The organism is Streptomyces sp. SID9727, assembly GCF_010550605.1.
Taxonomy (GTDB): Bacteria; Actinomycetota; Actinomycetes; order Streptomycetales; family Streptomycetaceae; genus Streptomyces.
In genome coordinates this window covers 1-49,681 of the sequence record NZ_JAAGNI010000388.1, presented here as the reverse complement: position 1 = coordinate 49,681, position 49,681 = coordinate 1, and the positions used below count along the sequence as shown (strand labels likewise).

46 protein-coding genes, 1 pseudogene and 1 CRISPR repeat array are annotated in these 49,681 nt (G+C 71.9%); of the genes and pseudogenes, 29 read left to right on the top strand and 18 right to left on the bottom strand.

The annotated features are described in order from the left end of the window. Positions 1 to 156 precede the first annotated feature (156 nt). From G3I41_RS27480 to G3I41_RS27425, 12 genes and pseudogenes are all read left to right on the top strand, one after another. Positions 157 to 1,389, top strand: coding sequence for an acylneuraminate cytidylyltransferase (locus G3I41_RS27480; protein ID WP_164403063.1), 1,233 nt, complete (start codon positions 157 to 159; stop codon positions 1,387 to 1,389). Between the two features lie 11 nt (positions 1,390 to 1,400). Then, positions 1,401 to 2,336, top strand: coding sequence for an N-acetylneuraminate synthase family protein (locus tag G3I41_RS27475; RefSeq protein ID WP_164403062.1), 936 nt, complete (start codon positions 1,401 to 1,403; stop codon positions 2,334 to 2,336). An 11-nt stretch (positions 2,337 to 2,347) separates the two neighbouring features. Then, positions 2,348 to 3,406, top strand: coding sequence for a hypothetical protein (locus G3I41_RS27470; RefSeq protein ID WP_164403061.1), 1,059 nt, complete (start codon positions 2,348 to 2,350; stop codon positions 3,404 to 3,406). A 454-nt stretch (positions 3,407 to 3,860) separates the two neighbouring features. Beyond that, positions 3,861 to 5,090, top strand: a complete 1,230-nt coding sequence (locus tag G3I41_RS27465; RefSeq protein WP_164403067.1) for an amidohydrolase — start codon at positions 3,861 to 3,863, stop codon at positions 5,088 to 5,090. 149 nt (positions 5,091 to 5,239) lie between these two features. Continuing rightward, entirely contained in the window at positions 5,240 to 6,280 is a 1,041-nt protein-coding gene (locus G3I41_RS27460) for a BMP family ABC transporter substrate-binding protein (RefSeq protein ID WP_164403060.1), read from the top strand. Between the two features lie 252 nt (positions 6,281 to 6,532). Beyond that, positions 6,533 to 8,122, top strand: a complete 1,590-nt coding sequence (locus G3I41_RS27455) for an ABC transporter ATP-binding protein (RefSeq protein WP_164403059.1) — start codon at positions 6,533 to 6,535, stop codon at positions 8,120 to 8,122. After that, a complete protein-coding gene (locus tag G3I41_RS27450) occupies positions 8,119 to 9,234 on the top strand; it encodes an ABC transporter permease (protein ID WP_164403058.1) in 1,116 nt (371 codons plus the stop codon). The genes G3I41_RS27455 and G3I41_RS27450 overlap by 4 nt, the downstream gene beginning before the upstream one ends. Beyond that, positions 9,231 to 10,520, top strand: coding sequence for an ABC transporter permease (locus tag G3I41_RS37120; RefSeq protein WP_164403057.1), 1,290 nt, complete (start codon positions 9,231 to 9,233; stop codon positions 10,518 to 10,520). The genes G3I41_RS27450 and G3I41_RS37120 overlap by 4 nt, the downstream gene beginning before the upstream one ends. Beyond that, on the top strand, positions 10,517 to 10,921 hold the full coding sequence (locus G3I41_RS37115; RefSeq protein ID WP_073964308.1) for a cytidine deaminase: 405 nt from the start codon (positions 10,517 to 10,519) through the stop codon (positions 10,919 to 10,921). The genes G3I41_RS37120 and G3I41_RS37115 overlap by 4 nt, the downstream gene beginning before the upstream one ends. A gap of 120 nt (positions 10,922 to 11,041) precedes the next feature. After that, positions 11,042 to 12,319 carry a thymidine phosphorylase gene (locus tag G3I41_RS27435; RefSeq protein ID WP_164403056.1) on the top strand — a complete coding sequence of 426 codons (1,278 nt, stop codon included), beginning with the start codon at positions 11,042 to 11,044 and terminating at the stop codon, positions 12,317 to 12,319. A gap of 98 nt (positions 12,320 to 12,417) precedes the next feature. Further along, positions 12,418 to 13,014, top strand: a pseudogene (locus tag G3I41_RS27430) (Uma2 family endonuclease). Between the two features lie 53 nt (positions 13,015 to 13,067). Beyond that, positions 13,068 to 13,370: an STAS domain-containing protein gene (locus tag G3I41_RS27425; protein WP_164403055.1), complete on the top strand. Its 303-nt coding sequence runs from the start codon at positions 13,068 to 13,070 to the stop codon at positions 13,368 to 13,370. 78 nt (positions 13,371 to 13,448) lie between these two features. Here the strand turns inward: G3I41_RS27425 and G3I41_RS27420 are convergent, their stop codons facing one another. The 4 genes from G3I41_RS27420 to G3I41_RS27405 all read right to left on the bottom strand — a co-directional run bounded on the left by G3I41_RS27420 (position 13,449) and on the right by G3I41_RS27405 (position 16,945). Continuing rightward, on the bottom strand, positions 13,449 to 13,709 hold the full coding sequence (locus G3I41_RS27420; RefSeq protein WP_164403054.1) for a hypothetical protein: 261 nt from the start codon (positions 13,707 to 13,709) through the stop codon (positions 13,449 to 13,451). Next, positions 13,706 to 14,728 (bottom strand): sigma-70 family RNA polymerase sigma factor, encoded by a 1,023-nt coding sequence (locus G3I41_RS27415; RefSeq protein ID WP_164403053.1) that lies wholly within the window; start codon positions 14,726 to 14,728, stop codon positions 13,706 to 13,708. Before G3I41_RS27415 ends, G3I41_RS27420 begins: the two co-directional genes overlap by 4 nt. 98 nt (positions 14,729 to 14,826) lie before the next feature. After that, positions 14,827 to 15,543, bottom strand: a complete 717-nt coding sequence (locus G3I41_RS27410; protein WP_164403052.1) for a L,D-transpeptidase — start codon at positions 15,541 to 15,543, stop codon at positions 14,827 to 14,829. A gap of 103 nt (positions 15,544 to 15,646) precedes the next feature. Further along, a complete protein-coding gene (locus tag G3I41_RS27405) occupies positions 15,647 to 16,945 on the bottom strand; it encodes an MFS transporter (protein ID WP_164403051.1) in 1,299 nt (432 codons plus the stop codon). 63 nt (positions 16,946 to 17,008) lie between these two features. Between G3I41_RS27405 and G3I41_RS27400 the strand changes: the two genes are divergently transcribed. From G3I41_RS27400 to cas2e, 9 genes are all read left to right on the top strand, one after another. Next, a complete protein-coding gene (locus G3I41_RS27400; RefSeq protein WP_164403050.1) occupies positions 17,009 to 17,962 on the top strand; it encodes a LysR family transcriptional regulator in 954 nt (317 codons plus the stop codon). Between the two features lie 117 nt (positions 17,963 to 18,079). Further along, a CRISPR array of direct repeats spans positions 18,080 to 18,414; the repeat unit is 29 nt; unit sequence GGGACCATCCCCGCGCGTGCGGGGAGCAG. Between the two features lie 230 nt (positions 18,415 to 18,644). Then, on the top strand, positions 18,645 to 21,551 hold the full coding sequence (gene cas3, locus G3I41_RS27395) for a CRISPR-associated helicase Cas3' (protein WP_164403049.1): 2,907 nt from the start codon (positions 18,645 to 18,647) through the stop codon (positions 21,549 to 21,551). Then, positions 21,544 to 23,265, top strand: a complete 1,722-nt coding sequence (gene casA, locus G3I41_RS27390; RefSeq protein WP_164403048.1) for a type I-E CRISPR-associated protein Cse1/CasA — start codon at positions 21,544 to 21,546, stop codon at positions 23,263 to 23,265. Before cas3 ends, casA begins: the two co-directional genes overlap by 8 nt. Beyond that, a complete protein-coding gene (casB, locus tag G3I41_RS27385; protein WP_164403047.1) occupies positions 23,262 to 23,933 on the top strand; it encodes a type I-E CRISPR-associated protein Cse2/CasB in 672 nt (223 codons plus the stop codon). Before casA ends, casB begins: the two co-directional genes overlap by 4 nt. A gap of 94 nt (positions 23,934 to 24,027) precedes the next feature. Beyond that, positions 24,028 to 25,245 carry a type I-E CRISPR-associated protein Cas7/Cse4/CasC gene (gene cas7e / locus G3I41_RS27380; protein ID WP_164403046.1) on the top strand — a complete coding sequence of 406 codons (1,218 nt, stop codon included), beginning with the start codon at positions 24,028 to 24,030 and terminating at the stop codon, positions 25,243 to 25,245. Further along, a complete protein-coding gene (gene cas5e / locus G3I41_RS27375) occupies positions 25,242 to 25,970 on the top strand; it encodes a type I-E CRISPR-associated protein Cas5/CasD (protein ID WP_164403045.1) in 729 nt (242 codons plus the stop codon). The genes cas7e and cas5e overlap by 4 nt, the downstream gene beginning before the upstream one ends. Continuing rightward, complete coding sequence (gene cas6e, locus G3I41_RS27370; RefSeq protein WP_164403044.1) at positions 25,970 to 26,740, top strand: type I-E CRISPR-associated protein Cas6/Cse3/CasE; 771 nt, start codon at positions 25,970 to 25,972, stop codon at positions 26,738 to 26,740. The genes cas5e and cas6e overlap by 1 nt, the downstream gene beginning before the upstream one ends. A 4-nt stretch (positions 26,741 to 26,744) precedes the next feature. Beyond that, positions 26,745 to 27,704, top strand: a complete 960-nt coding sequence (cas1e, locus tag G3I41_RS27365) for a type I-E CRISPR-associated endonuclease Cas1e (RefSeq protein ID WP_164403043.1) — start codon at positions 26,745 to 26,747, stop codon at positions 27,702 to 27,704. Beyond that, entirely contained in the window at positions 27,701 to 28,060 is a 360-nt protein-coding gene (cas2e, locus tag G3I41_RS27360; RefSeq protein WP_164403042.1) for a type I-E CRISPR-associated endoribonuclease Cas2e, read from the top strand. The genes cas1e and cas2e overlap by 4 nt, the downstream gene beginning before the upstream one ends. Positions 28,061 to 28,250: 190 nt before the next feature. Here the strand turns inward: cas2e and G3I41_RS27355 are convergent, their stop codons facing one another. Continuing rightward, the gene (locus G3I41_RS27355; protein WP_164403066.1) at positions 28,251 to 28,931 is read right to left on the bottom strand and encodes a prolyl oligopeptidase family serine peptidase; all 681 of its coding nucleotides are present in this window, start codon (positions 28,929 to 28,931) and stop codon (positions 28,251 to 28,253) included. Between the two features lie 223 nt (positions 28,932 to 29,154). Between G3I41_RS27355 and G3I41_RS27350 the strand changes: the two genes are divergently transcribed. Next, positions 29,155 to 30,309 (top strand): adenosine deaminase, encoded by a 1,155-nt coding sequence (locus G3I41_RS27350; RefSeq protein WP_164403041.1) that lies wholly within the window; start codon positions 29,155 to 29,157, stop codon positions 30,307 to 30,309. 135 nt (positions 30,310 to 30,444) lie between these two features. Next, a complete protein-coding gene (locus G3I41_RS27345; RefSeq protein WP_164403040.1) occupies positions 30,445 to 30,759 on the top strand; it encodes a hypothetical protein in 315 nt (104 codons plus the stop codon). A gap of 73 nt (positions 30,760 to 30,832) precedes the next feature. Here G3I41_RS27345 and G3I41_RS27340 read toward each other — a convergent pair whose 3' ends face one another. From G3I41_RS27340 to afsQ1, 5 genes are all read right to left on the bottom strand, one after another. Continuing rightward, a complete protein-coding gene (locus G3I41_RS27340) occupies positions 30,833 to 31,036 on the bottom strand; it encodes a PspC domain-containing protein (protein ID WP_164403039.1) in 204 nt (67 codons plus the stop codon). Between the two features lie 90 nt (positions 31,037 to 31,126). Beyond that, complete coding sequence (locus G3I41_RS27335) at positions 31,127 to 31,675, bottom strand: VanZ family protein (RefSeq protein ID WP_164403038.1); 549 nt, start codon at positions 31,673 to 31,675, stop codon at positions 31,127 to 31,129. An 81-nt stretch (positions 31,676 to 31,756) separates the two neighbouring features. Then, positions 31,757 to 32,368: a hypothetical protein gene (locus G3I41_RS27330; protein ID WP_164403037.1), complete on the bottom strand. Its 612-nt coding sequence runs from the start codon at positions 32,366 to 32,368 to the stop codon at positions 31,757 to 31,759. Further along, positions 32,365 to 33,906, bottom strand: coding sequence for a sensor histidine kinase (locus G3I41_RS27325; protein ID WP_164403036.1), 1,542 nt, complete (start codon positions 33,904 to 33,906; stop codon positions 32,365 to 32,367). The genes G3I41_RS27330 and G3I41_RS27325 overlap by 4 nt, the downstream gene beginning before the upstream one ends. After that, the gene (afsQ1, locus tag G3I41_RS27320) at positions 33,903 to 34,580 is read right to left on the bottom strand and encodes a two-component system response regulator AfsQ1 (protein ID WP_026171255.1); all 678 of its coding nucleotides are present in this window, start codon (positions 34,578 to 34,580) and stop codon (positions 33,903 to 33,905) included. Before afsQ1 ends, G3I41_RS27325 begins: the two co-directional genes overlap by 4 nt. Positions 34,581 to 34,792: 212 nt before the next feature. On the opposite strand from afsQ1, the gene G3I41_RS27315 reads away from it, so the two are divergent. Beyond that, the gene (locus tag G3I41_RS27315) at positions 34,793 to 35,536 is read left to right on the top strand and encodes a SigE family RNA polymerase sigma factor (protein ID WP_164403034.1); all 744 of its coding nucleotides are present in this window, start codon (positions 34,793 to 34,795) and stop codon (positions 35,534 to 35,536) included. Between the two features lie 217 nt (positions 35,537 to 35,753). On the opposite strand, the gene G3I41_RS27310 is transcribed toward G3I41_RS27315, so the two are convergent. Then, a complete protein-coding gene (locus G3I41_RS27310) occupies positions 35,754 to 36,362 on the bottom strand; it encodes an ATP-binding protein (RefSeq protein ID WP_164403065.1) in 609 nt (202 codons plus the stop codon). A gap of 177 nt (positions 36,363 to 36,539) precedes the next feature. On the opposite strand from G3I41_RS27310, the gene G3I41_RS27305 reads away from it, so the two are divergent. Next, positions 36,540 to 36,956, top strand: coding sequence for a hypothetical protein (locus G3I41_RS27305; protein WP_164403033.1), 417 nt, complete (start codon positions 36,540 to 36,542; stop codon positions 36,954 to 36,956). A gap of 71 nt (positions 36,957 to 37,027) precedes the next feature. On the opposite strand, the gene G3I41_RS27300 is transcribed toward G3I41_RS27305, so the two are convergent. Genes G3I41_RS27300 through deoC form a run of 3 tightly spaced genes read right to left on the bottom strand, consistent with a single transcriptional unit; the run spans position 37,028 to position 40,357 of the window. Continuing rightward, a complete protein-coding gene (locus tag G3I41_RS27300) occupies positions 37,028 to 37,975 on the bottom strand; it encodes an aldehyde dehydrogenase family protein (protein ID WP_164403032.1) in 948 nt (315 codons plus the stop codon). After that, a complete protein-coding gene (locus G3I41_RS27295) occupies positions 37,965 to 39,404 on the bottom strand; it encodes an aldehyde dehydrogenase family protein (protein WP_164403031.1) in 1,440 nt (479 codons plus the stop codon). The genes G3I41_RS27300 and G3I41_RS27295 overlap by 11 nt, the downstream gene beginning before the upstream one ends. Before the next feature lie 5 nt (positions 39,405 to 39,409). Then, a complete protein-coding gene (deoC, locus tag G3I41_RS27290; RefSeq protein WP_164403064.1) occupies positions 39,410 to 40,357 on the bottom strand; it encodes a deoxyribose-phosphate aldolase in 948 nt (315 codons plus the stop codon). Between the two features lie 135 nt (positions 40,358 to 40,492). Here deoC and G3I41_RS27285 point away from each other — a divergent pair, with 135 nt between their 5' ends. After that, a complete protein-coding gene (locus G3I41_RS27285; RefSeq protein ID WP_164403030.1) occupies positions 40,493 to 41,131 on the top strand; it encodes a PH domain-containing protein in 639 nt (212 codons plus the stop codon). A 12-nt stretch (positions 41,132 to 41,143) separates the two neighbouring features. Here G3I41_RS27285 and G3I41_RS27280 read toward each other — a convergent pair whose 3' ends face one another. Continuing rightward, complete coding sequence (locus tag G3I41_RS27280; protein ID WP_203601722.1) at positions 41,144 to 42,127, bottom strand: LuxR family transcriptional regulator; 984 nt, start codon at positions 42,125 to 42,127, stop codon at positions 41,144 to 41,146. A gap of 205 nt (positions 42,128 to 42,332) precedes the next feature. On the opposite strand from G3I41_RS27280, the gene G3I41_RS27275 reads away from it, so the two are divergent. After that, positions 42,333 to 43,706, top strand: coding sequence for an aminopeptidase P family protein (locus G3I41_RS27275; protein WP_203601728.1), 1,374 nt, complete (start codon positions 42,333 to 42,335; stop codon positions 43,704 to 43,706). A gap of 43 nt (positions 43,707 to 43,749) precedes the next feature. Here G3I41_RS27275 and G3I41_RS27270 read toward each other — a convergent pair whose 3' ends face one another. The 3 genes from G3I41_RS27270 to G3I41_RS27260 form a co-directional block, all read right to left on the bottom strand. Then, a complete protein-coding gene (locus tag G3I41_RS27270) occupies positions 43,750 to 45,396 on the bottom strand; it encodes a phospho-sugar mutase (RefSeq protein WP_164403027.1) in 1,647 nt (548 codons plus the stop codon). 131 nt (positions 45,397 to 45,527) lie between these two features. Beyond that, positions 45,528 to 46,352: a purine-nucleoside phosphorylase gene (locus G3I41_RS27265; protein ID WP_164403026.1), complete on the bottom strand. Its 825-nt coding sequence runs from the start codon at positions 46,350 to 46,352 to the stop codon at positions 45,528 to 45,530. Between the two features lie 142 nt (positions 46,353 to 46,494). Continuing rightward, positions 46,495 to 46,932 carry a gamma-glutamylcyclotransferase gene (locus tag G3I41_RS27260; protein WP_026171252.1) on the bottom strand — a complete coding sequence of 146 codons (438 nt, stop codon included), beginning with the start codon at positions 46,930 to 46,932 and terminating at the stop codon, positions 46,495 to 46,497. A 260-nt stretch (positions 46,933 to 47,192) separates the two neighbouring features. Here G3I41_RS27260 and G3I41_RS27255 point away from each other — a divergent pair, with 260 nt between their 5' ends. Both G3I41_RS27255 and G3I41_RS27250 read left to right on the top strand, forming a co-directional pair. Beyond that, positions 47,193 to 48,632: an NAD(P)H-quinone dehydrogenase gene (locus G3I41_RS27255; protein WP_164403025.1), complete on the top strand. Its 1,440-nt coding sequence runs from the start codon at positions 47,193 to 47,195 to the stop codon at positions 48,630 to 48,632. Positions 48,633 to 48,829: 197 nt separating this feature from the next. Then, positions 48,830 to 49,681: DeoR/GlpR family DNA-binding transcription regulator (locus G3I41_RS27250; protein WP_164403024.1), on the top strand; the 852-nt coding region annotated here is incomplete at its 3' end.

Below are 49,681 nucleotides of genomic sequence, written 5' to 3'. Positions count from 1 at the left end.
GCCCCGCGAGGCCGGCCGGGTCAGGACGGCGGTGCGCGAGGCGGTCCGGGACGCGGCCCGGGGCGCGTACCGGCACGGCGTCCAGCGCGTCGCCCCGGTCGTCCGGCGGATGGGGGAGCTGTGAACACCACCGACACCACACTCACCGGAGCACCGATGAACCGACCCACCGTGCTCGCCGTCATCCCCGCGCGCGGCGGCTCCAAGGGCGTACCCGCCAAGAACCTCGCCCGGGTCGGCGGCGTCCCGCTCGTCGCCCGCGCCGTCAATGCCTGCCTGGCCTCCGGCGAGGTCACCGACGTCGTGGTGACGACCGACGCGCCCGCCGTCGCCGAGGCCGCCCGCGCGGCGGCCGAGGCCCTCGGCGAGAGCGCCCGGCTGCACTGCGTACAGCGCCCCGAGGAGATCGCCGGGGACACCGCGACCAGCGAGGCCGCCGTGCTGCACGCCCTCGACGCCTACGAGTCGCTGCGGGGACGCGCCGCCGACGTCGTCCTGCTCGTCCAGTGCACGAGCCCCTTCGTCACCCGCGAGGACATCGACGGGGTCGCCGCCGCCGTCGCCCGCGAGGGCGCCGACACCGCCGTCACCGTCGCCCCCTTCCACGGCTTCCTGTGGCGCGACGGCACCGCGGTCGAGGACCACAACTACGGCGTCAACCACGACAAGCGGGTCCGCCCGCGCCGCCAGGACCGGCCCGAGGACCTGCTCGAAACGGGCGCCGCCTACGCCATGGACGCGGCCGGCTTCCGCACCCACCGCCACCGCTTCTTCGGCCACACCGCGCTGGTCCGCACCGACCCGGCCCGCGTCCTGGAGATCGACGACCCGCACGACCTGGCCCGCGCCCGCGCGCTCGCCCCGCTCCTGGACCCGGCCCCGCTGCCGACCCTGGACGACATCGACGCCGTGGTCCTCGACTTCGACGGCACCCAGACCGACGACCGGGTCCTCGTGGACTCCGACGGCCGCGAGACCGTCGCCGTGCACCGGGGCGACGGACTCGGCATCGCCGCCCTCCGCAAGGCGGGCGTACCGCTGCTGATCCTGTCCACCGAGCAGAACCCCGTCGTCGCTGCCCGCGCCCGCAAGCTGCGCGTGCCCGTCCTGCACGGCATCGACCGCAAGGACCTCGCGCTCAAGCAGTGGTGCGAGGAGCAGTCCCTCGCACCCGAACGCGTCATGTACGTCGGCAACGACGTCAACGACCTCCCCTGCTTCGCGCTCGCTGGCTGGCCCGTGGCCGTCGCGAGCGCCCACGACTCGGTGCGCGCAGCGGCGCGCGCCGTGACGACCACCCCGGGCGGCTCCGGCGCCATCCGCGAGATCGCGTCCTGGCTCCTGGGCCCCACCCTCACCACAGCCCCCACCTCAGTCCCCACCGAGTAAGGAACACCCTCATGAGCACCTCCCGCCTGCGCACCCTCGGCAACCGCACCGCCGGACCCGGCAGCCCCGTCTACATCACGGGTGAGATCGGCATCAACCACAACGGCGACCTCGACAACGCCCTCGCGCTGATCGACGTGGCCGCCGAGGCCGGCTGCGACGCCGTCAAGTTCCAGAAGCGCACCCCGGAGATCTGCACCCCGCGCGACCAGTGGGACATCGAGCGCGACACCCCCTGGGGCCGCATGACCTACATCGACTACCGCCACCGCGTCGAGTTCGGCGAGGACGAGTACCGGGCCATCTCCGAGCACTGCGCGGAGCGCGGCATCGACTGGTTCGCGTCGCCGTGGGACACCGAGGCCGTCGCCTTCCTGGAGAAGTTCGACGTCCCCGCCCACAAGGTGGCCTCCGCCTCGCTCACCGACGACGAGCTGCTGCGCGCCCTGCGCGCCACCGGCCGCACGGTGATCCTCTCCACCGGCATGTCCACCCCGCGCCAGATCCGGCACGCCGTCGAGGTGCTGGGCTCCGACAACATCCTGCTCTGCCACGCCACCTCCACGTACCCGGCGAAGGCCGAGGAGCTGAACCTGCGCGTCATCCAGACCCTCCAGCAGGAGTACCCCAACGTCCCGATCGGCTACAGCGGCCACGAGACGGGCCTCCAGACCACCCTCGCCGCCGTCGCCCTCGGCGCCGCGTTCGTGGAGCGCCACATCACCCTGGACCGCGCCATGTGGGGCTCCGACCAGGCCGCGTCCGTCGAGCCGCAGGGGCTGTCCCGCCTCGTCCGCGACATCCGCACCATCGAGGCCTCCCTCGGCGACGGCGTCAAGAAGGTGTACGAGTCCGAGCTCGGCCCGATGAAGAAGCTCCGCCGGGTGCCGGGCGTCGTGGCGGAGAGCGACGCGGCGGCCCCGGCCGCCGAGCCGGTCGCGGTCTGACGGGCCGGCCGGTGAACCTCGCCTTCGTCGAGAGCCCGGTCCAGCTCCTGAACGTCCTGGAGTGGGCCGTCACCGAGGGAGGCGGCGGGCGCGTCCTCACGGACATCACCGTCGTCGTCCTCCCCCCGGTCGACCCGATGTCGCGCGGTCAGCTGCGCCGGATGGCGGAGCTGGCCCGCGACGAGGGCATCACCGTGCGCTGGCAGGAGGCGCGCGGCGACTCGGGCACCCCCCTGAAGTCGCTGCGCGCCCTCACACGGCTCGTCCGCAACGCCGACCACATCGTCATCGGCGACCCCTTCTCGCGCTATGTGCAGCTGCTGCTCTCGCTCGTACGCCCCCGCCGCCTCACCGTGGTCGACGACGGCACCGCCACCATGGAGTTCGTCGCCCAGCTCACCCGGGGCGAGCGCCTGGTGCGCTGGCACCGGCGCGGCGGCCTCAGCCCGCGCGAGCTGGCCCTCGCCCCGGTGACGTCCACCGCGCGGCGCAGGTTCACGCCGTCGGCGGCGCGCGAGGTCGAACTGTTCACCGCCATGCCCGTGATCCCGCCGCCGGGCGTCACCCTCATCCCCAACACCTTCTCCTGGACCCGGTCCCGCTTCGGTCCGCCGTCGCTCACCAAGGGCGCGGACCTGGTCGGCACCTCGCTGGTCGAGACGGGCGTGGTGGACCGGGCCCGCTATCTGGAGGCGGTCGCCGCCCTGGCCCGTACGCACGGCGCCACCCGCTATTTCGCGCACCGCCGCGAGTCCACCGAGAAGCTGCACGCGCTGGAGGCGGTCACCGGCCTGGAGATCGTCCGCCCCGACCTCCCCCTGGAGCTCATCGCCCGCCGCGGCCCCATCGGGCGTACGGTGCTGAGCTTCCCGTCCACCGTGGTGCACACGCTGCCCCTCGCGCTGGCCGGCACCGAGGTGAAGGTCGCGGTCTGCGACATCGCCCCCGAATGGCTCCACGAAGGGGCGTCCCCGCGCGCCGAGGGCTTCCTGAGCGGCGTCACGGAGACGGCCCGCGACGTCCACCGGCTGGCGTCCTGGCACGTCACGGCCGTAGCGGGGGAGGCGTGAAGGGACGGGCGCGCCGGGTCAGACGGGCATGACCCGCACGTCGTAGGAGGGAATCCACTTGTCTCTGGTCAGGATGGTCATCCCCTCCGGCCGTGCTGCGCCGCCACGCTCGGCTCCCGGGTCCGCGCTCGGTGCGGCCCCGCTGCCGGCGCTCGCCGGGACCGTCATGATGGCCGCGAGCCTGGACCTGCTGGCGGCGGGGGCCCTCTGCGTGGGGCCGGCGCTGTTCCCGATACGCGGGCCGCGGAGCCGAGGGGGTTCCCGTCGGCCGTGACGTGGCGAACCCGGTGACGGGCACCCCGCGGCCGAGGCGCCGACGAGCGCCGGAGTGTACCCATCCCGTGCGCGTCCCACACGCCGAGACGCGGCCAAACATTCGCCTGTGTGGCTGAAGTTTTCTTGTTTCATGGTCAGTTGAGGAGGGAACGGGCTTACCCTTCAGAAGGTGAGCCAGTTGATCTGCCCCGAGTCCGAAGCCGGCCCCTCCCGGGACGAGAGCCTGCCCGGCGCCCTGCCCGACGCCCTGCGCGCCGAGCTGATCGCCTTCCGCAGAGACCTCCACATGCACCCCGAGCTGGGCAACCAGGAGTTCCGCACCACCGCCGTGATCAAGGCCCGGCTGGAGAAGGCCGGGCTCGCGCCGAAGGTGCTCGCCTCCGGGACCGGGCTCATGTGCGACGTCGGGACGCGCGGGGAGGACACGCGGCCGATGCTCGCGCTCCGGGCCGACATCGACGCGCTGCCCATCCCGGACACCAAGAACGGCGTGCCGTACCGCTCCACCGTGCCCGACCGCGCGCACGCCTGCGGGCACGACGTCCACACCACCACCGTGCTCGGCGCCGGCCTCGTGCTCGCCGAGCTGGACCGGCAGGGGCTGCTCCCCAACCCGGTGCGGCTGATCTTCCAGCCCGCCGAGGAGGTGCTGCCCGGCGGGGCGTCCGACGCGATCGAGTCCGGGGCCCTGGACGGCGTCGGCAGGATCATCGGCGTCCACTGCGACCCGAAGGTGGACGTCGGCCGGATCGGGCTCCGGGTCGGCGCGATCACCTCCGCCTGCGACCGCCTCGAACTCTCCCTCGACGGACCCGGCGGCCACACCGCCCGCCCCCACCTGACCACGGACCTGGTCACCGCCGCGGCGAAGGTCGCCACCGAGGTGCCCGCCCTGCTGGCCCGCCGGGTCGACGCGCGGGCCGGGCTCGCCCTGACCTGGGGGCGGCTGGAGACCGGCCACGCCTGCAACGTCATCCCGCAGCACGCGGAGCTCTCCGGCACGGTCCGCTGCCTGGACCTCAAGGCGTGGCGCGAGGCCCCGGACCTGGTGCACGCCGCGATCGACGAGGTCGCCGGGATGTACCGCGCCAAGACGGTGATCAACTACGTCCGGGGCGTCCCGCCCGTCGTCAACGAGGCCGCCGCGACCGACCTCCTGGCCGCCGCGATGTCCGCGCGCCGGGGACCGTACGCCATCGAGGACACCGAGCAGAGCCTCGGCGGCGAGGACTTCTCCTGGTACCTGGAGCGCGTTCCGGGAGCCATGGCGCGCCTCGGGGTCCGTACCCCCGGGGACACCCGCGGTCTCGACCTCCACCGGGGCAACTTCGACGCCGACGAGGAAGCGATCGCGGTCGGCGTGGAGCTCTTCACCGCCTCCGCGTTGCTCCACGTCAACCATCCGTAACCGGACACGTCACGCCGGGTTCGGCGCGCGTTCGCGACGATCCGATAACGGCTTCCGTACAGGGCTTTATCTGACATCTACGCGCGTTACGATCGCGGCGAAACCAGCGCCGGAAGAGGCGCTTCGGTCAGGTTTGAAGGAGCCTTCCCTTGCGCCGCGTATCCAAGATCAGCGCCGCGATCGCCGTCACCGCGGCCCTCGCACTCACCGCCACCGCGTGCGGCGAGTCGTCCGACGAGAGCAGCGGCTCGGACGACGGCAAGATGAAGATCGGCATGGCCTACGACGTCGGCGGCCGTGGCGACAACTCGTTCAACGACTCCGCCGCGCGCGGCCTGGACAAGGCCAAGGCCGAGTTCGGCGCCGAGACGAAGGAGCTCACCGCCAAGACCGGTGAGAGCTCGGCCGACCGCGACCAGCGCCTCCAGTCGCTCGCCGAGGGCGGCTACAACCCGGTCATCGCGATCGGTTTCGCGTACAAGGAGGCGGTCGACAAGATCGCGCCCAAGTACCCGAAGATCAGCTTCGGCCTGGTCGACTCGGTCTCGGACGTGAAGAACGTCGACAACATCGTCTTCACCGAGGAGCAGGGCTCGTACCTCGCCGGTGTCGCCGCGGCGCTGAAGTCCAAGGACGACAAGGTCGGCTTCATCGGCGGCGTCGACCTTCCGCTGATCAAGAAGTTCGCGGCCGGCTTCCGCCAGGGCGTCCTGGACACCAAGCCGAAGGCCACGGTGCAGATCCAGTACCTGTCCACCGGCTCGGACCTCTCCGGCTTCGGCAGCCCCGACAAGGGCAAGGCCGCCGCCAAGGGCATGCTCGACAAGGGCATCGACGTCATCTTCGCCGCCGCGGGCGGCTCGGGCGCCGGTTCGATCGAGGCCGTCGCCGGCAAGAAGGGCGCCTGGTCCATCGGCGTCGACTCCGACCAGGCCAAGGACCCGGCCCTGGCGAAGTACGCGGACACGATCCTGACCTCGGTCGTCAAGAACGTCGACTCCGGCGTCTTCGACCTGGTCAAGTCCGTCAAGGACGGCAAGCCGGTCACCGGCACCCAGACGTACTCGCTGGCCAAGGGCGGCGTCAGCCTGACCCCCACGGGTGACCACCTCAAGGACATCCAGACCCAGCTCGACGAGGCGAAGAAGAAGATCGTCGACGGCACCATCACGGTCAAGACCACGACCTGATCCACCGTCGATCGGGGCCCGGCGAGCGGCTTCGGCCGCCCGTTCCGGGCCCCGATTCACGTACCCCCGGCGGGGTGGCGGCCACCTGTGATCAGGTGGCCAACGATTCGGCGACGCTACGCGCGTAGCGTCGGGACTGGAACCAGCCGGGCGCGATACGTTTTCCACCCCCGCCTTCCCGTCCTCACCGCCCCCGCCCTCCGCTCCTGCCAAGGAGAGTGCGCCATCAACGCGTCCAGCAGTCCCAACGCCGTGGAGCTCCGCGGTATCACCAAGCGGTTCCCCGGGGTCGTGGCCAACCACGACATCGACATCACCGTGCGCCGCGGCACCGTCCACGCCCTCGTCGGTGAGAACGGCGCCGGCAAGTCCACTCTGATGAAGATCCTTTACGGCATGCAGAAGCCGGACGAGGGCACCATCGCGGTCGACGGCGAACAGGCCGTGTTCTCCAACCCGGGCGACGCCATCGGCCGAGGCATCGGCATGGTGCACCAGCACTTCATGCTCGCCGACTACCTCACCGTCCTGGAGAACGTCGTCCTCGGCTCCGAGAAGCTGTACGGCATCGGCGACCGGGCCCGCGCCAAGATCAAGGAGATCTCCGACGCCTACGGCCTCGGTGTCCGCCCGGACGCCATGGTCGAGGACCTCGGGGTCGCCGACCGCCAGCGCGTGGAGATCCTCAAGGTCCTCTACCGGGGCGCCCGCACCCTGATCCTCGACGAGCCGACCGCCGTCCTCGTGCCCCAGGAGGTCGACGCGCTCTTCGACAACCTGCGGGAGCTCAAGGCCGAGGGCCTGACCGTCATCTTCATCTCGCACAAGCTGGGCGAGGTCCTGTCGGTCGCCGACGAGATCACGGTCATCCGGCGCGGCACCACCGTGGGCACCGCCGACCCCCGGAACACCACGACCAAGCAGCTCGCCGAGCTGATGGTCGGCAGCGAGCTGCCGTCCCCGGAGACCCGCGAGTCCACGGTCACCGACACGCCCATGCTCACCGTGGACGGCCTGCGGCTCACCGCGACCGACCCGGACGGCGCCGTGCGCGCCGTGCTCGACGGCATCACCTTCACCATCCACAAGGGCGAGGTCCTGGGCATCGCCGGCGTGGAGGGCAACGGCCAGTCCGAACTGGTCGACGCGATCATGGGCATGCGCACCCCGGACGAGGGCACCCTCACCCTGGACGACGCGGACATCACCCGTACGCCGACCCGCAAGCGCCGCGAGGGCGGCATGGCCGTCATCCCCGAGGACCGCCACCGGCACGGCCTCCTCCTGGAGGCGCCGCTGTGGGAGAACCGCATCCTCGGCCACGTCACGGAGCGGCCCAACAGCCGGGGCGCCTTCCTCGACCTGAAGGCCGCCCGCACCGACACCGAGCGCATCGTGCGCGAGTACGACGTCCGCACCCCCGGGATCGACGTCACCGCGGCCTCCCTCTCCGGCGGCAACCAGCAGAAGCTGATCGTCGGCCGCGAGATGAGCCACGCGCCCAAGCTCCTGATCGCCGCGCACCCCACCCGGGGCGTGGACGTCGGTGCCCAGGCCCAGATCTGGGACCAGATCCGCGAGGCCCGCGGCGAGGGCCTGGCGGTCCTGCTGATCTCCGCCGACCTGGACGAGCTGATCGGGCTCTCCGACACCCTGCGCGTCATGTACCGCGGCCGTCTGGTCGCGGACGCCGACCCCGCGGCCATCACCCCCGAGGAGCTGGGCTCGGCGATGACCGGCGCGGCCAGCGGCCACCTGGAAGCGCCGGAGGAGGGCGAGGCGCCCGCCGCGCCCGCCACGGACGACGACACCGACCCCCGCGAAGGGGGAGAGGACCGATGAAGAAGATCGACAAGGAGCGGCTGCTCCTGGGGATCGCGGCCCCCGTACTCGCGATCGTGGTCGCCTTCCTGGTGACGGCGCTCGTGCTCGCCGCCACCGGCAAGGAGCCGTTCAACGCCTTCGGCATCATGTTCGACTACGGCCTGAAGTCGGACAGCCAGGTCTACATCCTCAACAAGGCCACGACGTACTACCTCGCGGGTCTCGCGGTGGCCGTCGGCTTCCGGATGAACCTCTTCAACATCGGCGTCGACGGGCAGTACCGCCTCGCCGCCTTCTTCGCCGCCGCGCTCGGCGGCGCGCTGACCCTGCCCGGCGCCCTCCAGATCCCGCTGATCATCCTCACCGCGATGATCGTCGGCGCCATGTGGGCCGGCATCGCCGGTCTGCTCAAGGTCACCCGGGGCGTCAGCGAGGTCGTCTCGACGATCATGCTGAACTCCATCGCGACCGCGGTCATCGGCTACCTCCTCCAGCAGAACCGCCTCGGCCACCTCGACGAGGCCGGCACCAAGATCTCCACCAAGCCGCTCCCGGAGTCCTCGCACTTCTTCGAGTTCCCGACGACGCCGACGCCCGTCTGGGGCTTCATCGTCGTCGCCGTGGCCGCCGGCATCGCGTACTGGTTCACGCTCTCCCGTACCCGCTTCGGCTTCGACCTGCGCACGGTCGGCCAGTCCGGCTCCGCCGCCGAGGCCAGCGGCGTCAACGTCCGCCGCATGGTCATCACCTCGATGCTCATCTCGGGTGCCGTCGCCGGCCTCATCGGCATGCCGACGCTGCTCAACGACAGCCACGAGTTCAGCGGCGACTTCCCCATCGGCATCGGCTTCACCGGCATCGCCATCGCCCTCCTCGGCCGCAACCACCCCGTCGGCATCGCGCTCGGCGCGCTGCTCTGGGGCTTCCTGGAGCGCGGCACCGGAAAGCTGGAGTTCGAGGGGTACGACAAGGAGATCGTCGGCGTGATCCAGGGCGTCATCGTCCTGTGCGTCGTCATCGCCTACGAAGTCGTCCGCCGCTACGGACTCAAGCGCCAGCAGAGCAAGGTCGGCGCGGAACTCGCCGCACAGGCCGCCCGTAACTCCGACCAGCAGGAGGTGTCGGCGTGAGCGCCACGGCGACTTCCACCCCGCCCCCGGCGGCCCCCAAGGTCTCCGGCGGCAAGAGCGGGCGTTCCCGCCTCTCCTTCCCCGTCATCCTGCTGATCATCGCGGGCGTCCTGCTCGCGCTGTCCGCCGTGCGCGCCATCACCGGCGCCCAGGACGTCACCTCGGCGGGCCAGATCAGCGCCGCGCTCGCCATGGCCGTGCCGATCGGCCTCGCCGGTCTCGGCGGTCTGTGGTCCGAACGCGCCGGCGTGGTCAACATCGGCCTCGAAGGCATGATGATCCTCGGCACCTTCTTCGGTGCCTGGGCCGGCTGGCAGACCAGCCCCTGGCTGGGCGTCCTCGCCGGTGTCGTCGGCGGCATGCTCGGCGGCCTGCTGCACGCGGTCGCGACCATCACCTTCGGCGTCGACCACATCATCTCCGGCATCGCGATCAACATCCTGGCGCTCGGCTTCACCACCTACTTCGCCAAGCTGTGGTTCAACACCGGCGAGGCGGCGGCCAAGGGCGGCTCCCCGAAGCAGTCCCCGCCGGCCGACGAGATCACCTCGGTGACGATCCCCGGCCTCTCCGACGGACTGCACTCCATCGAGAAGCACCACTGGTTCTTCGTCTCCGACCTGGCCGGCATCCTCGGCGGCCTCGTCACCAACCTCTCGCTGCTGACGATCCTGGCCGTCGTCCTCTTCATCGGGACCTTCTTCGTCCTGTGGAAGACCGCCTTCGGCCTGCGGCTGCGCTCCTGCGGCGAGAACCCGGTCGCCGCAGAATCGCTGGGCGTCAACGTCTACACGTACAAGTACGTAGCGGTGATCGTCTCCGGCGGCCTCGCCGGGCTCGGCGGCGCCTTCCTCTCGCTGGTCACCTCGCACATCTACAACGAGGGCCAGACCGGCGGACGCGGTTACATCGGTCTCGCCGCGATGATCTTCGGCAACTGGCGCCCCGGCGGACTCGCCATGGGCGCGGGCCTGTTCGGCTTCGCCGACGCGCTCCAGCTGCGCAACGGCGGCGAGTCCGTCCACGCGCTGCTCCTGCTGCTGTTCGTGGTCCTCGTCGGCCTCGCCGTGTGGAAGCTCTACCGCAAGAGCTACGTGCAGGGCGTCGTCAGCGCGGTCATCGCGGCCGTGGTCCTGGTCTGGTACCTCGGTACGGACAGCGTGCCCACCGAGTTCGTCAGCGCCACGCCGTACATCGTCACGCTGCTCGTCCTCTCGCTCTCCGCGCAGCGGCTGCGGATGCCGAAGGCGGACGGCATGCGCTACCGCAAGGGCCAGGGCAAGTGACGCCCCCGCCCTTCACCGAGGCCGACTGGGAGGCCCTGCGGGCCGCGGCCCGGGACGCCATGTCCCGGGCGTACGCCCCGTACTCCGGCTACCCGGTCGGCGTCGCGGCCCGGGTGGACGACGGCCGTACCATCACCGGCTGCAACGTCGAGAACGCCTCGTACGGAATCGGCCTGTGCGCCGAGTGCGGTCTGGTCTCCCAGCTGCACGCCACGGGCGGCGGCCGGCTGACCCACTTCACCTGCGTGGACGGGGCCGGCGAGAGCCTCGTCCCGTGCGGCCGGTGCCGGCAGCTGCTGTACGAGTTCGGCGGCCCGGAGCTGATCCTGGAGACCCCGGACGGCTTCCGCACCCTGGACGAGATGCTTCCCCAGGCCTTCGGCCCGTCGCACCTCGGCTGACCGTTCCCCGCCGGGTGGGCCCGCACGACGGGCCCACCCGGCGCCTCTTTTCCCCTCTATGCGCGTAGAGTCAACAGGGCTCACGCGCACCGTACGTACCGGCCGGAAGGACGCCAGACCATGGACGCCATCTCCGTCATCCGCACCAAGCGGGACCGAGGCGAGCTGACCCCCGAGCAGATCGACTGGGTCATCGACGCGTACACCCGCGGCGAGGTCGCCGACGAGCAGATGTCCGCACTGGCCATGGCGATCCTGCTGAACGGCATGAACCGTACGGAGATCGCCCGCTGGACCGCCGCGATGATCGCCTCCGGCGAGCGGATGAACTTCGACAGCCTCTCCCGCCCCACCACGGACAAGCACTCCACCGGCGGCGTAGGCGACAAGATCACCCTGCCGCTCGCCCCGCTGGTCGCCGCCTGCGGCGCGGCCGTACCCCAGCTCAGCGGCCGGGGCCTCGGCCACACCGGCGGCACCCTCGACAAGCTGGAGTCCATCCCCGGCTGGCGCGCCCACCTCACCGGCGCCGAGATGCTGGACGTCCTCGACACCACCGGCGCGGTCATCTGCGCGGCGGGCGACGGCCTCGCCCCCGCCGACAAGAAGCTGTACGCGCTGCGCGACGTCACCGGCACGGTCGAGGCGATCCCGCTCATCGCCAGCTCGATCATGTCCAAGAAGATCGCCGAGGGCACGGGCGCCCTGGTCCTCGACGTCAAGGTCGGCTCCGGCGCCTTCATGAAGACCCTGGACGACGCCCGCGAGCTGGCCTCCACGATGGTCGCCCTCGGCACCGACAGCGGTGTCCGCACGGTCGCCCTGCTCACCGACATGTCCACCCCGCTCGGCCTCACCGCCGGCAACGCCCTGGAGGTCCGCGAGTCCGTCGAGGTCCTGGCCGGCGGCGGCCCGAAGGACGTCGTCGACCTCACCCTGGCCCTCGCCCGCGAGATGCTGGACGCGGCGGGCCTCAAGGACGCCGACCCGGAGAAGGCCCTCCAGGACGGCTCCGCGATGGACGTCTGGCGCCGCATGATCTCCGCCCAGGGCGGCGACCCCGACGCCGCGCTCCCGGTCGCCCGCGAGCAGCACGTCATCAGGGCGTCGTCCTCCGGCATCCTGACCCGCCTGGACGCCTACGACATCGGCGTAGCCGCCTGGCGCCTCGGCGCGGGCCGCGCCCGCAAGGAGGACCCGGTCCAGGCCGGCGCGGGCATCGAGCTCCACGCCAAGCCCGGCGACGTGATCACCGACGGCCAGCCGCTGCTGACGCTGCACACGGACACCCCGGAGAAGTTCGACTACGCCCTCAAGGCGCTCCCGGACGCCTACGACATCGAGCCCGCGGGCACGGCGTACACGGCGACCCCGGTGGTGCGGGAACGTATCGCCTGACCTGCGGCTTCCTCGTACGGGTGAACGGGACCGGTGGACTGCCACCGGTCCCGTTCGGCATGCTGGACTCGGCGACGCGCCGATAAGAGGAGACCGCCATGAGCGCACTCACCGTCGATCCCGCGCCGGGCCCGGGACAGGGCCAGGAGGGGGACGACCTCGTCCGGATCTGGGAGGAGGCGGACGCGCCGGAGGGCTGCAAGGTGGAGATCTTCGAGGGGATCGTCACTGTGTCGCCGCCACCGTCCAAGGACCACAACACCACTGCCGAGCTGCTCCAGCGCAGGCTCTACTCCGTGATTCCGGAGGACTAGGGGATCTACCAGACCCTCGTGGTCTCGGTCCCCGGCCGGGCGGGGCTCTACATCCCCGACCTCGTGGTCGTCCCGAGAGCCGTGGCGAGCGGACCGGGCAACCGCGTCCCCGCCGAGGAAGCGCTGCTGGTCGTCGAGATCACCTCGCAGCACAACGCCAACCACGACCGCATCGGCAAGGTGCACGGCTACGCGCAGGCGGGCGTCGCGCTCTTCCTCCTGCTGGACCCCTGGCACTCGGGCCGCCCCGCCGCCACGCTGTACGGGAAGCCCGGGAACGGCACGTACCGGCAGCCGGCCACGGTCGGGTACGGCGACAAGCTGACCCTGCCCGACCCGTTCGGGCTCGACCTGGACACGGGAATCTTCCCGGTCAGCTGAGACGGGCCGGCCCGGTGCGGTGAGTTCCGGCGCGGCCCCGGGTCTGCCAGGGTATGGAAGCCCCGCCCCCGGCCGCGCTCATCGTCTCCGGCCACCTCACCCGCGACGCCGTCCCCCGCCTGTGCGCCGACCTGGAAACCCTGCTGAGCGCCTCGCCGGACCCCACCGCGGTGTACTGCGACCTGAGCGGCGTCCTCCACCCCGACCTGACGACGGTCGAGGCGATCGCCCGTCTCTCCCTGACAGCACGCAGAGTGAACGCCTGTGGGCTGCGCCTGCGCGGAACCCCGCCGGAACTGCGGGCGCTGCTGGAGCTCGTGGGACTCGGGGGTTTCCTCACCCAGGGGGACGAGTAGTCGGCCGGCGGGTGCGCGACAGTCGTGGGCACCCGCCGCGCGAGGGCGGGCGTCCGCAGCCTGACCGGGCGCCCCCGGTCAGCGCTCCACCACCGCGAAGTCGCAGGTCACCTGCCGGGAACGGCCCCCGGCGGAGGCCGCCGGGCCCGGTGTGGCCCGCATCGCCTCCGCGCAGTCGAACTCGGGCTGCGGCCCCGGATCGGCCGCCGACGACGGCGGGGACACCGGCGCCGGGCCCGACGTGGCCGCCGGTTCGCCGAGCCACTGCGAGGCCCCCCACCCCACGCCCGCGAGCACCACCCACCCCGCGGCGAGCCCCCACCCCAGGCGCCGCCTCACTCCGCGTCCGCCTCCAGCCGGTCCGGCAGGCCGAACAGCGGGAACCACCGAGGCGTGTCCAGGAAGCAGTGCAGACCCGTGATCGCGCCGTCCCGGACGTCGATGACCTGGAGCGCCCACGGGACGAAGCCCGGGCCCTCCGGGTCCGGCTTGTAATGGGCGAAGGCCGGGGCGCCGTTCGCGGAGGTCGCGACCAGGCGGGAGCCGGCGCAGCCCGCGCCCAGGGACGTCATGAAGCCGGTGATGTCCTCGTGGCCCCGGAGCCACAGGTCGAACGGTGGCATCGTCATCACCGCGTCCTCGCGCAGGAGGGCGGTCAGCGCCTTCATGTCGTAGCCCTCGAACGCCGCCACGTACCGTTCGAGCAGGGCCGTCTGCCGCTCGTCCAGGGGGTCCGCCGCGTCGGCGGCCACGGACTCGTGGTCGGTCAGGGTCGCCCGGGCCCGCTGAAGGGCGCTGTTGACCGAGGCGACCGAGGTGCCGAGCAGCTCCGCGACCTCCGCGGCCCTCCACGCCAGCACCTCGCGCAGGATGAGCACCGCACGCTGCTTCGGCGGCAGGTGCTGGAGCGCCGCGACGAACGCGAGGCGCACCGACTCGCGCGCCACCGCCGCCTCCGCCGGATCGTCGGTCGTCGGGATGATCCGGCCGTCCGGCATCGGCTCCAGCCAGGCGTTCTCCGGCAGCGGGTTGAGCGCGGCCTGCGCGAGCGGCGTCGGCCCGGTCAGATCCACCGGCCGGGCCCGGCGCTTGCCCGCGTTCAGCATGTCCAGGCAGACGTTGGTCGCGATGCGGTACAGCCAGGACCGCAGCGAGGAGCGGCCCTCGAACTTGTCGTAGCTGCGCCAGGCCCGTACCAGCGTGTCCTGGACCGCGTCCTCCGCCTCGAACGCCGAGCCGAGCATCCGGTAGCAGTAACCGGTCAGCTCGACCCGGTGTCCTTCCAGACGGCTGTCGATGTCGCCCGACGCGCCGGTCCCGGCGCCGGGACCCGCTGCCGCCGCTGTCAGTTCACTCATCGCCGATCCACCCTGTCGTGCCGTGACACCGCTCACTTCATCCAGCACTTCGGAAGCTACCGCGGGGCACTGACAACGGGGCGGGCGAGCGGCAGCCGTCAGGTCCCCGGCTTGCGGCCGTACACGTAGACGTCGTCGCCGTTCTTCAACAGGTTCCAGTATGACTTCGCGTCCGAGGTGCGCATGTTGACGCAGCCGTGCGACCCCGGCGGGTTCCACATCTTCACGCCGACCGCGTGGAACGCCTGCCCGCCGTCGAAGAACTGCGAGTACGGCATGGACACGTGGTAGATCGACGACACGTGGTTCTTGTGGCGCCAGTAGATCTTCTTGGCGCCCGTCCGCGTCTCGTACGTGTCCCGCCCCGTCCGCACCGGCACCGGCCCGAACTTCAGCTTCTTGCCGTCCTGGATCCAGCTGATCTGCCGCGTCAGGTCGACGCAGGCGATGCGCCCCTTGTTGGTCGGGCACTTCCCGGCCTTGTTCGGGTTCTTGCCGGCCGCCTTCTGCGCGGTGAGCGTCTGCATCGTCCGCCAGGTGACCGGCCCCGCGTAACCGATGGTCGGAGTGACGCCGTACGTGCTCTGGAACGACCGGATCTTCTTGCAGTCGGCCGCCGACTGCTTGCCGTCCACCTTCAGGTGCAGGTACTTCTCGACCTGCTTCTGGTACGGACCCGTGGACGTCGTGCAGGACGCCGCCTGCGCGGCGGTGCCCGTACCGAGGACGAACGCCGGCACCGCGGTCAGCCCCGCGACGGACAGGACGAGCCCTCTCCGCGCCCGTACGCCCGTAACGCCCCATATGTTCCGCATGTTCTTCCTGACTCCCATGTACGCCAACTCCCCTTCGCACGCACCGCGGTGATTCCGCCTGCTAGACGCGCGAAGGGGAGCGGCTGGTTGTGCGCCGAATGTCTCAGTTCTGTACGGGCGCCACGGCGGCGGGCCGCAGCCGTTCGGCGCGGGCGGCTCGGGTCCCGTACAGCGTGACGGACACGACTCCGAGGACCGCGAGCAGTCCCAGCGCGACCGTGCCCGCCCAGCCGCCGGCGTGGAAGGCCACCGCGCCGAGCGTGCCGCCCGCGCTGGAGCCGAGGTAGTACGCCGACTGGTAGAGCGCCGACGCCTGGGCGCGGCCCGTGGTCGCCGTACGGCTCACCGAGGAGGAGGCGACCGCGTGCCCGGCGAAGAAGCCGGCCGTGATCAGCACCAGGCCGAGGAGCACGGCGGCCAGCGCGTCGCCCAGCGAGAGCAGCAGACCCGCGGCCGTGGTCGAGACCGCGAGGTACAGCGCGCCCCGCCGCCCCAGCCGGGCGACCAGCCGTCCGGCGGCGGCAGAGGAGACCGTACCGACCAGGTACACCAGGAAGACCGAGCCCACGATGCCCTGCGGCAGGCTGAACGGGGCCTCCACGAGCCGGTATCCGATGACCGTGTACACGGCGCCGAACACCGTCATGAACAGCGCGCCGATCGCGTACAGCCGCCGCAGCAGCGGATTGGCGAGGTGCGCGCCGACGGTCCGCGCGAGCGCCTTCGGGTTCAGCGTGCCCGGGGTGAAGTGCCGGGCACGCGGCATCATGAAGTGGAAGACGACCGCGCAGGCCACGGCCAGCAGCCCGACCGCGCCGAGCGCCGCCCGCCAGCCCCACAGCTGCGCGATCCAGCCGGTGAGGATGCGGCCGCTCATCCCGCCGATGCTGTTCCCTGCCACGAACAGCCCGATCGCGGCGACCAGCGCCTTGGGCCGCACCTCCTCCGCCAGAAACGCCATCGCGGAGGCGGGCAGCCCGGCGAGCGCGGCGCCCTGCACGGCGCGCAGCGCGATCAGCGTGCCCAGCGAGGGCGCGAACGGCACGAACAGCCCGACCGTCACCGCGATCACCAGCGAGGCCGTCATCATCTGCCGCCGTCCGAACCGCTCGGACAGCGCGCTCAGCGGCAGCACGCACAGCGCCAGCGCGCCGGTCGCGGCGGACACCGTCCAGCTCGCCTGCCCCGCCGTCGCGCCGAAGGACGCGGAGACGGCGGGCAGCAGCGCCTGCGTGGAGTAGAGGAGCGCGAAGGTCGCGACACCGGCGGCGAAGAGGGCGAAGCTCATCCGGCGGTAGCCGGGGCGCCCGGGTTCGAGCCGGTCGGCGGTGTCGGCGACGGGGGACGACTGGGTCGAGGCGGCCACGGTGAGGGTGGACGCCCCGGTACTGGCGGGAGGCATGCGACGACCGTAGGCCGCGCCGGATTCATGCGTCCAATGCACAAACAGCGAATAATCAATCCCATGGCGCATCAACGCAGCTCACAGCCCCGGCTGTCACCGAGCAGTTACGAAGAAGACATCCGCGCGGTCCTCGCACCGCGCCTCGCGTACTTCGAGGCGGTCGCCCGCCACGAGCACGTCACACGCGCCGCCCAGGAACTGGGCGTCCCGCAGTCCACCCTCTCCCGCGCGATGGTGCGCCTGGAGGACGACCTGGGCGTCGCCCTGTTCGCGCGCAAGGGCCGCACGGTCTCCCTGACCCCGGCCGGCCGCACCTTCCTCGGCTCGGCCGAGCGCGCCCTCGCGGAGGTGGAGAAGGCCGCCGACTCGGTACGCGCCGACGCCGACCCCACCGCGGGCAAGGTGGCCTTCGGCTTCCTCCACACGATGGGCTCCGAGACCGTCCCCGCCCTCATCCGCGCCTTCCGGGCCGACCACCCCCGGGTCCGCTTCCAGCTCGTCCAGAACTACGGCGAGGCCATGATCGAACGCCTTCGCGCCGGCGGCCTCGACCTCTGCCTCACCTCCCCGGTCCCGGACGCCCCCGACCTGGTCACCCGCCGCCTGGACGAACAGCGGCTCCGCCTGGTCGTCCCCGAGGACCACCCCCTCGCCACCCGCCGCCGCATCCGCCTCGCCGAAGCCGCCGACGAAACCTTCGTCACCCTGGAACCCGGCTACGGCCTCCGCCGCATCACGGACGACCTCTGCGCGGCAGCGGGCTTCGTCCCCCGCGTCGCCTTCGAGGGCGAGGAGGCGGAGACCCTGCGCGGCCTGGTCGCGGCGGGCCTGGGCGTGGCCCTCCTCCCACCCCCGGCGGTGGCCCGCCCAGGCGTGGTGGAACTGTCGGTGACGGCCCCGAGGGCGGTGCGCGAGATCGGGGTGGCCTGGCTGGACGGGCACCCGGACACGGCCCCGGTGGCGGCGTTCAAGAAGTTCCTGCTGGGGCGGCGGGGGAGTTTGCTGCCGGGGTGAGGGGGCGCCGCGTGCGCCGGTTCTTCGGGGGTGGGGTTCCCCGCGTGGTCTTCGGATCCAGTGCTCAGGGGCGGCGGCCGACTTGAAGCAGCCCCGGCGTCACCGTGACGATGACGCCGGGACCATCCCCGCGCGTGCGGGGAGCAGGCGCTCGCGGCCCTGGCGTTTCGCCTTGTGCCGGGACCATCCCCGCGCGTGCGGGGAGCAGCCCTTGAGCCGGTACCGGCCCGGCTTGCCGTCGGGACCATCCCCGCGCGTGCGGGGAGCAGGAGAACGTGGCCGCACCGACCACGACCGAGTCGGGACCATCCCCGCGCGTGCGGGGAGCAGCAGACGGGATCTGTCAACCGAGTATTCGCATCGGGACCATCCCCGCGCGTGCGGGGAGCAGACAGCTCGTGCGTGCGTCCGGACTTCGTGCCGGGGACCATCCCCGCGCGTGCGGGGAGCAGCCTGCGTGACCTGCGACGTTACTCGGCGAGGAGGTCGTTTCTGACCACTTTCGAGGAATCCGGCATAACCGCCCCAAGTTGCCCATTGACTCATCAAGTTGTCCAAGTCGCGAGGGCATCATAGACGTTGCCCGTCGCTGCCGCAGGATCTTCGTGACAACTACCCCTTAACCTCTCCAATTTTCATCGTATGAACATCTCGCCGGGACCCCCTCCTGTATCCATGACCCATGACCACCGCAAGCCACTCCACCCCCCACCCCGGCCTCCGCGCCAGGCTCACCGCCCCCGCCCGCACCGTGTGGGCCAAGCACGACCGGGGCACCGACGGGTGGTTGCCGTTGTGGCGGCATATGGAGGACAGCGCAGCGGTCGCCGGGTTGCTTTGGGACGCGTGGTTGCCGGCCAACGTTCGGGCGCTCATCAGCTCGGAGCTCCCGGAAGGGCTGCGCGACGGGCGGCGGCTCGCGGTCTGGCTCGCAGGGGTCCACGACATCGGGAAGGCCACGCCCGCCTTCGCCTGCCAGGTCGATCCGCTCGCCGACCGCATGCGGGACGCCGGGTTGCAGATGCGCTCCGCCAAGGCCCTCGGCCCGGACCGGAGGATCGCCCCGCACGGGCTGGCCGGCCAGGCGCTGCTGGGGGAGTGGTTGCGGGAGCGGCACGGCTGGGCCAGGAAGCAGGTCGGGCAACTGACCGTCGTCGTCGGCGGGCACCACGGCGTGCCCCCGGAGCCCGGGCAGATCACCGCGCTGCAGAGGCACGGGCACCTCTTACGCAGCCCGGGCCCAAGTCGCGCCGCCTGGCAGCGCGTACAGGACGAACTGCTCGACGCGTGTGCCGACGAGTACCGCGTACGGGACCGGCTGGCCGCCTGGCGGGAGGTGCGGTTGCCGCAGACCGCACAGGTGCTGCTCACCTCCCTCGTGATCGTCGCCGACTGGATCGCCAGCAACGCCGACCTCTTTCCGTACTTCCCGCAGGACGCCGTCCGTAGCGGTGAGGAGCGCGTCGCCGCCGCCTGGCGCGGGCTGGATCTGCCCGCCCCCTGGTCCCCGCCGGACCCCATCGAGGACGCCCAGCAGCTCATCGGCTCCCGCTTCGGACTGCCGGAGGGGGCGAAGGCCCGCCCCGTGCAGGAAGCCGCCATCGAGCTGGCCCGCTCCATGGGCGGGCCGGGGCTGATGGTGATCGAGGCACCCATGGGCGAGGGCAAGACCGAAGCCGCGCTCGCCGTCACCGAGATCTTCGCCGCCCGCTCCGGGGCCGGCGGAGTCTTCTTCGCCCTTCCCACCATGGCCACCGGCAACGCCATGTTCCCCCGCCTCCTGGAGTGGCTGGAACGGCTCCCGTCCACCCGGGACGCCGAACACACCGTGCTCCTCGCGCACTCCAAAGCCGCGTTGAACGAGCGCTTCGCCGACCTCATGCGTGACATCCACCAGCGGATCGTCGCCGTCGATCTCGACGCCGAGGAGACGCGGCACGCCGCACCCGCAGGGTTCGTCGCGCACGCCTGGCTGCGCGGCCGCAAGAAGGCCATGCTGGCGTCATTCGTCGCCGGAACCATCGACCAGCTCCTCTTCGCCGGCCTCAAGAGCCGTCACCTGGCGATGCGTCACCTCGCTGTGGCCGGCAAGGTCGTCGTCATCGACGAGGCGCACGCGTACGACACGTACATGAGTGTCTACCTGGACCGGGTGCTGGCCTGGCTCGGTGCGTACGGGGTGCCCGTGGTGATCCTGTCCGCGACCCTTCCCGCCCGCAGACGGCGCGAACTCGTCGAGGCGTACGCGGGAACGGACGGTACGCCGGAGGCGTTCGCGGACGTGGCCGAGGCCACGGCCTACCCGTTGCTGACCGCCGTGACACCCGGGGGTTCGCCGGTCATGCGCGGCCCCGGTGCCTCCGGCCGTGGCACGGACGTCGTACTGGAACCGTTCGACGACGGAATGGACGCCCTCGTCGGGCGTCTCGCCCACGAACTGGACGGAGGTGGCTGCGCACTCGTCGTGCGCAACACCGTCACCCGGGTCCTGGAGACCGCGAAGGCGCTCCGGGCCACGTTCGGCGACGAGAACGTGACGGTGGCGCACTCACGCTTCATCGATGTCGACCGGGCCGCCAAGGACGCCGGTCTCCTCAAGCGCTTCGGGCCGCCCGGCGCCGCGCAGGGCCGTCCGGCCGGTCCGCACATCGTCGTGGCCAGCCAGGTCGCGGAGCAGTCCCTCGACGTGGACTTCGACCTGCTGGTCACCGATCTCTGCCCGGTCGACCTCCTGCTCCAGCGCATGGGCCGCCTGCACCGGCACCGGCGGGGCGAGGGCCAGCGGAACCGCCCCGAGCGGCTCCGACGCGCACGCTGCCTGGTCACCGGCGCCGACTGGCAGGCCGAGGTGCCCGTGCCCGTACGAGGGTCGGTCGCCGTGTACGGGGCGTACGCGCTGCTGCGATCGGCCGCGGTGCTCCTGCCGCACCTCAAGCAGGGTGCAGAACGTCCCGTACGGCTGCCCGACGACATCTGCCCGCTCGTCCAGGGCGCGTACGCGGACGACGCCGAGGTGCCCGCCGGTTGGGCGGACGCGATGGCCGACGCCCTTTGGCATCGCGAGCGGCACCTTGCCGACCAGGCCGAGCGTGCGGCCGTGTTCCGGCTGGGCAAGGTGGGTGCGCCGGGCCGACCGCTGTTCGGATGGGTCGCCGCCGGGGTGGGTGACACCGACGACAGCCCGGCCGGGCGCGCCCAGGTCCGTGACACCAGGGACGGCCTGGAGGTCCTGGTGGTGCGGCGGCGGGCCGACGGGGCGCTGACCACCGTTCCCTGGCTCGGACCGGACCGGAACGGTAGACCCCTCGGGAACCTGGAACTCCCGCTGGACCAGGTGCCGACCCGGCAGGCGGCGCGTGCGGCGGCGAGTTGCGGGCTGAGGCTGCCGATGCAGTTCTCGTACGCCGGCGTCATGGAGCGGGCCATCGCCGAACTGGAGGAACTGTACGTACCCGCTTGGCAGGCGAAGGACAGCCACTGGCTCTCCGGCCAGCTGATTCTCGCGCTCGACGAGGATTGTCAGACCCACCTGGCAGGCTTTTCCCTGAGCTACAGCGAGAGCGACGGCCTTGAGGTGACCCGTGACTGACACAGATGAAAACGCGGCCCGCGCGCTGTCGTTCGACCTCACATCGGAGCCGTGGATTCCGGTTCTGCGCCTGGATGGCGAACACGTCGAGATGTCGCTGCGGGAGGTGTTCAGCGAGGCCCACGAGGTGCGCCGGATCGTCGGAGACCTGCCCACCCAGGAGTTCGCCCTGTTACGGCTCCTGCTCGCCGTCGCCCACGATGCGCTCGACGGACCAGGGGACACCGACCACTGGGCGGAGTTGTGGGCCGATGACGACTGCTTCGCACCGGTCGGGGACTACCTCGACGAGCATCGCGGACGCTTCGACCTCTTCCACGCCCGTACGCCGTTCTTCCAGGTGGCCGGGTTGCACACGGCGAAGGGCGAGGTCTCGCCCCTGAACCGCATCGTGGCCGACGTGCCCAACGGGGCACCGTTCTTCAGCTCTCGTATGCCCGGGGCCGACCGGCTGACGTACGCCGAGGCCGCCCGTTGGATCGTGCACGCGCACGCGTACGACACGTCCGGCATCAAGACCGGTGTCGTGGGCGACGACCGGGCCAAGAAGGGCAAGGTCTACCCGCTCGGGGTGGGCTGGGCGGGCACCCTGGGAGGTGTCTTCGCCGAGGGGGAAACGCTGCGGGAGACGCTTCTGCTCAACATGGTGGCGCCCGCGGTCACGGTCGGCCTCAGCGACTGGGACGCCGGCGACGACCTCCCCGCCTGGCGACGCACGGCATGTGGCCCGGGCGCCGAGCCCGTACGCCGTCCCACCGGCGTCCGCGACCTCTACACCTGGCAGACCCGGCGCATCCTGCTGCATGCGGATGGCGACGGCGTCCACGGCGTGGTTCTCGGCTACGGAGACCCGCTCACCGCCCGCAACAAGCACGGCTGCGAGCCGATGACCGCCTGGCGACGCAGCAGGACGCAGGAGAAGAAGCACGGCGAGGCGACCGCCTACATGCCACGCGAGCACGACCCGACCCGCTCGGCATGGCGGGGGCTCGGATCCTTGATCGCCAACAGGGGCGCACCCGCACAGGGCGCGGAAGCCGCCGACTACCTCCCGCCCAGACTCTTCGAGTGGATCGCGCAACTGGTGACGGACGGCGAGCTGGACGAGGGCTACCTGGTCAGGGCGCGGATCGTCGGCGCCCAGTACGGGACGCAGCAGTCAGTGATCGACGAGGTCGTCGACGACCACGTGCCCCTGGCAGTCGTCCTGCTCCACGAGCGCAAGAGCGAATACGCGGAGCAGGCGATCAGCGCCGTGACCGACGCCGAGAACGCCGTCATGGCACTCGGGGACCTCGCGACGAACCTCGCCCGCGCCGCCGGTACCGAAAGCGACGGCCCCCGGGCCACGGCCCGTGACACGGGCTTCCACGTGCTGGGCACCCACTTCCGGACCTGGCTGGCAGGCATGGACGGCTGCACGGACCCGTACGCGGCACGGGCCGACTGGCAGAGACAGGTGCACGAGATCGTGTCCCGGCTGGGTGACGGCCTCATCGACCGGGCCGGCGATGCCGCCTGGCAGGGCGTGCTCATCACGGTCAAGTCGCGTACGGAATGGCTGAACGCCGGTCTCGCCGGCAACTGGTTCCGCCACCGGCTCGACACCTGCACGGGCCGTGCCCAGGAACCCGACCGACCGACGACGGAGACCGACGGCGAACCGGAGGCCGTCGCGCCCGCCGCCGCGCTTGCCACCGAGGGGCACGTATGACGACGATCACCACCCCCGCTCAGCTCACGCCCCGCAAGCGGGTAGAACAGCTTGCCGGTCAACGCATCGCCCTCTATCAACCGGGATACCTGAAAGACGTTCCGAGCGCGGTCGCGGCCCTTGCCAGGCTGCGCAGAGGCGCCGGCCAGGCGCCGGAGCGCGTGCCCGACCTGTGGAATCTCATCGACACCTCGTCCCTGCACGTTCCCTGCGACGGCGCGCGCGAACTGAGCGAAGCCGAACTCGAACGTGCGGAAAACGCCCTCCATGTCGCCCTCACGCTGTGGGCGCTGCACCAGCAGTCCCGCAGGGAAGCGGGGATGCACGAACAAGGGAGCCGCGGAAAGCCTCGCGGCCTCGGTGCCGGGGTGCGCCGCATGATGAAGCCGGGTGAGATCGACGACCCGCTGCGCAAGCGGCTGGTCCGGGCGGGTGCGGCGCCCGACGTGACCATCCTGGCCCAACGGCTGAGGGACATCGTTCTGCTCCTGCGCCGCGAGCGGTTCTCCCTCGACTATGTGCTGCTGGCCGGGCAGCTCTACACCTGGCAGTGGCCCGACGGCCCCGACCAGGTACGCAGGGAATGGGGGCGGTCCTTTCACGCCTGGCAGGGGGAGAAGGAGGACGACGGCCAGAAGCCCGGCGGCGATGCGCCGGCGGACGACTGACGCGTCCACGCGGCCCGTACTCCTCGAACGGCCGGCATTCCGTCGACCCGGCCCGACAGCCTCCACACATCAGCTCGTACGACAAGGACGTCTCGTGAACCGTTTCTACCTCGATGTGCACGCCCTCCAGACCGTTCCACCGAGCAATCTGAACCGTGACGACACCGGTTCCCCGAAGTCCTCGGTGTACGGCGGCGTGCCCCGCGCTCGCGTATCCAGCCAAGCGTGGAAGAAGGCCACCCGCGACTACTTCAAGACGAAGAAGCTTCTCGACCCGAGCGAACTGGGCGTCCGGACCAAAAAGGTGGTCGAGATTCTGGCCGACCGCATTCACGAGCAGGACGGGGCCATCCCCGAGCCCGAGGCCCTGGAGCTGGCGGCCGCGGTCATCACAGCCACCGGGCTCAAGATCGAAGTGCCCAAGCGCAAAGGCTCCGGGAAGAAGTCGACGGCAGAGGACGCCGGTGACGAGGAGACGCGGGAAGCGGCGGCACAGGCCAAGTACCTGGTCTTCCTCAGTGCCCGTCAGCTCGACGGGCTGGCCCGGTTCGCCGTCGAAGGCGCCGCCGACATCGCCGAGTTCCTGAAGGACAAGGACAACAAGGCCCGGGTGAAGCAGATCGCGGACACCCGGCACTCGGTCGACATCGCGCTGTTCGGACGCATGGTCGCGGATTCCACCGACTTCAACGTGGACGCGGCGGTGCAGGTCGCCCACGCCATCAGCGTTCACCGCGTGGACAACGAGTCCGACTACTACACGGCGGTGGACGACCACAACAAGGACACCGAGCCGGGCGCCGGAATGATCGGCACCGTCGACTTCAACTCCGCGACGCTCTATCGCTACGCGGCCCTCGGCATCCACCAGCTGGCGGCCAACCTGGGGGAGGGGCTGCAGGAGGACGAGTCCAGGGCCACCCCGGTGCGCCGGGCAGCCGAGGCGTTCGTACACGGCTTCATCGAATCCCTGCCCACCGGAAAGATCAACACGTTCGGTCATCACACGCTGCCCGACGCCGTCGTCGTCAAGCTCCGCACCACCCGTCCCATCAGCTTCGTCGCGGCGTTCGAGGAGCCGGTACGAGGAGACCTCGGCGGTCACATGTCCGAGGCGTGCGCACGCCTCGCCGAGTACATCCCGGACGTCGAGCGGGCGTACGGTGACGAAGGGTCGACCCTCACGTGGGTGCTCCGCGTCGGCCCGAACACCCGGAAGCTCGCGGACATCGGCACGGAGTCCTCCAACCTCGGCGCACTCGTCGCCTCGGTGGGACAGGCCGTCGCCGAGCGCCTGGAGAAGCCGGAATGAGCGTGTTGACCCTGAGGCTGGCGGGCCCCTTGCAGTCCTGGGGTTCGTCCGCCCGCTTCGCTCGCCGCACCACGGAGTCGGCGCCCACGAAGAGCGGAGTGATCGGTCTGCTCGCGGCGGCGGCAGGCATGGAGCGGGGCGACGACGCGGCGCTGGCCGCCCTCAGCAGCCTGAGGTTCGGTGTTCGGATCGACCAACCGGGAAGCCGTGTAAGGGACTTCCAGACGGCGCATCACGCGGTCACCGGCACCTCCATGCCGCTGTCCGAACGCTTCTACCTGGCCGACGCGGTGTTCGTGGCGGCAGTGGCAGGCGAGACCGGTCTGCTCACCCACCTGCACGCGTCCTTGCGGGCTCCGGTGTATCCGCCGTTCCTCGGCCGCCGCTCCTGCCCGCCCGCGCAGCCGGTGGAGTTGGGCGTACGCGACGGGGACTCGCTTCACCAGGCGCTGGCGGACGAGCCGTGGCAGGCGGCCGCCTGGTACCGCCGTCAGTACCAGGGCAAGGCCACGGTGCCGCTGACCGTTCTCCGAGAGGCCGAAGAGCAGGAGACAGACGCCGACTACCAGCGTGATCAACCACTCAGCTTCGCCGCCGAGCAACGCCGGCACGCTCTGCGCACGGTGGTCAGCAGGACGGTGACGGTCGCCAATCCGGACGCCGTGCCCCGACAGGCCGTACGGCCCCGGCACGAGCCGCTCGACGCCCTGGAGGAGAGTGCCTGATGTTCCTGACCCGCTTCCGCATGAACACCGCGCGCACGGGCGCACGCCGTCTGCTGTCCTCCCCCCAGGTGCTGCACGCCGCCGTCATGGCGTCGTTCCCGGGACTCCTGCCCACGGAGGCGGCTGACGCTGCCGGCGGCCCTCGGGTGCTGTGGCGCCTCGACGAGAACGCGCGCGCCGAGGTACTGCTGTATGTCGTCAGCCCCGACCGGCCCGATCTGACCCACTTGGTGGAGCAGGCGGGTTGGCCCGCGGTTGCCGATGCCCAGTCCCCGGGCTGGCAGACGCGGCCGTACGCTCCTTTCCTCGACCGACTGGCCCAGGGGCAGCGGTGGGCGTTCCGGTTGACCGCGAACCCGGTCCACGACATACGGCGGAAGCCGGACGAGCCCCGTAAGCGCACCGCACATCTCACCCCCGTGCACCAGATGGGGTGGCTTCTCGACCGCCAGGAGCGCTGCGGTTTCCATGTCGTCGAAAAGCCGCAGAGCGAACGGCTGCTGCCGGCCGGGACCACGCACCGTGGTCACGGTCACCACGGCGACCGGTACCGGTTGACGGTAGGCGACCGTCGCGGCCTCGCCTTCGACAAGGGACGAGGCGAGGGGAAGCGGGCCGGACGCGTCAGCATCGTGACGGTGACGTTCGACGGCCACCTGGAAGTGACGGACCCGGTCGCCTTCCGGCGGACACTCACACGCGGGCTCGGCAAGGCGAAGGCGTACGGCTGCGGCCTGCTGACGCTGGCACCGCTCACCGGAACGGAATGATCCGGTGGCCACGGTCTCCCAGCGCGCCGCTCTCACCCCTCGCCACCTCACCCGTACCGGCGAACGGTTGTCCTTCATCTACCTGGAGCGCTGCGTGGTGCACCGGGACGCCAACGCGATCACCGCTGAGGACGCGGAAGGCGCGACACACATCCCTTCGGCGACGATCGGCACCCTGCTCCTGGGGCCGGGCACCCGGATCACCCACCAGGCGATGAGCGTCCTGGGCGAGACCGGTGCCGCCGTCGCTTGGGTCGGTGAGCAGGGCGTGCGGTATTACGCGGGCGGGCGTGCGCTGACCCGCTCGTCCGCCCTTGCCGAGGCACAGGCGGTCCAGTGGGCGAACCCCCGCAGCCGTCTGTCCGTGGCCCGTGCGATGTACCGGCTGCGTTTCCCGGACGAGAACCCCGACGGACTCACCCGCAAAGGGCTCCTCGGCCGGGAGGGCCGCCGGGTCAAGGACTGCTACCGGGCCGAAGCGGCCCGTACGGGCATCCGCTGGAGGGGCCGTCGGTACGTCCCCGGCGACTTCACCGCCGGTGACGCGGTCAACCAGGCGATCACCGCTGCGGCCCAGTGCATGTACGGAGTGGCCCACGCGGTCGTGTCGTCCCTCGGGTGCAGCCCCGCCCTGGGCTTCGTCCACTCCGGCCACGAGCTCTCCTTCGTCCTCGCCATAGCCGACCTGTACAAGACGGGACTCGGCATCCCGCTCGCCTTCGACGTGGCTGCGGAGAGCGAGGAGGACGTGGCATCCCGGACCCGGCGGGCCCTCCGCGACCGCATCAACGAGACCTCGCTGCTGGACCGGTGCGTGGACGACATCAAGAACCTGCTGGGCGCGGTCGCCCCCGGCGTCGAACGGGACGTGGTCACGCTGCAGAGCGACGGCGGCGAGGAGGTCGCCGCCGGCCGGAACTACGGGGGGACGGAGCCCCGCGAGGCGGAGGAGATGTTCTGGTGACGGTGATCGTGCTCACCAACTGCCCGGTCGGTCTCCGTGGCTTCCTCACGCGCTGGCTCCTGGAGATCTCGGCGGGCGTCTTCATCGGCAACCCGTCGGCAAGGATCCGCGACGTGCTCTGGGCGGAGGTCCAGGAATACGCGAACCAGGGCCGCGCGCTGCTGGCTCACACCACCGACAACGAACAGGGCTTCACCTTCCGCACCCACGACCACAAGTGGCATCCGACCGACCACGAGGGCCTGACCCTGATCCACCGCCCGAACGAGGCAGCGCCCAAGCCCCCGGTGCCCGCCGAGGGGCCGAAGCAAGGATGGAGCAAGGCGGCGAAGCGGCGCCGGTTCGGCCGGGGGTGAGCGGTTGAGCTGCGGCGACCGCTTGGGCTGCTAGGCCGGTTTCAGTGAAAGTGGCGCGGAACGGCTCCGGGGGACGGTAGACCGGCAGGTCGCGGGGGCCCGCCCCGCGCGTGCGGGGATGCCCCACCGCGTTGTGCACGAGCAGACTCCGTCGTGTGGGCGTGGGTGCCGCCTCCCCCGTAAGGACTTCTCACCCCACCCCCAACGACTCCCCGAACCCCACCGCCAGCGGCATCCGCAGCCCCAGTGGCGGCGGGGCCGCCAGCGCGTCCGTCACCGGGCGGGCGTACGCGTGGCCGAACAGTGTGCCGCGTACGAAGTCGGCGGCCAGGGCGGCGACCTCCGAGCGGTGTTGGCGCAGCCCGTGCCCGTCCGAGTGGACCTCGAAGCGGCAGGTGTCGCGGTTGGCCTTCTTGGCGCGTTCGGCGAGGCGGAAGGAGAGCTCCGGGGCGCAGCGCATGTCGTTGGTGCCGTGGACCAGCAGGACCGGGCGGCCGACCAGGTGCTTCACCGGTTCGGGGTCGGCGGACGGGTCGCCGGGGAGCCAGGGGGCCATGGCCAGGACCGCGCCGACCGCCGGGTGGCCGCCCGCGCGGAGGGCCGCCCGGGCGCCCATGCCGTGGCCGGCCAGGCAGAGGGGGACGTCGCCGTAGCGGCGTACGGCCTCGTCCACCGCCCACTCCGCGTCCGCCGCGAGGTGGGCGTCGTCCTCGTTCCAGCCGCGGCAGCGGTAGCGCACCACATGGGCGGTGAGGCCGTCGGCGCGGCCCGCGTGGGCCAGGGCGCGGGCCAGCGGGAGCAGGCGGGCGTGGGAGAGGGAGGAGGGGCGGCGGTGCGAGTGGGGCTCGCCGTCCGGGAGCAGCAGGACCACGCCGCCGACCGTTGATGCTCCGGCCGCCGCTCCGACGGCCCGTCCCAGCCGTGCCGCCGGCTGGGGGAGTGCGCGCTGTGCCATGGCGTACACAGTGTCAGACCGGCGCGGGTCCGCCACCCCCGTTCGCGGGGTCTGTTACGCAGCGGGGCGCACGAAGGCTCGACCGTACCGTTATGCAACGACTAGCCCGCTCTACGCGCGTAGGCGCTACAGTGCCTGGATGATGAGCCCGACCCTCCACGTGCCCGGCCCGGACCAGATCCGGCGTGCCCCCAAGGTCCTTCTGCACGACCACCTCGACGGCGGTCTGCGCCCCGGAACGATCGTCGATCTCGCAGCGGCGACCGGCTACGACGCGCTTCCCGAGAACGAGCCCGACAAGCTCGGCATCTGGTTCCGGGAGGCGGCCGACTCCGGTTCGCTGGAGCGGTATCTGGAGACGTTCGCCCACACCTGCGCGGTCATGCAGACCCGTGACGCGCTGGTCCGGGTCGCCGCCGAGTGCGCCGAGGACCTGGCGGCCGACGGTGTCGTCTACGCCGAGGTGCGGTACGCCCCCGAGCAGCACCTGGAGGCCGGGCTGACCCTCGAAGAGGTGGTCGAGGCCGTCAATGAGGGTTTCCGCGAGGGCGAGCGGCGGGCCCGGCAGGACGGCAACCGCATCCGCGTCGGCGCCCTGCTCACCGCCATGCGGCACGCCGCGCGCTCCCTGGAGATCGCCGAACTCGCCAACCGCTACCGGGACCAGGGCGTCGTCGGCTTCGACATCGCGGGCGCCGAGGCCGGGTTCCCGCCCACCCGGCACCTGGACGCGTTCGAGTACCTCAAGCGCGAGAACAACCACTTCACGATCCACGCGGGCGAGGCGTTCGGGCTGCCGTCGATCTGGCAGGCCATCCAGTGGTGCGGTGCCGACCGGCTCGGGCACGGGGTCCGCATCATCGACGACATCGAGGTCGCGGAGGACGGCTCCGTGAAGCTGGGCCGGCTCGCCTCCTACGTACGGGACAAGCGCATCCCGCTGGAGATGTGCCCCACGTCCAACCTCCAGACCGGTGCCGCGTCCTCGTACGCGGAGCACCCCATCGGGCTGCTCCGCAAGCTGCACTTCCGGACCACCGTCAATACTGACAACCGTCTCATGAGCGGTACGAGCATGAGTCAGGAATTCGAGAAGCTGACCGAGGCTTTCGGATACACGCTCGATGACATGCAGTGGTTCACCGTCAATGGAATGAAGTCCGCGTTCATTCCTTTCGATGAACGTCTGGCGATGATCAATGACGTCATCAAGCCCGGATATGCCGAGCTGAAGTCCGAATGGCTTTTCGAGCAGACCGCTGCGACCAGCGTGTCTTCCTCGTTGGCCGGCTGACGGAGTCGTACGGGGAACGGCCGGGGAGAGGTTTTCCCGGCCGTTTTTCCGTAGGGGCGGATGTTTGCGGAGCGGGGCTGCGGATGGCTACGTTGCATAGCCGCTCACGTCCCCTTCCCCAAGGATGAATGTCATATGAAGCAGTCTGCCGCCAGGACTCTCGGTGTCGCCGTACTCGGTGCCGCTTTCGCCGCTGCCGCCGCCGGAACCGCGTCCGCCTCCGCGCTGCCGCTGGAGACCGCGACCAGCCTCCTGCCCGTCGCCGGTGCCGTGGCCGACGCCACCTCGACGCTGCCGGTCCAGGACACCGCCGACCAGCTCCTCGGCACCAGCCAGACCAAGGTCCTCGGCGACGCCACCACCCCCGTCAAGGGCCTCCTCGGCGGCATGCCGGCCGGCGGTCTGACCACCAGCGGCCTGTCCGCCAACGGTCTGCCGCTCGGCCGCTGAGCCGAAGCCGGAACATGCCGGTGGGCGGGCACCCCCCTCGGGGTGCCCGCCCACCGGCATGTGCGGGGGACGGCTACCAGGCGGCCGAGGAGGACGGCCGCTCCTGGGGCAGCAGCAGCCACAGCGCCAGGTAGAGCAGGAACTGCGGGCCCGGCAGCAGGCACGAGACCAGGAAGATGATGCGCATGGTCCTCGCCGACGTGCCGAAACGCCGCGCCAGCGCTGCGCACACTCCGCCGATCATGCGTCCGTCACGGGGGCGGGCAAGTGCGGCCATGGTGGGCTCCTTCGCGAACCGTTGCGGGGAGCAGTCCGTTGTGCTCCCGGTACCTCCATCGTCGCGCGACGAACCGGACGAAGCGTCGCTCTACGGGGCCATCCCGACCCCGGAAATCGTCGGGGTCGAACCCTGAGGCGCCTCGTGCCCGCCCCGCGACACCACCCGCGGCTCCGGTCCGCCGCGCCGGCGCAGGCACGCCCGGCACGCCGGGACCACCAGGGCATGGGCGAGGGCGACGCCCGCCGTGTTCAGGAACAGCGAGTCCACGTCCACCACCTGACCGGCCACCCCGGTCTGCCCCAGCTCGATGGCCAGCGAGATCAGCGCACCGGCCGCGACCGTACGGGCCAGCGACAGCCACGGGGACACGTACAGCCGGCCCCCGGCCATCGGGAGCAGCACGCCCAGCGGCGCCAGCAGCAGCAGCCCGCCGCCGATCCGGCGGAACGCGGCGGCCGGGCCGAGCGACAGATCGGCCCTGATGCCGGCGAACGGCGAGAGGTTGGGGGCGTCCATCCACGGCACGTCCAGCGGACGCAGGGTGAGCCACCCGACGAGCAGCAGATGCGCGAGGAGCAGCGACACCCCGACCGCGCGGAAGCGGATGACGGCCTGGCCGTCCGTACCTTGACGCACGAAGCCCTAGACGCGGGCGGCGGCAGGATCGGTTCCGCAGGACCGGGGGAGACCTGCCTCACGGCGGGCCCCCGAGGCACCCTACGGCGCCCCCACCGTGCTCGGCACCGCCTTCGGGCTGGCCTTCGTCTCCGCCGTGCAGAGGTAGCCGCGGGCCGGGTACTCGCCCGGGCCGCCCAGTGTCACCGTGTCGCCGGGAGCCAGGGACTCGCTGTCCGCGAAGGTGCAGACGACCTGGGCCAGGGCCTCGGCCGACAGGTCCTCCGGCTGCTCGTTGAGCCGCAGCGCGTCCTTCGCGTCGCCCGGGCGGGGGCCGAAGACGCGGAGCGTCCCGGGCACACCGGTGGAGAAACCCGCCTGCCGTTCGTCGGCCGTGGGCTGCCTGCGCAACTCGTCCAGCAGTTCCGTGGCGACCGCCAGCCGGTCCGACCCGGCCCCTTGCACCTGCACCGCCCGGTCCACCGTCACCAGCTGCGAGGCGCAGACCAGGTACACCTGCACGGGGATGCCCCGCCGGGCCTGGGCCGCGGCGTCCTCGGCGGGCATCGCGCACGGCACCCGGGACGGGGCGGCGCCCGCGTCCACCGGCACCGACGTCGTACGGATGCCGCAGCCCGCCGCCAGCACGGCACAGAGTGCGGCACCTGCCAGGGCGGCGGCGGTTCGGTGTCCCCGGCGTTCGCTGCGCCTCACGTCGCGTCGTCCTCCTGGTGCTCCGGTATCGGTGCGTCGTGGTCCCCGCCGGTACGGCTCGGCGCCCCGGGGTCGCGCGGCAGGCGCAGCACGAAGACCGCGCCGTCCCCGTCGGGGGAGTTGCGGGCGGTGATGTCGCCGTTGTGGATGTGCGCGTTCTCCATGGCGATGGAGAGCCCGAGGCCGCTGCCGTCCGAACGCGGCCTGGAGGCGCTCGCCTTGTAGAACCGGTCGAAGACGTGCGGCAGGACGTCCTCGGGGATGCCGGGGCCGTGGTCCCGGACCTCGATCACCAGCTCCTCGCCCTCGATCCGCACCGAGACCCGTACCGGCGAACCGCCGTGCTTGAGCGCGTTGCCGATCAGGTTCGCCAGGATCACGTCGAGCCGGCGCGGGTCGAGGCGGACCATCGTGCCGCGCTCGGCGTCCAGTTCGACCGCGTCCAGCCAGGCGCGGGCGTCGATGCAGGCGGTCACCTGGTCGGCGACGTCCACGTCGTCCAGGACCAGGCGGGCGGTGCCCGCGTCGAAGCGGGTCACCTCCATCAGGTTCTCCACGAGGTTGTTCAGCCGGCGGGTCTCGCTGACCACCAGGTTCACCGCGGGGGCGATCATCGGGTCGAGGCTGTCGACCTCGTCCTCCAGCACCTCCGTGACCGCGGTGAGCGCCGTCAGCGGCGTACGCAGCTCGTGCGACATGTCGGCGACGAAGCGGCGGCTGGCCTCCTCGCGGGCGCTCATGTCCGCGACCTTCTTCTCCAGCGAGCCGGCGGTCCGGTTGAACGTGCGCGACAGATCGGCCAGTTCATCGGTGCCGGACACCACGAGCCGGGTGTCGAGCTTGCCCTCGCCGAGCTTGCGGGCCGCGTCCCCGAGCCGCTGCACCGGCCGCAGTACGGTCGTCGCCGCCGCCTGCGCGAGCAGCGCCGAGCCGACCAGGGCGAGCGCCGTGGCGATCCCCAGCGACCAGGCGAGCGAGCTGAGGTCCTGCCGCTCCTGGTCGAGCGACTTCAGCATGTAGCCGGTCGGCCCACCGCCGATGATCTTCGTACCGGCGACGAGATACGGCGTGCCGCGTATCGAGGTGCGCTGCCAGAACAGGTGGTACTCGTACTTGTTGCCCGCCTTGACCGGCTGCTTCCGGTCCACCTGCTCCTGCAGCGACAGCGGTACGTTGTCGCGGGTGAAGGTGTCCAGGTCGCTGTTGCCGACGATGGGCTTGCCCGCGTCGCGCTGGTCGATCAGGAGCACGCTGTAGCCGGGGCTGCTGCTCGCCATCTGCACGGCGGCCGTCTGCAGGTCCTCCTTGGTGGGGCGCAGCGGCAGCGAGGCCGCCCGGGACTGCATCTCCTGGCGGAAGTCCCCGAGCGCCGCGTCCTGGGTGCGCGTCAGCACCGCCTCGCGGTTGAGCCAGTACGCGATGCCGGAGGCCGAGACGGCGGCGGTCAGCGCGACGAGGCCGAAGACGATGACGAGCCGCAGGCGCAGGCTGGTCCAGCGGAGCCCGGCGCGCAGGCCCCGCCGCACAGCCGTGCTCACTGCGGCGAGTCCAGCCGGTAACCCACGCCCCGCACCGTACGGATCAGGGTCGGCGACGACGGCACGTCCTCCACCTTGGCGCGCAGCCGCTGGACACAGGCGTCCACCAGGCGGGAGTCGCCCAGGTAGTCGTGCTCCCAGACGAGGCGCAGGAGCTGCTGGCGGGACAGGGCCTGGCCGGGCCGGCGGCTCAGTTCGAGCAGGAGGCGCAGCTCGGTCGGCGTGAGCTGGAGGTCCTCGCCGTTCTTGGTGACGGTCATGGCGGAGCGGTCGATCACCACGTTCCCGAACGTCGCGGAGTCGGTCGACTCCCGTTCGCCGCGGCGCAGCACCGCGCGGATGCGGGCGTCGAGCACCCGGCCCTGCACGGGCTTGACCACGTAGTCGTCGGCGCCGGACTCCAGCCCCACCACGACGTCGATGTCGTCGCTGCGGGCGGTCAGCAGGATGATCGGCAGCTGATCGGTGCGGCGGATGCGCCGGCACACCTCGAAGCCGTCGATCCCGGGCAGCATCACATCCAGCACGACCAGGTCGGGGCGCTGCTCGCGCAGCAGGTTGAGGCCGTCCTCTCCCGTCGCCGCGGTGGCCACACGGTGGCCCTGGCGTGACAGCGAGAGTTCGAGGGCCGTGCGGATGGCGTCGTCGTCCTCGATCAGCAACAGGAAAGGCACTGGGTCATTCTGACCCATGGGGCGCCCCAGTTCGACAGTTGGTCCCCCCTGATGCGTGCCCCATACGTCCCTCATGCATCCGGAAGCACGGATTCGCGCCGCCGCCGGGCCCTGTGACAGCCCTGTGACAGTCGGCGGACAGCGCCATGAAACTGCCCCGGCAAGCTCGTTGGCACAAGGAACGGACGGACTCCACCGATGGGGGGCGCGAGATGAACGCAACTCACAGCACCAACGCAAGCGCAGTCGTCACGCGTCTCCACGATGTCGGGCGGAGCACCGAGAAGTCCGGCGCCGCAGTGAACGGACGGGGGTGCGTTCGAGGCGCCGGGCGTCAGCACACGTCATTCATGACGGTGGTTGACGCGGGTAACGGGGGAAGCGCGTACGGGGAGGGCTCGGGGGAGCGGAAGGCACCGGAGCGGTCCGGGGACGCCGAAGCGGCGTTCACGGCCTACGTCCGGGAGCGCCGCGCCTCCCTGTACGCCACCGCCTACCACCTGACCGGTGACCGGTTCGAGGCCGAGGACCTGCTCCAGAGCGCCCTCTTCTCGACGTACCGGGCCTGGGACCGCATCAGCGACAAGGCCGCTGTCGGCGGTTATCTGCGCCGCACGATGACCAATCTGCACATCAGCGCCTGGCGCAGGCGCAAGCTGAACGAATACCCGACCGAGGAGCTCCCGGAGACGGCGGGCGACACGGACGCGATGCGCGGTACGGAGCTGCGCGCCGTGCTCTGGCAGGCGCTGGCGCGCCTCCCCGAGCTGCAGCGCACGATGCTCGTGCTGCGGTACTACGAGGGCCGCACGGACCCCGAGATCGCGTCCATCCTCGACATCAGTGTCGGCACGGTGAAGTCGAGCATCTGGCGGTCGCTCCGCCGGCTGCGCGAGGACGAGGACCTGAGCTTCGGCCGTGACGAGGAGGAGTCCTTCGGCGAGCTGGTGGCCTGAAGGCTGGGGGAACGGGGGAGCCGCCGCGTCGGGGGATGCGGTGGTGCTGTTACGGGGGAGACAACGGGGGCCCGGGGGATACGGGGGTATCCCGGGGGACAACGGGGATACGGGGGTATCTCGGGGGGCAAGGGGGAGCTGCGGGGTCGGACGGGCCGGGGGGTCCTGTCCGGCCCCGCAGCGCGTTTCGGGGGCTCCGCCCCCGGACCCCCGCTCCTCAATCGCCGGAGGGGCTTGAATGGGCCGGCGTCCTGCACCGCCCCGCAGCGGCCGCCGCCAGGCGGCCCAGCGCCTCCTGCTTCGCGCACGCGTGCGCGCCCAGCGCGACGTGGCGGGCCACGATGCGGCGCTCCGTACGCATCAGACGCCACCCGCGCCGCAGCAGGAACGGCACCGACTTGCGGCCCTCGCGCAGGTCGCGGAGGAGGCGGCGGCGGAAGGTCGTGGAGGGGCGGCCGCGCAGGCAGAGGGCGTCGGCCAGCAGGCCCAGGGACTGGCAGCGGTCGATGACGTCGGCCGCGAAGATGCCCTCGGCCACGAAGAGCGGGGTGCGCCCGATGTGCAGGACCTCGTGCCCGGTTCGGGAGCTGGTGGAGATGTCGTACACCGGGACGTCGGTGCGGCCGGTCCGGCAGAGCTCCGTGATCGCGGTGACGGCCGCGTCGGCGTCCCAGGAGTCCGGGGAGTCCCAGTCGATGTCCGTACTGCCCTCGACCAGCGGCAGGGTGGGGTCGCCGGTCTCCTTGTAGAAGTCGTCGAGCCGCAGGACCGGGAGGCCGGTGCGGGCGGCGAGGGACGACTTGCCGGAGCCGGAGGGGCCCGTCAACAGGACGACGCGGGTCGAAAGCGCTTGGGAACTCACAGAACACGAGTGTGCGGCATTGACCCGATCAAGGGACCCCCCGGAGGTCCTGTTGGTATCGCGCATCACACCTCAACTACTCTGTGCATTCGGTCGATTACCCGGCCGATGGTCCGATCGTCCCGATCAGGTGGGAAATCCATGGCACGTCACGCACTGTCCAAGTCCCGGCGCCGCACCCTGCTGCGCGCAGGTCTGACCGTCACCGCGGTCGGCGCCGCGCTCGGCGCGGGGGGTGCGGCGGCGCAGGCCGCCCCGCTGCCCGTCGTCCAGGAGACCGGGGCCGACATCGGCCTCGCGGAGGCCACCGAGGCGGCCGGCGGAGCGGTCACCGGGGCGCTCGGGCAGTCGCTGGAGCACAGCATCGCGCCCGTCACCCACCTGCGGCTCGACCCGCTGGCCGGCACCGGTACGGACCCGCTGGACAACGCGGTGGGCACCCAGGTCGCCGACTTCAAGCCGCTCTCCACCGCGCTGGTCACCGACCCGCTGACGAGCGGCGGCGCCATCAAGGACCTGCCCGTCGTGGGCCCGCTCGCGGAGGGCCTGCGCGGCTGAGTCTCCGCGGGCGGCGGGACGGCCCGTTCCCCCGGAGGTGCCTCCGGGGAACGGGCCGTCGCCGGGTGGGGTCAGTACGAGGAGCCCGAGGCGCCCAGCGCACCCGTCGGGTGCCAGACCGTCTTGGTCTCCAGGAACGCCGTCAGGCGGTGCGTGCCCGGGTCGGCGGTCCAGTCGTCGCCGTCCACAGCCTGTGGATGAGCGGCGCCTTGCGCCTCCTTCTCGGAGTGGTGGCGGGAGACCGGTGGGCGGGAGACGCGCTTCAGGTTGTCCGCCGCCGCGATCTCCAGCTCCTTCGCGAGCGCCGCGTCCGCCCCCGTGAGGTCGATGCCGTTCACGTCCTGGTGGGCGGCGAGCGGCGCGGCGATCTCCGCGGTCCTCCCCGACAGGATGTTGACCACACCGCCCGGCAGGTCCGAGGTGGCCAGCACCTCGCCCAGCGACAGGGCGGGCAGCGGGGACTTCGCGGAGGCCACCACGACCACGGTGTTGCCGGCCGCGATCACCGGGGCGATCACCGAGACCAGGCCGAGGAACGAGGACTCCTGCGGCGCCAGGACCGTGACCACACCGGTCGGTTCGGGCGTCGACAGGTTGAAGAACGGGCCCGCGACCGGATTCGCCCCGCCCACGATCTGGGCGATCTTGTCCGTCCAGCCCGCGTACCAGACCCAGCGGTCCACCGCCGCGTCCACCACCGCCGCCGCCTTGGACTTGGACAGGCCCTCCGCCTCGGCCACCTCGCGTACGAACTGCTCGCGGCGGCCCTCCAGCATCTCCGCGACGCGGTAGAGGATCTGGCCGCGGTTGTACGCGGTGGCGCCGGACCAGCCGCCGAACGCCTTGCGGGCGGCCACGACCGCGTCGCGGGCGTCCTTGCGGGAGGACTGGGGCGCGTTCGCCAGCCACTTGCCCTTCGAGTCCGTCACCTCGTACACCCGGCCGCTCTCGGAGCGGGGGAACTTGCCCCCGACGTACAGCTTGTAGGTCTTGAAGACGCTCAGACGGTTATCGGACATCGAGGTACGCCTCCAGGCCGTGACGGCCGCCTTCGCGGCCGAAGCCCGACTCCTTGTAACCGCCGAACGGCGAGGTCGGGTCGAACTTGTTGAACGTGTTGGCCCAGACGACGCCCGCCCGGAGCTTGTTCGCCACCGCGAGGATGCGCGAGCCCTTCTCCGTCCAGATGCCGGCCGACAGGCCGTACTGGCTGTTGTTCGCCTTGGCGACGGCCTCGTCCGGCGTACGGAACGACAGCACGGACAGCACCGGGCCGAAGATCTCGTCGCGGGCGATGGTGTGTGCCTGGGTGACGTTGGTGAACAGCGTCGGGGCGAACCAGTAACCCGCCGAGGGGAGTTCGCACGGGGCGCTCCAGCGCTCCGCGCCCTCCGCCTCGCCGGTCTCCGTGAGCGCGGTGATCCGGGCCAGCTGCTCGGCGGAGTTGATCGCGCCGATGTCGGTGTTCTTGTCCAGCGGGTCGCCAAGGCGCAGCGTGGACAGGCGGCGCTTCAGGGCGTCGAGCAGCTCGTCCTGGACCGACTCCTGCACCAGGAGGCGGGAGCCCGCGCAGCAGACCTGGCCCTGGTTGAAGAAGATGCCGGTGACGATGCCCTCGACGGCCTGGTCGATCGGGGCGTCGTCGAAGACGATGTTGGCGCCCTTGCCGCCCAGCTCCAGCGTGACCTTCTTGTCCGTCCCCGCGACGCTCCGGGCGATGGCCTTGCCGACGGCGGTCGAACCGGTGAAGGCGACCTTGTCGACGTCCCCGTGCTCCACGAGCGCCTGGCCCGCGTCGCCGTACCCCGTGAGGATGTTGACGACACCCCTGGGCAGGCCCGCTTGGCGGCAGATGTCCGCGAAGAACAGCGCCGACAGCGGCGTCGTCTCGGCGGGCTTCAGGACCACCGTGTTGCCCGTGGCGAGCGCCGGGGCGATCTTCCACGCGAGCATCAGCAGCGGGAAGTTCCACGGGATGACCTGGCCGGCCACGCCCAGCGGGCGAGGGTTCGGGCCGTAGCCCGCGTGGTCCAGCTTGTCGGCCCAGCCCGCGTAGTAGAAGAAGTGCGCGGCGACCAGCGGGAGGTCCGCGTCGCGGGTCTCCTTGATCGGCTTGCCGTTGTCCAGCGTCTCCAGGACGGCCAGCTCGCGGGAGCGCTCCTGGATGATCCGGGCGATCCGGAACAGGTACTTGGCGCGTTCGGAGCCGGGCAGCGCCGACCACTTCGCGAACGCGCGGCGGGCCGCCTGCACGGCCCGGTCCACGTCGTCGGCGCCGGCCCGGGCGACCTCGGACAGCACCTCCTCGGAGGACGGGCTGACCGTCTTGAAGACCCTGCCGTCGGCCGCGTCGGTGAACTCACCGTCGATGAACAGGCCGTACGAGGGGGCGATGTCGACGACGGAACGGGACTCCGGCGCCGGTGCGTACTCGAATGCGGATGCCATGGGTATCAGTCCACCGTCACGTAATCGGGGCCGGAGTAACGGCCGGTGCTGAGCTTCTGGCGCTGCATCAGCAGGTCGTCCAGCAGGCTGGAGGCGCCGAAGCGGAACCAGTGGTTGTCCAGCCAGTCCTCGCCCGCCGTCTCGTTGACCAGCACGAGGAACTTGACCGCGTCCTTCGAGGTGCGGATGCCGCCGGCCGGCTTCACGCCGACCTGCACGCCGGTCTGCGCGCGGAAGTCGCGCACCGCCTCCAGCATCAGCAGGGTGTTCGCGGGGGTGGCGTTCACCGCCACCTTGCCGGTGGAGGTCTTGATGAAGTCCGCGCCGGCCAGCATCCCGAGCCAGGAGGCCCGCCGGATGTTGTCGTACGTGGAGAGCTCACCGGTCTCGAAGATCACCTTGAGCCGGGCGGAGCCGCACTCCGCCTTCACGGCGACGATCTCCTCGTACACCTTCAGATAGCGGCCGGCCAGGAACGCGCCCCGGTCGATCACCATGTCGATCTCGTCGGCCCCGGCCGCCACCGCGTCCCGGACGTCGGCGAGCTTCACGTCGAGCGCGGCACGCCCGGCGGGGAAGGCCGTCGCCACGGACGCCACCTTCACGCCGGATCCGGCCAGGGCGGCGGCCGCGGTGGCCGCCATGTCGGGGTAGACGCAGACCGCGGCGGTGCGCGGCGTCGTCCGGTCGGTGGGGTCGGGGTTGACGGCCTTGGCGGCGAGGGCCCGGACCTTGCCGGGGGTGTCCGCGCCTTCGAGCGTCGTCAGGTCGATCATCGAGATGGCGAGGTCGATGGCGTACGCCTTGGCCGTCGTCTTGATCGACCTGGTTCCGAGGGCCGCGGCGCGCGCTTCGAGGCCGACCGGGTCGACACCGGGCAGCCCGTGCAGGAAGCGGCGCAGCGCACTGTCGGACGCCGTCGCGTCGGCGAATGCGGGGAGGGTGGTGGGCATGGTCACCACATGAGCATATCTACGCGCGTAGCGACCTGTACAGGGACCCAGGTCATCGAGGGGTGCCGCACCCGGCCGCCCCCGCGGGCGAAGCCGCCACCGCGCCCCCGCGCCGCGTCAGGCACAATCGGGCTCATGAAGAGCCCCACGCCTGCCGACGAGCCCACCTACGCCGACCGGACCTTCCGGTCGCCCGCCGGGCTGGCCGGCGGCGTCCTGCTCCTCGTGCTGGTCTTCGGGATCGGCGGCGACGCCGCGCTCCGGGGCGACGGGCGGGTGCCGTGGATGGCGCTGGCCGCGATGCTGACCGCCGTGCCCCTGATCGTCGCCTTCACGCTGCGCCCGGTGGTCGCCGCGAACGAGAGGCGCATCCGCATCCGCAACCCGTTCCGCACGATCACGCTGCCGTGGAGCGACGTCGCCGACGTACGGGCCGGGTATTCGAGCGAGCTCTTCACGCAGGACGGTACGAAGTTCCAGCTCTGGGCCGTCCCCGTGTCGCTGCGGCAGCGCAAGAAGGCCGCCCGCCAGCAGTCCCGGCAGGCGCTGGACGACCCGTACCGGCGTACGACCACGACCGCCGACGTCCGCGACACCCAGGCCCGCACCGCGGCCGCCGACCAGAGCGTCGCGGACCTGCGCGAGCTGTCCGAGCGCGGCGGCGACAAGCCCGCGCCCGGCGCGCCCGCCGCCTCGGTGCGCTGGGCGTACGAGGTCATCGCCCCGGCCGTGGTCGGCGCGGTGCTGCTCGTGGTCCTCGGCGCGACCGGCTGACGTCCCGGCCGCTCACAGCCAGCCCTGGCGCTGCGCCTGCATCGCCAGCTGGAAGCGGTTCGCGGCGCCCAGTCTGGCCATCAGGACCTGCAGCCGGCGGAACAGCGTGCGGCGGCTGACGCCCAGTTCGCGCGCGATGACCTCGTCGCTCGTCCCGCCCGCCAGCAGCCACAGCAGCCGCCGGTCCGCCGGCGGCAGCCCGCCCGGGCGCGTGGTCCGGCCGCTGAACGGCAGCGCGCTCCGCCAGTACTGCTCGAACAGCGCGATGAGCGCCGACAGCAGCCCGCACGGCTGCACGACCAGCATGGTGTTGTGCACGTCGGCCTCCCGGATCGACAGGGACACCAGCGCCGACGCGTCATCGATGATCACCAGCTTCACCGGCACCGCCGGCGCCACCCGGGCCTGCTCCCCGGCCCGGACGCACGGCTCGATGACGTCCTTCAGATGCCCGGGGTGCTCCAGGGACTCCCGCGAGTACACGACGCGCTGCGTCACCCCGCGCGCGAGCGTGGCCAGCGCGTCCCCGGTCGCCCCGGGCAGCGGCACGTAGGGCGGCGACTCCAGCTGCCGGATCTGCTCCCGGGCGCTCGCCCACGCCTGGCGGATCCTCGGCCCGACCGCGTCGCCGGTCACGGACTCGACGAGATGGTCGTCGTACGCGGAGAGCCGCTGCCGCCGGAACGACTCGAAGGCGCCCCCGACCGCGATCCGGGACTCCTCGACCTCGCTCGCCCGCTGCCTGACCAGGATCTCCAGACCGGCGGCGGGCGGGACCGGGGCGACCACGTCCGCGCTCGTGCCCGCGCCGCTGACCAGCCCCGCGTCGGCCAGCTCCCCGTACGCCGCCGACAGCGCCGGGGCGTCCAGACCGGCCGCCCGGCCGATCGTGGACAGGGGCGCGGGTGCCAGGTCGAGCAGTGCCCGATAGACGCGGGCCGCCGCCTCGCCGATCCCCAGGAGCCGGAGGGCCTCGGCCAGCTTCGCGTTCGTCATGCACCGCATTCTCCGCCGGGCAGGGCGGAGATGGCCGGTCAGTGCCACTGGCACGGTCGGGCACCCGCGCCGCCCCGCCGGCGATAACGTCCGGGAGCCGCCGGTGACCACCGGTGACCCACCCCGCCGACACAGGGAGCATGACGTGGCGAAAGGCCGGAAGAACGGGCTCTACCCGGAGATCTCCGAAGAACTCTCCGCGCTGATGCGGACCGGGTGGGCCGACACCGAACGGCACGACCTCGTACCCGACGAGCAGGCACCCCATGCCGCCGCCCGGCGCGCCAGGCTCTCCGCGCGCTTCCCCGGCGAACGCCTCGTCATTCCCTCCGGGAACCTCAAGACCCGGTCGAACGACGACGACTACCCGTTCCGCCCCTACTCCGGCTACGTCCACATGACCGGCGACCAGGCCCGTGACGGTGCCCTGGTCCTGGAGCCCCGGGCGGACGGCGGACACGACGCCTACTGCTTCCAGCTGCCGCGCGACAGCCGGGACGACGACGGCTTCTGGACCGGGGCCACGGCCGAGCTGTGGACCGGGCGCCGCCGCACCCTCGCCGAGTCCGCGCGGGTCCTCGGCCTGCCCTGCCGCGACGTCCGCACGGCGGCGGAGGCACTGGCCGCCGGTGCGGCCGCCCCCGGCGCCGGGAGCCAGGTGCCGACCCGGATCGTCCGGGGGATCGATCCGGCCCTGGAGCGGGCTGTCGTCACCGACGAGGAGCGCGACGCCGAGCTCGCGGAGGCGCTGAGCGACCTCCGCCTCGTCAAGGACGCGTGGGAGCTCGGCGAGCTGCGCAAGGCCGTCGACTCCACCGTGCGCGGCTTCACCGACGCGATCGGCGACCTCTCGGGGGCCGTCGCCACCTCGGAGCGGTGGATCGAGGGCACGTTCTTCCGCCGCGCCCGCCTGGAGGGCAACGCCGTCGGCTACGGCTCCATCTGCGCCGCCGGCGACCACGCCACGATCATGCACTGGACGGACAACGACGGCCCCGTGCGCCCCGGCGACCTGCTCCTGTTCGACGCCGGCGTGGAGACCCGCACCCTCTACACCGCCGACGTCACGCGCACCCTCCCCGTCAGCGGCACGTTCACACCGCTCCAGCGGAAGGTGTACGACGCGGTGTACGAGGCGCAGGAGGCGGGAATGGCCGCGGTGAAGCCGGGCGCCCACTACCGTGACTTCCACGAGGCCGCGCAGCGCCACCTGGCCGCCCGGCTCGTGGAGTGGGGCTTCATCGAGGGCCCGGCCGAGCGGGCGTACGCACTCGGCCTCCAGCGCCGCTTCACCATGGCGGGCACCGGTCACATGCTCGGCCTGGACGTCCACGACTGCGCGCGGGCGCGCAACGAGGCGTACGTCGACGGGGTGCTGGAGCCGGGCATGGTGCTGACCGTCGAGCCCGGGCTCTACTTCCAGCCGGACGACCTGACGGTCCCGGAGGAGTGGCGCGGCATCGGCGTCCGCATCGAGGACGACCTCGTCGTGACGGAGTCCGGCCACGAGAACCTGTCGGCCGGGCTGCCGCGTTCGGCGGACGAGGTCGAGGCGTGGATGGCGCGGGTGGCGGGCTGACGGGACGGGCGGACGGGGTGGCCGGGCTCCGGCCACCCCTCCCTCAGATGCCCGCCGCTGCCGCCAGGTCGCGCTTGATGCCGGTCAGCAGCTCCGCGGCCCGGGCGCGGGCGGCCGGCAGCGCGTCGGTGGAGCCGACCGGTACGACGACCTCCAGGTAGCACTTCAGCTTCGGCTCCGTACCGCTCGGGCGGACGATCACCCGGGCGCCGTCGAGCCGGTAGCGCAGCCCGTCGGTCGGCGGCAGCCGGTCCGTGCCCCGCGACAGGTCCTCGGCCGAGGCGACGGGGAGCCCCGCCAGGGCGGCCGGCGGCTGTTCGCGCAGGCGGCGCATCGCGTCGGCGATGACGGACAGGTCCTCGACCCGCACCGACAGCTGGTCGGTCGCGTGCAGCCCGTGCTCCAGGGCGAGGTCGTCCAGCAGGTCCAGCAGCGTGCGGCCCCGCTCCTTGAGCACGGAGGCGAGCTCGGCGACCAGCAGCGCGGCGGTGACGCCGTCCTTGTCGCGGACGCCCTCCGGGTCCACGCAGTAGCCGAGCGCCTCCTCGTACCCGTAACGCAGCCCCTCGACCCGGGCGATCCACTTGAAGCCGGTCAGGGTCTCCTGGTAACCCAGGCCCGCCTTCTCGGCGATCCGGCCCAGCAGCGAGGACGAGACGATCGACTCCGCGAACACGCCGGTCGCGCCCCGGCGCACCAGGTGCGCGGCGAGCAGCGCGCCGACCTCGTCGCCCCGCAGCATCCGCCAGCCGCCGTCCGCCGCCGGGTCCGGCACGGCGACGGCGCAGCGGTCCGCGTCCGGGTCGTTGGCGATGACGAGGTCCGGCTCCACGCGGCGCGCGGTGGCGAACGCGAGGTCCATCGCGCCGGGCTCCTCCGGATTGGGGAAGGCCACGGTGGGGAACGCGGGGTCCGGCTCGGCCTGCTCCGCGACGAGCACCGGGGCCGGGAAGCCGGCCCGGTCGAACGCGGCGGTGAGCACGGAGGTGCCGACGCCGTGCATCGCGGTGTACACGGTACGGGCGGTGCGCGGCGAGCCGGCGTCGAGCACGGCGTCCGTACGGGTCAGGTAGGCGTCCAGGACCTCGTCGCCCAGGGTCTCCCAGCCGGTCTCCGGGCGGGGCACGGTGTCCAGCGGGCCGACCGCCGCGATGGCCGCGGCGATCTCGCCGTCCGCGGGCGGCACGATCTGCGAGCCGTCGCCGAGGTACACCTTGTAGCCGTTGTCGCGGGGCGGGTTGTGGCTGGCGGTCACCTCGACGCCGGCGACGGCGCCCAGGTGCCGTATGGCGTACGCGAGGACGGGGGTCGGCAGCGGGCGGGGGAGGACGGCCGCGCGGAGCCCGGCGCCGGTCATCACGGCGGCGGTGTCGCGCGCGAAGTCGGCGGACTTGTAGCGGGCGTCGTAGCCGACGACGACGAGACCGCCGGCCTGCCCCTGGTCCTTCAGGTACGCGGCGAGGCCGGCGGCGGCGCGGATGACCACGGAGCGGTTCATGCGCATCGGACCCGCGCCGAGCTCGCCCCTGAGCCCGGCGGTGCCGAACTGGAGCGTGCCCGCGAAGCGGGTGGTGAGCTCGGGGACGTCCTCGGCGGCGATGAGCCCGGCGAGCTCTTCGCGGGTGTCGGGGTCGGGGTCCTCCGCCAGCCAGGCGCTGGCGCGGGCGAGGAGGTCCGGGGGTGTCGTCACGGGGTGCCTTTCGTGTGCGGTGCGCGGTGTGGGGCGGGCGCCTGCGGCGGGGCCGGGAGCGGTCGCGGCCGGACCGAGCCCCTCCGGCGGTCGAGGAGCGGAAGCCTGGGGGCAGAGCCCCCGGGGCAGCCTCAGATCCGGTCCAGCACCCGCGCCAGCAGGGACCCCATCCGCGTCGCGGAATCCCGGCCCGCCTGAAGGACCTCCTCGTGGTTCAGCGGCTCCCCGCTCAACCCCGCCGCCAGGTTCGTCACCAGGGAGATGCCGAGGACCTCGGCCCCCGCCTCGCGGGCCGCGATCGCCTCCAGGACCGTGGACATGCCGACCAGGTCGCCGCCCATCACGCGGACCATGTTGATCTCGGCGGGCGTCTCGTAGTGCGGGCCGGGGAACTGCACGTACACGCCCTCTTCGAGCGTCTCGTCCACCTGCTTGCACAGCGCGCGCAGGCGCGGCGAGTACAGGTCGGTGAGGTCCACGAAGTTCGCGCCGACGATTGGCGACGCCGCCGTGAGGTTGATGTGGTCGCTGATCAGGACCGGCTGCCCGGGGCGCATGCCCTCCCGCAGGCCGCCGCAGCCGTTCGTCAGGACCACCGTGCGGCACCCCGCGGCGACCGCGGTGCGGACCCCGTGCGCGACGGGGCCGACGCCCCGGCCCTCGTAGTAGTGCGTGCGGCCCAGGAACACCAGGGCGCGCTTGTCGCCGATCACGTGCGAGCGGATCGTGCCGCCGTGGCCTTCGACGGCGGGCGCCGGGAAGCCGGGCAGGGCGGTCACCGGGAACTCGGCCGCCGGAACGCCGAGCGCGGCAGCGGCCGGCGCCCAGCCGGAGCCCATCACGAGGGCGACGTCGTGAGTCTCGGCACCGGTCAGCTCGCGCAGGCGGGCGGCGGCGTCGGCGGCGGCGGCGTACGGGTCGCCCTGGATGTGGTCCGGAATAACTGATGCGTTCACGCGGATGAGCGTAACCGCTGAATCCCTACGCGCGTAGATGCCCCGGTACAGAGTCTTGCGGGATTCGTTCGTGTGTTCCGACAACCAGGGGTCGCGCGGAACGGGAAGGGGCAGGTCGCCCGCCCCCTCGCCGCCCCTCCCGTCAGCAGGGGCGCTTGCGCAGTTCCATCACGTAGTCGTGCGGCGCGCCCGCCGATTCGGCCGCGTCCGCGATCTCGCCCAGATAACGGGCGGACGGCAGGCCGCCCTCGTAACCGTTCAGCACGTAGATCCAGGCCGGTTCCTCGCCGTCCAGGGTGTGCACCCGGATCCGCATGCGCCGGTAGATGTCGAGGCCGACGCCCTCCCAGCGGTCCATGGAGTCCTCGTCCATGGGCGCCAGGTCGTACAGGGCGACGAACACCTGCGAGCGGGGCGCCTCCACCACGGTGGCCAGCGCTCCCTCCCAGCCCATCTGCTCCCCGCCGAAGGTCAGCCGCCAGCCGTTCAGCCAGCCGGTGCCGCGCAGCGGTGAGTGCGGGGCGCGGCGCGTCATCAGCCGCGCGTCGAGGTTGCCGGCGTACGCGGCGTAGAGCGACATGGGATCGAGGGTACGGGAGGTGGCGACGGGTAGGCCGGTTCCTGTGAGGAACGCCCCCCGAGGGGAGGCGCGAAGGGAGCGACGCGCCCGCCGCGTCCGTGCGCCGTGCGCCCCGGCGCACGTATGGAGGGCCCCGGGGAGAAGCACCTTGGCGCGTGCGGGACAATGAAGTACGTACTGCATTCCCCCGGGGCGATCCCCCGGACCCCCGGCCGGGGCAGCAGACGGCCGTGGGACGAGAAACGCGAGGCGGACTTTTCGTGACCCGGATCGTGATCATCGGCGGCGGACCCGGCGGGTACGAGGCGGCGCTGGTGGGCGCCCAGCTCGGCGCGGAGGTGACCGTCGTCGACTGCGACGGCCTCGGCGGCGCGTCCGTCCTCACCGACTGCGTGCCCTCGAAGACCCTGATCGCGACGGCCGAGGTGATGACCACCTTCGACTCCTCGTACGAGGAGCTCGGCATCATCGTCGCCGACGACACCCCGCACATCGAGCAGGCCGCGCGTGTGGTCGGCGTCGATCTGGGGAAGGTCAACCGCCGCGTCAAGCGCCTGGCGCTCGCCCAGTCCCACGACATCACCGCCTCCGTCACCCGCGCCGGGGCCCGCGTGATGCGCGGACGCGGCCGTCTGGAGGGCCTCCAGGCCGCCGACGGCTCCCGTCGGGTCGTCGTCACGGCCGCCGACGGCACGGAGGAGACCCTCACCGCCGACGCCGTGCTGATAGCGACCGGTGGGCACCCCCGGGAGATCCCGGACGCCCAGCCCGACGGCGAGCGCATCCTGAACTGGACCCAGGTCTACGACCTCGACGAGCTGCCGCAGGAGCTCATCGTCGTCGGCTCCGGGGTGACCGGCGCCGAGTTCGCCGGCGCCTACCAGGCCCTCGGCTCGCGCGTCACGCTCGTCTCCTCCCGCGACCGGGTGCTGCCCGGCGAGGACCCCGACGCGGCGGCCGTCCTGGAGGACGTGTTCCGGCGGCGCGGCATGAACGTCATGGCCCGCTCCCGCGCCCAGTCCGCCAAGCGCGTCGGCGACCGCGTCGAGGTGACCCTCGCCGACGGCCGGGTCATCTCCGGCACGCACTGCCTGATGGCCGTCGGCGCCATCCCGAACACCGCGGGCATGGGCCTGGAGGAGGCCGGCGTCCGGCTCAAGGACTCCGGGCACATCCGGACCGACAAGGTCTCCCGTACCAGCGCGCCCGGCGTCTACGCGGCCGGTGACGTCACCGGCATCTTCGCGCTCGCCTCCGTCGCCGCCATGCAGGGCCGCATCGCGATGTACCACTTCCTCGGCGACGCGGTGGCCCCGCTGGACCTCAAGACGGTGTCCTCGAACGTCTTCACCGACCCGGAGATCGCCACTGTCGGCTACAGCCAGGCGGACGTGGACGCGGGCAAGATCGACGCCCTGGTCGTCAAGCTTCCGCTGCTGCGCAACCCGCGCGCCAAGATGCAGGGCATCCGGGACGGTTTCGTCAAGATCTTCTGCCGCCCCGGCACCGGCATCGTGGTCGGCGGCTGCGTCGTCGCCCCCCGGGCGAGCGAGCTGATCCACCCCATCTCGATCGCCGTCGACAACAATCTGACGGTCGAGCAGATCGCAAACGCCTTCACTGTGTACCCGTCCCTGTCGGGATCGATCGCCGAAGTGGCCCGCCAGTTGCACAGCCGTAAGCGCACGGGCGAGGCGTGACGGGGCCGGGGACCCCGGGTCGCGGCCCGGCATTCCCCGGCAACTCCCGCCAAGTCGGGCGGCCCGGGCCGCCGTTCGATCAGGAGACGACAACATGGCGGTCTCCTATACCACTTGGTGACCGCCTGTATGTACAACTTCTGCAATTCGGCGCAAACTGCTGAAAAGTCTCGCGCGGTCACGTTACTGTCAGTTTCGTGTTCGCTGCAGAACGTCGTCAGTTGATCCTCGAAATGGTGCGCGCCAACGGGGCGGTATCGCTCCGTGAGCTCGCCCGCGTCGTCCAGACCTCCGAAGTGACCGTACGGCGGGACGTGCGGGCACTGGAGGCAGAAGGACTCCTCGACCGCCGGCACGGCGGTGCGGTCTTGCCGGGCGGTTTCACGCGGGAGTCCGGCTTTCCGCAGAAATCCCATCTCGCCACCGCGGAGAAGACCGCCATCGCCGACCTGGCCGCCGGCCTCGTCGAAGAGGGCGAGGCCATCGTCGTCGGCGCCGGTACGACCACGCAGGAGCTGGCCCGCCGGCTCGCGCGCGTTCCCGGCCTGACCGTCGTCACCAATTCCCTGCTCGTCGCCCAGGCGCTGGCCCATGCCAACCGGGTCGAGGTGGTGATGACCGGGGGCACCCTGCGCGGCTCCAACTACGCCCTGGTGGGCAGCGGGGCCGAGCAGTCCCTCCAGGGGCTGCGGGTCTCCCGCGCGTTCCTGTCCGGGAGCGGGCTCACCGCCGAGCGCGGGCTCTCCACGTCCAACATGCTCTCCGCGAGCGTGGACCGGGCGCTGGTGCAGGCTGCGGCGGAGGTCGTGGTCCTCGCGGACCACACGAAGCTGGGTTCCGACACGATGTTCCAGACCGTGCCGACGGATCTCATCACCCACTTGGTGACGGACGAGCCCGCCGCGCACGACGACCGGTCGGCGGCGGAGTTGCAGGCGCTGGCGGATCAGGGCGTACGGATCGCTGTCGCGGGGGGCCAGGCGGCCCCGTCGGCCGCGGCCGAGCCGGGAGCGGCGGGCGGGCGGCCCGCCCGGCGCGAGATGCCGTTG

Bases quoted from the DNA above. Each gene is read 5' to 3' on its own strand.
- G3I41_RS27480 (WP_164403063.1), top strand. From the start codon at position 157: ATGAACCGACCCACCGTGCTCGCCGTCATCCCCGCGCGCGGCGGCTCC.
- G3I41_RS27475 (WP_164403062.1), top strand. From the start codon at position 1,401: ATGAGCACCTCCCGCCTGCGCACCCTCGGCAACCGCACCGCCGGACCC.
- G3I41_RS27450 (WP_164403058.1), top strand. From the start codon at position 8,119: ATGAAGAAGATCGACAAGGAGCGGCTGCTCCTGGGGATCGCGGCCCCC.
- G3I41_RS27435 (WP_164403056.1), top strand. From the start codon at position 11,042: ATGGACGCCATCTCCGTCATCCGCACCAAGCGGGACCGAGGCGAGCTG.
- G3I41_RS27425 (WP_164403055.1), top strand. From the start codon at position 13,068: ATGGAAGCCCCGCCCCCGGCCGCGCTCATCGTCTCCGGCCACCTCACC.
- G3I41_RS27415 (WP_164403053.1), bottom strand. From the start codon at position 14,728: ATGAGTGAACTGACAGCGGCGGCAGCGGGTCCCGGCGCCGGGACCGGC.
- G3I41_RS27410 (WP_164403052.1), bottom strand. From the start codon at position 15,543: ATGCGGAACATATGGGGCGTTACGGGCGTACGGGCGCGGAGAGGGCTC.
- G3I41_RS27405 (WP_164403051.1), bottom strand. From the start codon at position 16,945: ATGCCTCCCGCCAGTACCGGGGCGTCCACCCTCACCGTGGCCGCCTCG.
- G3I41_RS27400 (WP_164403050.1), top strand. From the start codon at position 17,009: ATGGCGCATCAACGCAGCTCACAGCCCCGGCTGTCACCGAGCAGTTAC.
- cas3 (WP_164403049.1), top strand. From the start codon at position 18,645: ATGACCACCGCAAGCCACTCCACCCCCCACCCCGGCCTCCGCGCCAGG.
- casB (WP_164403047.1), top strand. From the start codon at position 23,262: ATGACGACGATCACCACCCCCGCTCAGCTCACGCCCCGCAAGCGGGTA.
- cas5e (WP_164403045.1), top strand. From the start codon at position 25,242: ATGAGCGTGTTGACCCTGAGGCTGGCGGGCCCCTTGCAGTCCTGGGGT.
- cas6e (WP_164403044.1), top strand. From the start codon at position 25,970: ATGTTCCTGACCCGCTTCCGCATGAACACCGCGCGCACGGGCGCACGC.
- G3I41_RS27350 (WP_164403041.1), top strand. From the start codon at position 29,155: ATGATGAGCCCGACCCTCCACGTGCCCGGCCCGGACCAGATCCGGCGT.
- G3I41_RS27345 (WP_164403040.1), top strand. From the start codon at position 30,445: ATGAAGCAGTCTGCCGCCAGGACTCTCGGTGTCGCCGTACTCGGTGCC.
- G3I41_RS27340 (WP_164403039.1), bottom strand. From the start codon at position 31,036: ATGGCCGCACTTGCCCGCCCCCGTGACGGACGCATGATCGGCGGAGTG.
- G3I41_RS27315 (WP_164403034.1), top strand. From the start codon at position 34,793: ATGAACGCAACTCACAGCACCAACGCAAGCGCAGTCGTCACGCGTCTC.
- G3I41_RS27305 (WP_164403033.1), top strand. From the start codon at position 36,540: ATGGCACGTCACGCACTGTCCAAGTCCCGGCGCCGCACCCTGCTGCGC.
- G3I41_RS27300 (WP_164403032.1), bottom strand. From the start codon at position 37,975: ATGTCCGATAACCGTCTGAGCGTCTTCAAGACCTACAAGCTGTACGTC.
- G3I41_RS27295 (WP_164403031.1), bottom strand. From the start codon at position 39,404: ATGGCATCCGCATTCGAGTACGCACCGGCGCCGGAGTCCCGTTCCGTC.
- deoC (WP_164403064.1), bottom strand. From the start codon at position 40,357: ATGCCCACCACCCTCCCCGCATTCGCCGACGCGACGGCGTCCGACAGT.
- G3I41_RS27285 (WP_164403030.1), top strand. From the start codon at position 40,493: ATGAAGAGCCCCACGCCTGCCGACGAGCCCACCTACGCCGACCGGACC.
- G3I41_RS27280 (WP_203601722.1), bottom strand. From the start codon at position 42,127: ATGACGAACGCGAAGCTGGCCGAGGCCCTCCGGCTCCTGGGGATCGGC.
- G3I41_RS27275 (WP_203601728.1), top strand. From the start codon at position 42,333: ATGCGGACCGGGTGGGCCGACACCGAACGGCACGACCTCGTACCCGAC.
- G3I41_RS27260 (WP_026171252.1), bottom strand. From the start codon at position 46,932: ATGTCGCTCTACGCCGCGTACGCCGGCAACCTCGACGCGCGGCTGATG.